This is a genomic window from Streptomyces sp. NPDC026659, from assembly GCF_040638245.1.
In the GTDB taxonomy this organism is placed as follows: domain Bacteria; phylum Actinomycetota; class Actinomycetes; order Streptomycetales; family Streptomycetaceae; genus Streptomyces.
Genome location: NZ_JBEZXY010000011.1, coordinates 170561 through 226249, shown reverse-complemented (window position 1 = coordinate 226249; position 55689 = coordinate 170561). Strand labels below are relative to the sequence as shown.

General features: G+C 70.9%; 56 protein-coding genes, 1 pseudogene and 1 riboswitch (2 of these 58 only partly in view). Of the genes and pseudogenes, 13 read left to right on the top strand and 44 right to left on the bottom strand.

What is annotated here, in order from left to right:
* The 5 genes from AB0E91_RS26380 to AB0E91_RS26360 all read right to left on the bottom strand — a co-directional run.
* Nucleotides 1-118: the 5' end (the start) of an ABC transporter permease gene (locus AB0E91_RS26380; protein WP_161182143.1), read on the bottom strand. 683 nt of this gene lie to the left of the window's left edge; only the first 118 of its 801 coding nucleotides appear in the window; it begins with the start codon at nt 116-118; the stop codon falls past the left edge of the window.
* Nucleotides 119-1045 carry an ABC transporter permease gene (locus AB0E91_RS26375; RefSeq protein WP_361786691.1) on the bottom strand — a complete coding sequence of 309 codons (927 nt, stop codon included), beginning with the start codon at nt 1043-1045 and terminating at the stop codon, nt 119-121.
* The gene (locus tag AB0E91_RS26370) at nt 1045-2205 is read right to left on the bottom strand and encodes an ABC transporter ATP-binding protein (protein WP_361786688.1); all 1161 of its coding nucleotides are present in this window, start codon (nt 2203-2205) and stop codon (nt 1045-1047) included. The genes AB0E91_RS26375 and AB0E91_RS26370 overlap by 1 nt, the downstream gene beginning before the upstream one ends.
* Nucleotides 2202-3449 (bottom strand): spermidine/putrescine ABC transporter substrate-binding protein, encoded by a 1248-nt coding sequence (locus AB0E91_RS26365; protein ID WP_361786685.1) that lies wholly within the window; start codon nt 3447-3449, stop codon nt 2202-2204. The genes AB0E91_RS26370 and AB0E91_RS26365 overlap by 4 nt, the downstream gene beginning before the upstream one ends.
* Before the next feature lie 90 nt (nt 3450-3539).
* Nucleotides 3540-5078, bottom strand: coding sequence for a gamma-aminobutyraldehyde dehydrogenase (locus tag AB0E91_RS26360; protein ID WP_361786682.1), 1539 nt, complete (start codon nt 5076-5078; stop codon nt 3540-3542).
* A gap of 206 nt (nt 5079-5284) precedes the next feature.
* On the opposite strand from AB0E91_RS26360, the gene AB0E91_RS26355 reads away from it, so the two are divergent.
* The gene (locus AB0E91_RS26355) at nt 5285-5839 is read left to right on the top strand and encodes an NADAR family protein (protein ID WP_361786679.1); all 555 of its coding nucleotides are present in this window, start codon (nt 5285-5287) and stop codon (nt 5837-5839) included.
* A gap of 119 nt (nt 5840-5958) precedes the next feature.
* Here AB0E91_RS26355 and AB0E91_RS26350 read toward each other — a convergent pair whose 3' ends face one another.
* Nucleotides 5959-6720 (bottom strand): DUF4190 domain-containing protein, encoded by a 762-nt coding sequence (locus AB0E91_RS26350; protein ID WP_361786676.1) that lies wholly within the window; start codon nt 6718-6720, stop codon nt 5959-5961.
* Nucleotides 6721-6954: 234 nt separating this feature from the next.
* Here AB0E91_RS26350 and AB0E91_RS26345 point away from each other — a divergent pair, with 234 nt between their 5' ends.
* Both AB0E91_RS26345 and AB0E91_RS26340 read left to right on the top strand, forming a co-directional pair.
* On the top strand, nt 6955-8040 hold the full coding sequence (locus AB0E91_RS26345) for an adenosine deaminase (RefSeq protein WP_361786673.1): 1086 nt from the start codon (nt 6955-6957) through the stop codon (nt 8038-8040).
* 50 nt (nt 8041-8090) lie between these two features.
* The gene (locus tag AB0E91_RS26340) at nt 8091-8780 is read left to right on the top strand and encodes a glycerophosphodiester phosphodiesterase (protein WP_361786670.1); all 690 of its coding nucleotides are present in this window, start codon (nt 8091-8093) and stop codon (nt 8778-8780) included.
* Between the two features lie 40 nt (nt 8781-8820).
* Here the strand turns inward: AB0E91_RS26340 and AB0E91_RS26335 are convergent, their stop codons facing one another.
* Nucleotides 8821-10323: a hypothetical protein gene (locus AB0E91_RS26335; protein WP_361786667.1), complete on the bottom strand. Its 1503-nt coding sequence runs from the start codon at nt 10321-10323 to the stop codon at nt 8821-8823.
* Nucleotides 10324-10519: 196 nt separating this feature from the next.
* On the opposite strand from AB0E91_RS26335, the gene AB0E91_RS26330 reads away from it, so the two are divergent.
* The gene (locus AB0E91_RS26330) at nt 10520-11200 is read left to right on the top strand and encodes a DUF305 domain-containing protein (protein ID WP_361786664.1); all 681 of its coding nucleotides are present in this window, start codon (nt 10520-10522) and stop codon (nt 11198-11200) included.
* A gap of 43 nt (nt 11201-11243) precedes the next feature.
* Here AB0E91_RS26330 and AB0E91_RS26325 read toward each other — a convergent pair whose 3' ends face one another.
* The 5 genes from AB0E91_RS26325 to AB0E91_RS26305 form a co-directional block, all read right to left on the bottom strand.
* On the bottom strand, nt 11244-13616 hold the full coding sequence (locus AB0E91_RS26325; protein WP_361786661.1) for an excinuclease ABC subunit UvrA: 2373 nt from the start codon (nt 13614-13616) through the stop codon (nt 11244-11246).
* A gap of 34 nt (nt 13617-13650) precedes the next feature.
* Nucleotides 13651-14061: a VOC family protein gene (locus tag AB0E91_RS26320; protein ID WP_361786658.1), complete on the bottom strand. Its 411-nt coding sequence runs from the start codon at nt 14059-14061 to the stop codon at nt 13651-13653.
* A gap of 10 nt (nt 14062-14071) precedes the next feature.
* Entirely contained in the window at nt 14072-14458 is a 387-nt protein-coding gene (locus AB0E91_RS26315; protein ID WP_361786923.1) for a helix-turn-helix transcriptional regulator, read from the bottom strand.
* A 104-nt stretch (nt 14459-14562) separates the two neighbouring features.
* Nucleotides 14563-15756: an extracellular solute-binding protein gene (locus AB0E91_RS26310; RefSeq protein WP_361786655.1), complete on the bottom strand. Its 1194-nt coding sequence runs from the start codon at nt 15754-15756 to the stop codon at nt 14563-14565.
* Between the two features lie 166 nt (nt 15757-15922).
* On the bottom strand, nt 15923-17362 hold the full coding sequence (locus AB0E91_RS26305) for a gamma-aminobutyraldehyde dehydrogenase (protein ID WP_361786652.1): 1440 nt from the start codon (nt 17360-17362) through the stop codon (nt 15923-15925).
* Nucleotides 17363-17567: 205 nt separating this feature from the next.
* Between AB0E91_RS26305 and AB0E91_RS26300 the strand changes: the two genes are divergently transcribed.
* The 6 genes from AB0E91_RS26300 to AB0E91_RS26275 all read left to right on the top strand — a co-directional run bounded on the left by AB0E91_RS26300 (nt 17568) and on the right by AB0E91_RS26275 (nt 23131).
* Complete coding sequence (locus AB0E91_RS26300; protein WP_361786649.1) at nt 17568-18086, top strand: Lrp/AsnC family transcriptional regulator; 519 nt, start codon at nt 17568-17570, stop codon at nt 18084-18086.
* 2 nt (nt 18087-18088) lie between these two features.
* Nucleotides 18089-19453, top strand: coding sequence for an aspartate aminotransferase family protein (locus tag AB0E91_RS26295; protein ID WP_361786646.1), 1365 nt, complete (start codon nt 18089-18091; stop codon nt 19451-19453).
* 246 nt (nt 19454-19699) lie between these two features.
* Nucleotides 19700-20440 carry an ATP-binding cassette domain-containing protein gene (locus AB0E91_RS26290; RefSeq protein ID WP_361786643.1) on the top strand — a complete coding sequence of 247 codons (741 nt, stop codon included), beginning with the start codon at nt 19700-19702 and terminating at the stop codon, nt 20438-20440.
* Entirely contained in the window at nt 20422-21690 is a 1269-nt protein-coding gene (locus AB0E91_RS26285; protein ID WP_361786640.1) for a hypothetical protein, read from the top strand. Before AB0E91_RS26290 ends, AB0E91_RS26285 begins: the two co-directional genes overlap by 19 nt.
* A 77-nt stretch (nt 21691-21767) precedes the next feature.
* Nucleotides 21768-22175 carry a VOC family protein gene (locus AB0E91_RS26280; protein WP_361786637.1) on the top strand — a complete coding sequence of 136 codons (408 nt, stop codon included), beginning with the start codon at nt 21768-21770 and terminating at the stop codon, nt 22173-22175.
* Nucleotides 22176-22420: 245 nt separating this feature from the next.
* Nucleotides 22421-23131: an LAETG motif-containing sortase-dependent surface protein gene (locus tag AB0E91_RS26275; RefSeq protein ID WP_361786634.1), complete on the top strand. Its 711-nt coding sequence runs from the start codon at nt 22421-22423 to the stop codon at nt 23129-23131.
* A 120-nt stretch (nt 23132-23251) separates the two neighbouring features.
* Here the strand turns inward: AB0E91_RS26275 and AB0E91_RS26270 are convergent, their stop codons facing one another.
* The 7 genes and pseudogenes from AB0E91_RS26270 to AB0E91_RS26240 form a co-directional block, all read right to left on the bottom strand.
* The gene (locus AB0E91_RS26270; RefSeq protein WP_361786631.1) at nt 23252-24274 is read right to left on the bottom strand and encodes an ABC transporter ATP-binding protein; all 1023 of its coding nucleotides are present in this window, start codon (nt 24272-24274) and stop codon (nt 23252-23254) included.
* Nucleotides 24274-25875, bottom strand: coding sequence for an iron ABC transporter permease (locus AB0E91_RS26265; RefSeq protein WP_361786920.1), 1602 nt, complete (start codon nt 25873-25875; stop codon nt 24274-24276). The genes AB0E91_RS26270 and AB0E91_RS26265 overlap by 1 nt, the downstream gene beginning before the upstream one ends.
* Nucleotides 25876-25931: 56 nt before the next feature.
* Complete coding sequence (locus tag AB0E91_RS26260) at nt 25932-27023, bottom strand: thiamine ABC transporter substrate-binding protein (protein ID WP_361786628.1); 1092 nt, start codon at nt 27021-27023, stop codon at nt 25932-25934.
* Nucleotides 27024-27105: 82 nt separating this feature from the next.
* Nucleotides 27106-27213: riboswitch (TPP riboswitch) on the bottom strand.
* Nucleotides 27214-27271: 58 nt separating this feature from the next.
* Entirely contained in the window at nt 27272-28378 is a 1107-nt protein-coding gene (gene rlmN, locus AB0E91_RS26255; protein ID WP_361786625.1) for a 23S rRNA (adenine(2503)-C(2))-methyltransferase RlmN, read from the bottom strand.
* 329 nt (nt 28379-28707) lie between these two features.
* On the bottom strand, nt 28708-29196 hold the full coding sequence (locus tag AB0E91_RS26250) for a hypothetical protein (protein WP_361786622.1): 489 nt from the start codon (nt 29194-29196) through the stop codon (nt 28708-28710).
* A 182-nt stretch (nt 29197-29378) separates the two neighbouring features.
* On the bottom strand, nt 29379-29849 hold the full coding sequence (locus AB0E91_RS26245) for an NUDIX domain-containing protein (protein WP_361786619.1): 471 nt from the start codon (nt 29847-29849) through the stop codon (nt 29379-29381).
* A gap of 2 nt (nt 29850-29851) precedes the next feature.
* Nucleotides 29852-30002, bottom strand: a pseudogene (locus AB0E91_RS26240) (XRE family transcriptional regulator); the annotation flags it as partial.
* 81 nt (nt 30003-30083) lie between these two features.
* Here AB0E91_RS26240 and AB0E91_RS26235 point away from each other — a divergent pair.
* The gene (locus AB0E91_RS26235; RefSeq protein WP_361786932.1) at nt 30084-30824 is read left to right on the top strand and encodes a hypothetical protein; all 741 of its coding nucleotides are present in this window, start codon (nt 30084-30086) and stop codon (nt 30822-30824) included.
* Nucleotides 30825-30848: 24 nt separating this feature from the next.
* Here AB0E91_RS26235 and AB0E91_RS26230 read toward each other — a convergent pair whose 3' ends face one another.
* The 6 genes from AB0E91_RS26230 to rpsB form a co-directional block, all read right to left on the bottom strand.
* Entirely contained in the window at nt 30849-32855 is a 2007-nt protein-coding gene (locus AB0E91_RS26230; protein WP_361786616.1) for a PE-PGRS family protein, read from the bottom strand.
* Nucleotides 32856-32976: 121 nt separating this feature from the next.
* Nucleotides 32977-33999, bottom strand: coding sequence for a phosphatidate cytidylyltransferase (locus tag AB0E91_RS26225; RefSeq protein WP_361786613.1), 1023 nt, complete (start codon nt 33997-33999; stop codon nt 32977-32979).
* Complete coding sequence (frr, locus tag AB0E91_RS26220) at nt 33999-34556, bottom strand: ribosome recycling factor (protein ID WP_361786610.1); 558 nt, start codon at nt 34554-34556, stop codon at nt 33999-34001. The genes AB0E91_RS26225 and frr overlap by 1 nt, the downstream gene beginning before the upstream one ends.
* Nucleotides 34557-34735: 179 nt before the next feature.
* Complete coding sequence (gene pyrH, locus AB0E91_RS26215) at nt 34736-35494, bottom strand: UMP kinase (protein ID WP_361786607.1); 759 nt, start codon at nt 35492-35494, stop codon at nt 34736-34738.
* 188 nt (nt 35495-35682) lie between these two features.
* Entirely contained in the window at nt 35683-36519 is an 837-nt protein-coding gene (tsf, locus tag AB0E91_RS26210) for a translation elongation factor Ts (protein WP_161180523.1), read from the bottom strand.
* A gap of 149 nt (nt 36520-36668) precedes the next feature.
* Nucleotides 36669-37550 (bottom strand): 30S ribosomal protein S2, encoded by an 882-nt coding sequence (gene rpsB, locus AB0E91_RS26205; RefSeq protein ID WP_161180522.1) that lies wholly within the window; start codon nt 37548-37550, stop codon nt 36669-36671.
* 294 nt (nt 37551-37844) lie between these two features.
* Between rpsB and AB0E91_RS26200 the strand changes: the two genes are divergently transcribed.
* Nucleotides 37845-38411, top strand: a complete 567-nt coding sequence (locus AB0E91_RS26200) for a M23 family metallopeptidase (RefSeq protein ID WP_361786917.1) — start codon at nt 37845-37847, stop codon at nt 38409-38411.
* 12 nt (nt 38412-38423) lie between these two features.
* On the opposite strand, the gene AB0E91_RS26195 is transcribed toward AB0E91_RS26200, so the two are convergent.
* The 17 genes from AB0E91_RS26195 to AB0E91_RS26115 all read right to left on the bottom strand — a co-directional run bounded on the left by AB0E91_RS26195 (nt 38424) and on the right by AB0E91_RS26115 (nt 51538).
* A complete protein-coding gene (locus AB0E91_RS26195; protein WP_361106416.1) occupies nt 38424-38981 on the bottom strand; it encodes a helix-turn-helix domain-containing protein in 558 nt (185 codons plus the stop codon).
* 64 nt (nt 38982-39045) lie between these two features.
* Complete coding sequence (whiG, locus tag AB0E91_RS26190; protein WP_018544770.1) at nt 39046-39888, bottom strand: RNA polymerase sigma factor WhiG; 843 nt, start codon at nt 39886-39888, stop codon at nt 39046-39048.
* 345 nt (nt 39889-40233) lie between these two features.
* Nucleotides 40234-41421, bottom strand: coding sequence for a DNA-processing protein DprA (gene dprA / locus AB0E91_RS26185; protein WP_361786914.1), 1188 nt, complete (start codon nt 41419-41421; stop codon nt 40234-40236).
* Nucleotides 41422-41447: 26 nt separating this feature from the next.
* Complete coding sequence (locus tag AB0E91_RS26180) at nt 41448-43073, bottom strand: YifB family Mg chelatase-like AAA ATPase (RefSeq protein ID WP_361786602.1); 1626 nt, start codon at nt 43071-43073, stop codon at nt 41448-41450.
* 1 nt (nt 43074) lies between these two features.
* Nucleotides 43075-43470, bottom strand: a complete 396-nt coding sequence (locus AB0E91_RS26175; protein ID WP_361786599.1) for a YraN family protein — start codon at nt 43468-43470, stop codon at nt 43075-43077.
* Between the two features lie 129 nt (nt 43471-43599).
* Nucleotides 43600-43908 (bottom strand): DUF2469 domain-containing protein, encoded by a 309-nt coding sequence (locus AB0E91_RS26170; RefSeq protein WP_018544766.1) that lies wholly within the window; start codon nt 43906-43908, stop codon nt 43600-43602.
* 53 nt (nt 43909-43961) lie between these two features.
* Nucleotides 43962-44489, bottom strand: coding sequence for an NUDIX hydrolase (locus tag AB0E91_RS26165; protein WP_361786596.1), 528 nt, complete (start codon nt 44487-44489; stop codon nt 43962-43964).
* Nucleotides 44479-45228, bottom strand: a complete 750-nt coding sequence (gene lepB / locus AB0E91_RS26160) for a signal peptidase I (protein WP_361786593.1) — start codon at nt 45226-45228, stop codon at nt 44479-44481. Before lepB (AB0E91_RS26160) ends, AB0E91_RS26165 begins: the two co-directional genes overlap by 11 nt.
* Before the next feature lie 208 nt (nt 45229-45436).
* Nucleotides 45437-46204, bottom strand: coding sequence for a signal peptidase I (gene lepB, locus AB0E91_RS26155; RefSeq protein WP_361786590.1), 768 nt, complete (start codon nt 46202-46204; stop codon nt 45437-45439).
* Entirely contained in the window at nt 46170-47279 is a 1110-nt protein-coding gene (lepB, locus tag AB0E91_RS26150) for a signal peptidase I (protein ID WP_361786587.1), read from the bottom strand. Before lepB (AB0E91_RS26150) ends, lepB (AB0E91_RS26155) begins: the two co-directional genes overlap by 35 nt.
* Nucleotides 47272-47967, bottom strand: a complete 696-nt coding sequence (gene lepB / locus AB0E91_RS26145; protein ID WP_361786584.1) for a signal peptidase I — start codon at nt 47965-47967, stop codon at nt 47272-47274. The genes lepB (AB0E91_RS26150) and lepB (AB0E91_RS26145) overlap by 8 nt, the downstream gene beginning before the upstream one ends.
* A gap of 45 nt (nt 47968-48012) precedes the next feature.
* Nucleotides 48013-48363, bottom strand: a complete 351-nt coding sequence (rplS, locus tag AB0E91_RS26140; RefSeq protein WP_121786682.1) for a 50S ribosomal protein L19 — start codon at nt 48361-48363, stop codon at nt 48013-48015.
* Nucleotides 48364-48499: 136 nt separating this feature from the next.
* A complete protein-coding gene (gene trmD / locus AB0E91_RS26135; protein ID WP_361786581.1) occupies nt 48500-49333 on the bottom strand; it encodes a tRNA (guanosine(37)-N1)-methyltransferase TrmD in 834 nt (277 codons plus the stop codon).
* Nucleotides 49330-49878, bottom strand: a complete 549-nt coding sequence (gene rimM, locus AB0E91_RS26130; RefSeq protein ID WP_361786578.1) for a ribosome maturation factor RimM — start codon at nt 49876-49878, stop codon at nt 49330-49332. The genes trmD and rimM overlap by 4 nt, the downstream gene beginning before the upstream one ends.
* Nucleotides 49879-49961: 83 nt before the next feature.
* A complete protein-coding gene (locus AB0E91_RS26125) occupies nt 49962-50201 on the bottom strand; it encodes an RNA-binding protein (protein WP_005479813.1) in 240 nt (79 codons plus the stop codon).
* A gap of 5 nt (nt 50202-50206) precedes the next feature.
* Nucleotides 50207-50626 carry a 30S ribosomal protein S16 gene (rpsP, locus tag AB0E91_RS26120; RefSeq protein ID WP_018544757.1) on the bottom strand — a complete coding sequence of 140 codons (420 nt, stop codon included), beginning with the start codon at nt 50624-50626 and terminating at the stop codon, nt 50207-50209.
* A 312-nt stretch (nt 50627-50938) separates the two neighbouring features.
* Nucleotides 50939-51538 (bottom strand): hypothetical protein, encoded by a 600-nt coding sequence (locus tag AB0E91_RS26115; protein ID WP_161180512.1) that lies wholly within the window; start codon nt 51536-51538, stop codon nt 50939-50941.
* A 392-nt stretch (nt 51539-51930) separates the two neighbouring features.
* Between AB0E91_RS26115 and AB0E91_RS26110 the strand changes: the two genes are divergently transcribed.
* Nucleotides 51931-52782 carry an SAM-dependent methyltransferase gene (locus AB0E91_RS26110; protein WP_361786575.1) on the top strand — a complete coding sequence of 284 codons (852 nt, stop codon included), beginning with the start codon at nt 51931-51933 and terminating at the stop codon, nt 52780-52782.
* 75 nt (nt 52783-52857) lie between these two features.
* Here AB0E91_RS26110 and ffh read toward each other — a convergent pair whose 3' ends face one another.
* Nucleotides 52858-54411 carry a signal recognition particle protein gene (gene ffh / locus AB0E91_RS26105; RefSeq protein WP_361786572.1) on the bottom strand — a complete coding sequence of 518 codons (1554 nt, stop codon included), beginning with the start codon at nt 54409-54411 and terminating at the stop codon, nt 52858-52860.
* A gap of 222 nt (nt 54412-54633) precedes the next feature.
* On the bottom strand, nt 54634-55689 hold the 3' end of the coding sequence (locus AB0E91_RS26100) for a [protein-PII] uridylyltransferase (RefSeq protein WP_361786569.1). It continues 1398 nt past the right edge of the window; only the last 1056 of its 2454 coding nucleotides appear in the window; its start codon lies off the right edge, out of view; it ends in the stop codon at nt 54634-54636.

Sequence of the window (55689 nt, the reverse complement as noted above, 5' to 3'; positions counted from 1 at the left end):
CTTTGGGCTTGTTGAAGGAGAACACCGTCACGACGATGTTCGGCAGCAGCAGATACGCGAGCGTGAACAGGCCCGCGATGACCACGAGCCGGCGCTTGAGCCAGGTGACGAGCGGCATTTAGACGAGGTCCTCCGTCCCGGCCCGGCGGATGTAGAAGGTCACCATGGCCAGGATCGCGGCCATGAGGATGAACGAGAGCGCGGCGGCCGTCGGATAGTCCAGGACGCGCAGGAACTGGGTCTGGATGACGTTGCCGATCATGCGGGTGTCGGTCGAGCCGAGCAGCTCGGCGTTGACGTAGTCACCGGCCGCCGGGATGAAGGTGAGCAGGGTGCCGGAGACCACGCCGGGCAGGGACAGCGGGAAGGTGACCTTGCGGAAGGTGGTCCAGGGCCGGGCGTACAGGTCGCCCGCCGCCTCGTGCAGCCGGCCGTCGATGCGCTCCAGCGAGGTGTACAGCGGCAGGATCATGAACGGCAGGAAGTTGTAGGTCAGCCCGCACACCACCGCGAGCGGGGTCGCGAGCACCCGGTCGCCCGCTGTCCAGCCGAGCCAGCCGGTGAGGTCGAGGAGGTGCAGGCTGTTCATGGCGTGCACGACCGGGCCGTTGTCGGCGAGGATCGTCTTCCAGGCCAGCGTGCGGATCAGGAAGCTGGTGAAGAACGGTGCGATCACCAGCACCATGATCAGGTTGCGCCAGCGGCCCGCCCGGAACGCGATCAGATACGCCAGCGGATAGCCGAGCAGCAGACACAGCGCGGTCGCGGCGGCGGCGTAGAGCACCGAGCGCAGGAACTGCGGCCAGTACTCGGCGAGGGCGTCCCAGTACGTGGCGAAGTGCCAGGTGACCTGGTAGCCCTTCTCCAGCGAGCCGGTCTGCACGGAGGTCGACGCCTGGTAGACCATCGGCAGCGCGAAGAACACGACCAGCCACAGGATGCCGGGCAGCAGCAGCCAGTACGGGGTGAACCGGCCGCGCCTGCGGGGTGGCTTCGCGGGCGCGGCCGCGGTGAGGGGCGGAGGCGCCTCGGTGAGCGTCGGCATCAGACGGCCGCCTCTTCCTCGGTGCCGGCGTCGATGTCCTGAGCGGCGTCCAGGGCGAAGGTATGGGCCGGGTTCCAGTGCAGGACGACCTCGGCGCCGGGGACGAGCCGGGTGTCGCGCTCGACGTTCTGCGCGTACACCGCGAGCGCGCCCGCGACCGGGCTGTCGATCACGTACTGGGTGGAGACGCCGATGAAACCGGCGTCCGCGATGGTGCCGGTGAGGCGGTTGCGGCCCTCGGGGACGGAGCCCGCGTCGTCGGCGTGGGTGAGCGCGATCTTCTCCGGGCGGATTCCGGCGAGGACCTTCTCGCCCGTCGCCGCCGGGGTGGCGCAGCGGGCCGAGGGCAGCAGCAGCTTGCCGTCGCCCGCGCGCAGCACGATCTCGTCGCCGCTGCGGGAGTCGACCTCGGCCTCGATCAGGTTGGAGGTGCCGAGGAAGTTGGCGACGAAGGTGGTGCGCGGGTTCTCGTACAGCTCGGCCGGGGAGCCCTGCTGCTCGACGCGGCCCGCGTTCATCACGGCGACCGTGTCGGCCATGGTCATGGCCTCCTCCTGGTCGTGCGTGACGTGGATGAAGGTGATGCCGACCTCGGTCTGGATGCGCTTGAGCTCCAGCTGCATCTGGCGGCGCAGTTTGAGGTCGAGGGCGCCGAGGGGCTCGTCGAGCAGAAGCACCTTGGGGTGGTTGATCAGCGCACGGGCGACCGCGACGCGCTGCTGCTGGCCGCCGGAGAGCTGGTGCGGCTTCTTGCGCGCCTGCTCGCCGAGCTGGACCAGCTCCAGCATCTCCTCGACCTGCTTCTTGACGCTTCGGATGCCGCGCCGGCGCAGGCCGAAGGCGACGTTCTCGAAGATGTCGAGGTGCGGGAAGAGGGCGTAGGACTGGAAGACCGTGTTGACCGGCCGCTTGTACGGCGGCAGCTGCGTGACGTCCTGGTCGCCGAGGCGCACGGTGCCGCAGGAAGGTTCCTCCAGCCCGGCGATCATGCGCAGGGTGGTGGTCTTGCCGCAGCCGGAGGCGCCGAGCAGGGCGAAGAAGGAGCCCTGGGGCACGGTCAGGTCCAGCGGGTGCACGGCGGTGAAGGCACCGTACGTCTTGCCGATCCCGTCGAGGCGGACGTCTCCGCTGCCGTCTGTCGTCGTCTTCATCCTCGTCACGCCCCTGTGAGCTTCGCGAATTTTTCTTCGTAGGCCGTCTCTTCCTTCTGGCTCAGGGAGCGGAAGGCGTGGGACTTCGCCTGCATGACCTTGTCAGGAACGATCAGCGGGTTGGCCGCCGCGTCCCGGTCGATCTTGGCAAGCCAGGGCTTTACCCCGTCGACCGGAGTGACGTAGTTGATGTAGGCGGCCAGCGCGGCGGCCTGCTCGGGTTCGTAATAGAAGTCGATGAGCCGCTCGGCGTTCGTCTTGTGACGTGCCTTGTTAGGGATCAGCATATTGTCCGACGAGGTCATGTATCCGCTGTCGGGTATGACGAAGTCGACGTCGGGGCTGTCCGCCTTGAGCTGGACCACGTCCCCGGCCCAGGCGACACAGGCCGCGAAGTCGCCCTTGCTGAGGTCCGCGGTGTAGTCGTTGCCGGTGAAGCGGCGGATCTGTCCCTTGTCAACGGCCTTCTGCAGACGGGCGATCGCCGCGTCGTAGTCGTCGTCGGTGAAGCGCGCCGGGTCCTTGCCCATGTCGAGCAGGGTCATCCCGACGCTGTCGCGCATCTCGGAGAGGAAGCCGACCCGCCCCTTGAGCTTCGGATTGTCGAGCAGGTCCGAGACGGATCTCACCTCGACGCCGTCGAGCGCCTTCTTGTTGTAGGCGATGACCGTGGAGATGCCCTGCCAGGGGTAGGAGTAGGCGCGTCCCGGGTCCCAGTCCGGGCTGCGGAACTGGGCCGACAGATTGGCGAAGGCGTGCGGGAGGTGGGACGCGTCGAGTTTCTGCACCCAGCCGAGCCGGATCATCCGGGCGGCCAGCCAGTCGGTGACCACGATGAGGTCGCGGCCGGTGTCCTGGCCCGCGGCGAGCTGCGGCTTGATCTTGCCGAAGAACTCGTTGTTGTCGTTGATGTCCTCGGTGTAGGCGACCTTGATGCCGGTGCGACGCCGGAAGGTGTCCAGGGTGGGGTGGCTCTTGTTGTCGTCGGCGACGTCGATGTACTCGGTCCAGTTGGAGAAGTTCACCGTCTTCTCCCGCGCCGAGTGGTCGTCGGCCGGGGTGCCGCCGGGTGCCCGGCCCGCCGGGGGAATCCCGCAGGCGCTCAGGGCCCCGAGTCCCCCGGCGGCGAAGGCGCCGCCCACCCCGGCGCGCAGCAGGGACCGGCGGGTGAGCGCCGCCCGGCCGCCGCTCTGGCTGCGCCGCATGGCGGCCGCCACGGCCGGGCTCGGACAGTCGGGCTCGTACTGCTCCATGCGCGTGGTGCCCTTTCGGAAGAAGCTGGGGAAGTCCTTCTGGAGGAGGGGAAGTCCTCCGGTGAGAAGAGGCCGCGAACCGTCGGACGACTAGCCGCGGTCCCCGAAGACCGTGCGGTGCCAGTCCTTGCGGGCGACCGCCGTGTTGTCGAACATCACGTGCTTGACCTGCGTGTACTCCTCGAAGGAGTACGCCGACATGTCCTTGCCGAAGCCGGACGCCTTGTAGCCGCCGTGCGGCATCTCGCTGATGATCGGGATGTGGTCGTTGATCCACACACAGCCCGCCGCGATCTCGCGGGTGGCCCGGTTCGCGCGGTACACGTCCCGGGTCCACGCGGAGGCGGCCAGGCCGTACGGCGTGTCGTTGGCCAGCCGCAGACCCTCGTCGTCGGTGTCGAAGGGGAGGACGACCAGCACGGGGCCGAAGATCTCGGCCTGGACGATCTCGCTGTCCTGGGCGGCGTCGGCGATCAGGGTGGGCCGGTAGTAGGCGCCGTCCTTCAGCTCGCCCTCCGGGGCCTCGCCGCCGGTGACCACGCGCGCGTACCCGCGCGCCCGGTCCACGAAGGCGGCGACCCGGTCACGCTGGACGTGCGAGACGAGCGGCCCGAGATCGGTGCCGGGGGCGAACGGATCGCCCAGCCGTACGGTCTCCATGAGGGCGGCGGTCCGCGCCACGAACGCGTCGTACAGCGGGCGCTGCACATACGCGCGCGTGGCGGCCGTGCAGTCCTGCCCGGTGTTGATGAGCGCGCCCGCGACCGCGCCGTTGGCGGCGGCCTCCACGTCGGCGTCCTCGAAGACGACGAAGGGGGCCTTGCCGCCCAGCTCCAGGTGGAGACGCTTGGCGGTGCCCGCGGCGAGCGTGGCGACGCGCCTGCCGACGCCGGTGGAGCCGGTGAAGGAGGTCATGACGACCCGGGGGTGCTGGACCAGCCGCTCCCCCGCCTCCGGTCCTGTCCCGGTGACGATGTTGATCACGCCGTCCGGGATACCCGCGTCGGTGGCGGCGCGCGCGAAGAGGAGGGCGGTGAGCGGAGTGAGTTCGGAGGGCTTGAGGACGATCGTGTTGCCCGCCGCGACGGCCGGGAGAATCTTCCAGGCGGCCATCTGGAGCGGGTAGTTCCAGGGCGCGATGGAGCCGACGACGCCGAGGGGCTCGCGCCGCACGTACGAGGTGTGGTCGCCGGAGTACTCCCCGGCGGACTGGCCCTGGAGGTGCCGGGCGGCGCCCGCGAAGAAGGCGGTGTTGTCGATCGTGCCGGGCACGTCGAACTCGCGGGTGAGCTTGAGCGGCTTGCCGCACTGGAGGGACTCGGCACGGGCGAACTCCTCGGCACGCTCCGCGACCAGGGCGGCCAGGCGGTGCAGGGCGTCGGAGCGCTCGCCGGGAGTGGTGGCGGCCCAGCCGGGGAAGGCCGCGTACGCGGCGGCGACGGCCGCGTCCACGTCGTCCGCGCCCGCGAGTTCGTACGTCAGGATCTCCGCACCGGTGGCCGGGTCGGTCACGGTGTGGGTGCGGCCCGAGGTGCCCCGGGCGGGGCGGCCCGCGATGAACTGCGCGCCGTCGGAAAAGCGGTCGCGCGCGGGGAATCGTTCCGGGATGGCGGTGCCCGGGATGTGCATGTCGCTCTCCTCCGCCGTACACCCCGTGGGGGCCGGGTGGCGTGGCTCCAGCTCGATTTGAGTGCCGATCCTGACAGAGCGATATCCAGCCAACAAGGGATTCCGTTGTTGCCTTTTGGTTACGCGACGGAATCTGTCGGCCAGGTGTCGAGTCGCCATGGGCCGGAACGGACGGAGTGTCAGTGGTGCGTGCCACACTCGCGATCATGGGGAAGATCGTGGGACTGGACACACTGATCGACGAGGTCCGGGCGGGGACCCGGGTGAAGTATCTGCACTTCTGGGGGCACCGGCCGCGCCCGGACGGCACGGCGGGCGCGGGCTGTCTGAGCCAGTGGTGGCCGGCGCCGTTCACGGTGGACGGCGTGGAGTACGCGACGGCCGAGCACTGGATGATGGCCGCCAAGGCGCGGCTGTTCGAGGACGCGGAGGCCGAGCGGAAGGTGCTGGCCTCGGCGCATCCCGCGCAGGCGAAGAAGGCGGGGCGGCTGGTCCGGGGCTTCGACGAGGCGATATGGGAGCGCGAGCGGTTCGGGATCGTCGTCGAGGGCAGCGTGCACAAGTTCGCGGCGCACGAGGAGTTGCGCGCGTTTCTGCTCGGCACCGGTGAGCGGGTGCTGGTGGAGGCGAGCCCGGTGGACCGGGTGTGGGGCATCGGCCTCGCGGCGGACGACGAGCGCGCCGGTGACCCCGAGCGCTGGCGGGGCCCCAACCTGCTGGGCTTCGCGCTGATGGCGGCGCGGGAGCGGCTGGGCGGCTGAGCGCTTGAGGAAACGGCGCGGCCCGCCCTCCCGGGTGGTGGGGGGGGCGGGCCGTCAAGCGCCCGGCGCCGGGCCAGAGCCGGGTGCCGGGTGCCGGGTGCCGGGTGCCGGGTGCCGGGTCAGGCTCGCGGCAGCAGCGGCGCGGACACGCTGGGCGCGGAGTTGTACGACCCGTACGGGTCGCTGTCGGAGTCGGTGTCCGAGTCGTGCACGATCTTCGCGAACAGCACGCCCCAGAAGGTCAACACCAGGATGCCGATCACGATCCCGATGATGCCCATGACGAAGCCCGCCTGGGCCTGACCGCGGTTGGTGGCCTCGCCCCGGTCGGCACGCTGTTTGCCCTTGACGCCGAGAACCACGGCGATGATGCCGAGCGGGATGGACGGCAGGCCGTAGAAGCAGAACAGGCAGAGCGACAGGATGCCGAGCACCATCGCGGAGGTGCCCATGCCGTTCTGCGGCAGCGCGGGACCGCCGCTCCAGCCGTACCCCTGCGCGGGACCGGGGTAGCTGGGGTAGCCGTAACCGGCCGACGGCGGCGGAGCGGCCATGCCGGGCCCGGTGGGGGCGTACGGCGGGGGCGGTACGGCGGACTCGCTCCAGCCCTGCGCCGGTGGCGGCACGGGACCGCCGACGGGCGGACCGGCGAACGGCGGCTGACCCGCCACCGGCGGCGGCCCGAATCCGGCCGACGGGAGGGAGGTCATGGTCGCCTGGTCGTGCACCGAGGACGGGGGCACGGGCGGCTGCGTGCCAGGGGCGGAGCCGGGGGCCGGTGCGCCCTTCTCCAGCGACGGTCCGCTCGCGGGCGGCGCCCACGGGTCGTAGCCCGCTCCCTCGCCCGCGCCGGGCTGTGGCTGTTCGGTCACGTGACCCATCCCCCTCCGTCTGAATCGTCGGATCATCGTAAGCCTCACGCGTACCGCCCCGGCTTTCGGTGGCCGACCTGTGACCGGCCGCCGCACCCGAGGCCGTGCGCCCGGCCCCGGGACCGTTTTCTGGCGTTGTCGGCAGCCCGGCCTAGGATGTCCGGGCACCACCGATCAGCCGATCGCCCGCGCCCGGCGCACCACCGTGCGTCCGCGAGCGCCGTTCCCCCTGGGGAGGACCCCTTGACCGAGCGCAGCACCGACAACGGCACCGCAGGCACCACCGGCACCCCCGCGCGAGACGACCGCGCCGCCTTCATCGCCGGACTGCCCAAGGCCGAACTGCACGTCCACCACGTCGGCTCCGCCTCCCCGCGCATCGTCTCGGAGCTGGCCGCGCGCCACCCCGACTCCAAGGTGCCCACCGACCCCGCGGCGCTCGCGGAGTACTTCACGTTCACCGACTTCGCGCACTTCATCCAGGTGTATCTGTCGGTCGTGGACCTGGTCCGGACCCCGGAGGACGTCCGGCTGCTCACCTACGAGATCGCCCGCGACCTCTCCCGCCAGCAGGTGCGCTACGCCGAGCTGACCATCACCCCCTTCTCCTCCACCCGGCGCGGCATACCGGCGCGGCCCTTCATGGACGCGATCGAGGACGCCCGCAAGTCGGCGGAGGCGGACTTCGGCACGCTGCTGCGCTGGTGCTTCGACATCCCCGGCGAGGCGGGGCTGGAAGCCGCCGAGGAGACGGCCCGGCTGGCCACCGAGGACGGCATCCGCCCCGAGGGCCTGGTGTCCTTCGGCCTCGGCGGCCCCGAGATCGGCGTGCCCCGGCCGCAGTTCAAGCCGTACTTCGACCGCGCCATCGCGGCCGGTCTGCACTCGGTGCCGCACGCGGGCGAGACGACAGGCCCGCAGACCGTGTGGGACGCGCTGACCGAGCTGCGCGCCGAGCGCATCGGGCACGGCACCAGCTCCGCCCAGGACCCGAGGCTCCTCGCGCACCTCGCCGAGCACCGCATCGCGCTGGAGGTCTGCCCGACCTCCAACATCGCCACCCGCGCGGTGCGCACGCTGGAGGAGCACCCGATCAGGCAGTTCGTGGACGCCGGTGTGCTGGTCACGGTCAACTCCGACGACCCGCCCATGTTCGGCACCGACCTGAACAACGAGTACGCGGTCGCCGCCCGGCTGCTCGACCTGGACGAGCGGGGCGTGGCCGAGCTGGCGAAGAACGCCGTCGAGGCGTCCTTCCTGGACCCGGCGGGCAAGGCGCGGATCGCGGCGGAGATCGATACGTACACGGACGCCTGGCTCGCCCGCTGAAGAGCGGCGGGGTACTCCTCGGAGATCCACTCGGCTGCCAGAATGGCCCCATGCAGACCGTGACCGCCGTCGCCCATCGCGGTGACCCCTACCGCTTCCGCGAGAACACCGTCGCCTCGCTGCGTTCCGCGCTCGACGAGGGCGCGGACGCGGTCGAGATCGACGTACGGCTCACCCGCGACGGCGTCCCCGTGCTGCTGCACGACGAGACGCTGAAGCGGCTGTGGGAGACCGAGCGCCCGCTGTCCGCGCTGACCGCCGGGCAGCTGCGCGAGCTGACGGACGGCCAGGTGCCCACGCTCGCCGAGGCGCTGGAGGCGACGGAGGGCGCCCGGGTCCTGCTGGACCTGTGCGGCCCGGTCCGGCGCCGCACGGTGGAGCGGATTCTCGGCGTGGTCGGCGACTGCGGCGCGAAGGACCGGGTCTACTACTGCGCGGGCGCCGAGTCGATGCTCACCCTCCGCGCCGCCGATCCCTCCGCCGAGATCGCCCTGACCTGGACGAGCCTGGCCCGGCCGCGCCCCGGGGTCCTGGCGGCGGTCCGGCCGCGCTGGCTCAACTACCGCTTCTCCCTGGTCGACCGCGACCTGGCGGCCCGGGTCCACCACGACGGCTACCTGCTGTCGGTGTGGACCCCGGACACCCGCCGCTCCATGCGGCGCCTGATCGCCCTCGGCGCCGACGCGATCACCACGAACCGCGTCGGCACCCTGAGGTCGCTGCTGTCCAAGGAGTCCTAGGAAAAAACACCCCCAGGGCCGCTCAGTCGAAGTAGCGCGGTCAGTCGAAGTAGTCCGGCTGGCTCTGGACGTTCAGCTCGGGCAGGTGCACCCGCCGTGCGGAGTCGGTGCGCCGGTCGTCGATCTTCAGGACGTCGAGTCCCTTGAGGATGTCGTTCGAGTAGATGTACCCGTTGTAGTAGTACGCCGACCACGCGCCGCCGACCTGGAGGACGTCGGTGGACACCGGGCCCCGCTCGAAGTACGCGATCTCCTTCGGGCGGGCGGAGTCGGTGAAGTCCCAGACGGAGACGCCGCCCTGGTACCACGCCTGGACCATGAGGTCCTTGCCCTTGACCGGGATCAGCGAGCCGTTGTGGGCGACGCAGTTCTCGGTGTCGGCCTGGTGGCGGGGGATCTTGTAGTAGCCCCGGAAGACCAGCTTGCGGTGATCGCCCCGGCCGACGATGTCGTAGATGCCGTCGGCGCCGCGGTTCGGCCCGATCGCCGCGTTGCAGGTGGCCGCGCCGCCACCGCCCAGCTCGTCGGTGAAGACGACCTTGTCCGCCTTCTGGTTGAAGGTCGCCGAGTGCCAGAAGGCGAAGTTGACGTTGTCCTCGACCTGGTCGATGACCTTCGGGTGCTCCGGGTCCTTGATGGAGAACAGGATGCCGTCGCCCATGCAGGCGCCCGCCGCGAGGTCCTTCGAGGGCAGGACGGTCAGGTCGTGGCAGCCGGTGGTCTTGGAGACGCCCGGGTTGGTGGGCGCGCCGGGGTTGCCGCCGCCGTCCGCCCCCTCACCGGGGAAGAGCACGGGGAAGCCCACCACGGCGGCCTTCTCGGGCGCCTTGCGCGGAACCTTGATGACCGAGATGCCGTCGTGCGGCGGCTGGCAGTCGGGGAAGGAGGCGCTCGGCGAGTACGACGAGACGTAGATGTAGACGTTCTTGCGCTCCGGCACCAGCGTGTGGGTGTGGGAGCCGCAGGCGGTCTCGACGGCGGCGACGTACTTGGGGTTCCTCTTGTCGCTGATGTCGAAGATCTTCATGCCCTCCCACGACGACTTCTCGGTCGCGGGCTGCGCGGTGCTGGCGCAGGAGTTGTCGCTGCGCGAGGAGTCGGTCGACAGGAAGAGCAGGTCGCCGGAGACGGAGATGTCGTTCTGCGAGCCGGGGCACAGCACCTGGGAGACGGTCTTCGGCGCCTTCGGGTTGCTGATGTCGAAGATGCGGAAGCCGTCGTAGTTCCCGGCGTACGCGTACTTCCCCTGGAAGGCGAGGTCCGAGTTGAAGCCGGCCAGCGCGTCCTTGGGGACGTTGGCGAGGTGCTCGATGTTGCGGGAGTGGACGATCTCGTCCTGGCCGGGTATCTCACCGGCCGCGACGGCGCTCTTCGCCCCGGCGGCCTCGCTCTTGGAGGCGGGGTGCCGTGCGGCGGGGCCGTCGCCGGGGTCCGGGGTCGCGGACGCCGGGGCGACGGTGAGCAGCGCGGCCAGGAGACCGGCCGCCGCGGCGCCGACTCCCAGGCGTCTGTGGCGCGTTCGGGATTCTTTCGACAGGGTCACTGCTGCCTCCCTGGTGCCGGTCGTATGGAAGCGGTTCACGCTCCCCCGCAGTATCGTCTGCGTCATGCACAGGTCAACAGAGGGCAATGTGACAAGGCTGAAAAGCCTCGGTCGCGCGGCCCTTCGCCGGGCCACCGTTCCACCCGTGCTCCGCCGGCCGTCCTGCCCACCGTTTCGCCAGCGACAGGAGATCACCGTGCACTTCCGCCGTGCGTCCCGCGCTTCCTACGCCTCCCTCGCCACGACCGCGCTGGCCGTCGCCGCCGTGTTCGCGGTCGGGGGCTGTGACGCGAATCCGGACACCAGGTCGGCGGCGCGAAGCGGCCCTTCGGTCATCGCACCGGGCAAGCCGGGCGAGGCGAACCGGACCCTGTCCGCACAGGAGGCCGCCGCGCAGCGCGCGGACGACAACTCCCCCAACGCGGCGGACCGTTCGTACGCCACGATGATGATCCAGCACCACGCCCAGGCCCTGACGATGACCGAACTGGCCCCCGCACGTGCCGAGTCGACGGCGGTGAAGCGCATCGCCGAGCGGATCGCCGCCTCCCAGGGGCCGGAGATCGCCGCCATGAAGAGCTGGCTGCGCACGGACGCCGGGGGCGGCGGCGAGCACGATCACGGCGACACCCACGACCACATGCACATGTCGATGCCCGGCATGGCGACGGAGGCGCAGCTCGCGCAGCTGAAGGCCGCGAAGGGCAAGGCGTTCGACGCCCTCTTCCTGAAGCTGATGATCGCCCACCACCAGGGGGCGATCACCATGGCCACGGACGTGAAGGCCCGGGGTCACAGCGTCCGGATCGAGGAGATGGCCGACGACGTGATCGCGCAGCAGACGGCCGAGATCGGCCGAATGCGCGCGATGTCCTGACCATTTCCCGCCAAGTGCCGTGAGGTTCCCGGGCCTTGACCGCTCAGGCCCCCACGTACTCCGCCAAGTGCTGTCCCGTCAGCGTCGACCTGGCCGCGACCAGGTCGGCCGGGGTGCCCTCGAAGACGACGCGGCCGCCGTCATGCCCGGCGCCGGGGCCCAGGTCGATGATCCAGTCGGCGTGGGCCATGACCGCCTGGTGGTGCTCCACGACGATGACCGACTTGCCGGATTCCACCAACCGGTCGAGCAGACCGAGCAGTTGCTCGACGTCCGCGAGGTGGAGACCGGCGGTCGGCTCGTCCAGGACGTAGATCCCGCCCTTCTCCGCCATGTGCGTGGCGAGCTTCAGCCGCTGCCGTTCGCCGCCGGAGAGCGTGGTGAGCGGCTGGCCGAGGGTGAGATAGCCGAGTCCCACGTCGTTCAGCCGGTTCAGGACGCGGTGCGCGGCCGGGGTGCGGGCCTCGCCGTCGGCGAAGAACTCCAGCGCCTCGGCGACGGACATCGCGAGCACCTCGCTGATGTCCCGCCCGCCGAGCCGGTGTTCGAGCACCGCCGCCTGGAAGCGCTTGCCCTCGCACTCCTCGCAGGTGGTGGCCACCCCGGCCATCATCCCCAGGTCGGTGTAGACGACGCCGATGCCGTTGCAGGTGGGGCAGGCGCCCTCCGAATTGGCGCTGAACAGCGCGGGCTTGACCCCGTTGGCCTTGGCGAAGGCCTTGCGGATCGGGTCCAACAGCCCTGTGTAGGTGGCCGGGTTGCTGCGCCGCGAGCCCCGGATCGGGCTCTGGTCGACCGAGACGACCCCCTCACCGGCCGGGATCGAGCCGTGCACCAGAGAGCTCTTGCCGGAACCGGCGACCCCGGTGACGACGGTGAGCACCCCGAGCGGGACGTCCACGTCCACGTCGTGCAGGTTGTTGGCGTCGGCGCCCCGGATCTCCAGGGCGCCGGAGGGCTCGCGCACGCTCTCCTTGAGCCGGGCCCGGTCGTCGAAGTGCCGCCCGGTGACGGTGTCCCCGGCCCGCAGCCCCGCGACATCGCCCTCGTAGCAGACCGCGCCGCCCGCCGAACCGGCGCCGGGACCGAGGTCCACCACATGGTCGGCGATGGCGATGGTCTCCGGCTTGTGCTCCACCACGAGCACGGTGTTGCCCTTGTCGCGCAGGCGCAGCAGCAGGTTGTTCATCCGCTGGATGTCGTGCGGGTGGAGTCCGGTGGTGGGCTCGTCGAAGACGTAGGTGACGTCGGTGAGCGAGGAGCCGAGGTGCCGGATCATCTTCACGCGCTGGGCCTCGCCGCCGGACAGGGTCCCCGAGGGGCGGTCCAGGGAGAGATAGCCGAGGCCGATCTCCACGAAGGAGTCGAGGGTGTGGCCCAGCGCGGTCAGCAGCGGCGCGACGGACGCGTCCTCGATGCCGCGCACCCACTCGGCCAGGTCGGTGATCTGCATCGCGCACACGTCCGCGATGGACTTGCCCTCGATCTTCGAGGACCGCGCGCCCTCGTTGAGCCGGGTCCCCTCGCAGTCGGGGCAGACGGTGAAGGTGACCGCCCGCTCCACGAAGGCACGGACGTGCGGCTGGAGCGCGTCCACGTCCTTGGACAGGAACGACTTCTGGATCTTCGGGATCAGCCCCTCGTAGGTGAGGTTGATGCCCTCCACCTTGATCTTGGTGGGCTCCTTGTGGAGCAGATCGTGCAGTTCGCGCTTGGTGAACCTGGCGATCGGCTTGTCCGGGTCGAAGAAACCGCAGCCGGTGTAGATGCGGCCGTACCAGCCGTCCACGCTGTAGCCGGGGATGGTCAGCGCGCCCTCGCGCAGCGACTTGGAGTCGTCGTAGAGCTGGGTGAGGTCGATGTCGGTGACCGCGCCCCGGCCCTCGCAGCGCGGGCACATGCCGCCGGAGCGGCTGAACGTCACCTTCTCCGCCCTGCGCGCCCCCTTGTCCACCGTGATCGCGCCGCTGGCCTCGACCGAGGCGACGTTGAAGGCGTACGCCCCGGGCGGCCCGATGTGGGGCTCGGCGAGGCGGCTGAAGAGGATGCGCAGCATCGCGTTGGTGTCGGTGACGGTGCCGACGGTGGAGCGCGGGTCGGCCCCGAGCCGCTGCTGGTCCACGGTGATGGCGGTGGTCAGCCCGTCGAGCACGTCGACCTCGGGCCGGGCGAGGGTGGGCATGAACCCCTGCACGAACGCGCTGTACGTCTCGTTGATCAGCCGCTGCGACTCGGCGGCGATGGTGCCGAACACCAGCGAGCTCTTGCCGGAGCCGGAGACACCCGTGAACACCGTCAGCCGGCGCTTGGGGATCTCGACGTCGACGTCCTTGAGGTTGTTCACCCGCGCCCCGTGCACACGGATCATGTCGTGACTGTCGGCGGCGTGCTCGTCGGCCCGGTTGGCCTTCGTCATCGTCTCTCCATCGGTCCTGTACGGCGGACGGTCCTCAGCGGCGTTCCTGGATGCGGAGCAGATTGCCCGCGGGGTCGCGTACGGCGCAGTCGCGCACCCCGTACGGCTGCTCGGTGGGCTCCTGGACGATCTCGGCGTCGGCGGCCGCCAGGCGCTCGAAGGTGCCGTCGAGGTCGGGGGTGGCCAGGAGCAGGGTGGCGTAGGTGCCCTTGGCCATCATCTCGGTGATGGTGCGGCGCTCGTCCTCGGTGATGCCGGGGTCCACGGCGGGCGGGGTCAGTACGACGGAGGTCTCCGGCTGCCCGGCGGGGCCCACGGTGAGCCAGCGCAGTCCGTTGTAGCCGACGTCGTTGCGCAGCTCGAAACCGAGCAGGTCGCGGTAGAACGCGAGGGCCGCCTCCGGGTCGTCCTGGGGCAGAAAGCTGGCGTGAATGCTGAGGTCCATGGCCGTCACGCTAGTCGCGGCCCTCCCCGGGCGCTTCTCGATTCCTGACCGCTTTCCGCACCGGCCGGGTGGCGTGCTTCACCACACAGGACGGCATCCCCACGGTCGCCCGCGCGGCCTCGCTCCGATAGACACTGGGCGGCACCCCGACCAGCTCCGTGAACCGCGTGCTGAACGTCCCCAGCGACGAACAACCCACCGCGAAACACACCTCGGTGACGCTCAGGTCCCCCCGCCGCAACAGCGCCATCGCCCGCTCGATCCGCCGCGTCATGAGATACGAGTACGGCGACTCCCCGTACGCCGCCCGGAACTGCCTACTGAGATGCCCGGCCGACACCCCGACCCCCCGGGCCAGCGCCTCGACGTCGAGCGGCTGCGCGTACTCCCGGTCCATACGGTCCCGCACGCGGCGCAGCCGCGCGAGGTCGCGCAGATCGGGTCCGACGGGTTTCCTGTTCACCGAAGAAGCGTGCCACAGGCCGCCCGCCCGGCCCCGGTCTACAGCCCGACGATCCGGTTCCAGCGGCGCGCGAACTCCACCCGCTCCGTGGAGGTGATGTCCCGCGCTATCGCGAGGCGGGAGCGCATCGTCGGGTCGGGGAAGATCAGGGGGTTCTCCGCCAGGGCGGCGGTGTCCTCGTCCTTGGAGGACGCCAGGATGTCCTTGGCGGCGGGGACGGGGCAGACGTAGTTGACCCAGGCCGCCAGCTCCGCCGCGACCTCGGGGGCGTAGTAGTAGTCCACCAGGCGTTCGGCGTTGGCCTTGTGGGCGGCGAGGTCGGGGATCATCAGGGAGTCGGACCAGAGTTCGGCGCCCTCTTCGGGGACGACGAAGCGGATGTCGGGGTTGTCGGCCTGGAGCTGGATGACGTCGCCGGAGTAGGCCTGGCAGGCGAGGACGTCGCCGCTGACGAGGTCCTTGGTGTAGTCGTTGCCGGTGAAGCGGCGGATCTGGCCGCGGCGGACCTGGTGTTCGATCTGGTCGCAGATGGTGTGGAAGTCGTTCTCGGTCCACCGGGTGATGTCGACGCCGTTGCCCTGCATCAGCAGCGCGAACGCCTCGTCCAGGCCGGAGAGCAGCGTCACCCGGCCCTTGAGGTCGCTCGCCCAGAGGTCCTTCACGCGCCGGATCTCGCGGCCGAGCCGGCGGTGGTTGTAGGCGATGCCGGTGATGCCGGACTGCCACGGCACGGTGTACAGGCGGCCCGGGTCGAAGGCGGGCGAACGCAGCAGCGGGTCCAGGTACTTGGCCACGTTGGGCTGGTGGGCGCGGTCCATCCGCTGGACCCAGCCGAGACGGACGTACCGCGCGCACATCCAGTCGCTGATGACGATCAGGTCGCGGTCGGTCGGCCGGTGGTTCATCAGCGCCGGGCTGATCTTGCCGAAGAACTCGTCGTTGTCGTTGATCTCCTCGACGTAGTCGACGGAGATCCCGGTGCGCTCCTCGAAGGCGTCCAGCGTGGGCCGCTTGTTCGGGTCGTCGTCATCGGTGTCGATGTACAGCGGCCAGTTCGACCAGACCAGCCGGTGATCGGCCGCCGAACGGTCCGGCACCGAGCGCTCACCGGCACGTACGTACGCCGAGGGCACCCCGCACCCGGCCAGAGCGCCGAGCGCGGCGGTGCCCCCGAGGGCCCGCAGCAGAGACCGGCGGGAGGGGGCGGAACCACGAACAGAGGTGTGAAGCACCCGGAAAGTGTGCCGCCCGAGCCGCGAAAGAGACAATCCGGGTCCGACCCTTAAGGGGCGCGGGGCTGTGTCGATATGCGGCTACCGCCGCGTGAGCGCGACCAGCCCCCACGCGCCCGCAGCCGAAATACGACCGAACCCCACCCAGCCGGACCCAGCAGAGCGACTACGCGTCCAAAGAAGTCATCACGTGCTTGATCCGCGTGTAGTCCTCGAACCCGTACCCCGACAGGTCCTTGCCGTAGCCCGACTTCTTGAAGCCGCCGTGCGGCATCTCCGCGACCAGCGGGATGTGGGTGTTGATCCACACGCAGCCGAAGTCCAGCTTCTTGGACATCCGCATCGCGCGCCCGTGGTCCTTGGTCCACACCGAGGAGGCGAGCGCGTAGTCGACGCCGTTGGCCCACTCGACGGCCTGGTCCTCGTCGGTGAAGGACTGGACGGTGATCACGGGGCCGAAGACCTCGTTCTGGATGATCTCGTCGTCCTGGAAGACGCCGGAGACGACGGTCGGGGCGTAGAAGTAGCCCTTGTCGCCGACCCGGTGGCCGCCCGCCTCGACCTTGGCGTGGGCGGGGAGCCGCTCGATGAAGCCGGAGACCTGCTTGAGCTGGTTGGGGTTGTTCAGCGGGCCGTAGAGCACGTCCTCGTCGTCCGGCTGCCCGGTCTTGGTCTCCTGGGCGGCCTTGGCGAGCGCGGCCACGAACTCGTCGTGGATGGACTCCTGGACGAGGACGCGCGTGGCGGCCGTGCAGTCCTGGCCCGCGTTGAAGAAGCCCGCGACCGAGATGTCCTCGACGGCCTTGGGGATGTCGGTGTCCTCGAAGACGACGACCGGGGCCTTGCCGCCCAGCTCCAGGTGGACCCGCTTGAGGTCCTTGGCGGCGGACTCGGCGACGGACATGCCCGCGCGCACGGAGCCGGTGATGGAGGCCATCGCCGGGACCGGGTGCTCGATCATCATGCGGCCGGTGTCGCGGTCGCCGCAGACGACGTTGAAGACGCCCTTGGGCAGGACCGAGCCCAGGATCTCCGCGATCAGGACGGTGGAGGCGGGGGTGGTGTCGGACGGCTTGAGCACGACCGTGTTGCCCGCGGCGATGGCCGGGGCGAACTTCCACACCGCCATCATCATCGGGTAGTTCCACGGCGCGACCTGGGCGCAGACGCCGACCGGCTCGCGGCGGATGATGGAGGTCAGACCCTCCATGTACTCGCCCGCGGAGCGCCCCTCCAGCATCCGGGCCGCGCCCGCGAAGAAGCGGATCTGGTCGACCATCGGCGGGATTTCCTCGGTGCGGGTCAGCCCGGTGGGCTTGCCCGTGTTCTCCACCTCGGCCGCGATGAGTTCCTCGGCCCGCTCCTCGAACGCGTCCGCGATCTTCAGCAGGGCCTTCTGCCGTTCGGCGGGGGTGGTGTCGCGCCAGGCCGGGAAGGCCGCCGCGGCGGCCGCCATGGCGGCGTCCACGTCCTCCTGCCCGGACAGCGGCGCGGTCGCGTACGCCTCGCCGGTGGCGGGGTTGACCACCTCGGTGGTACGTCCGTCGGCGGCGTCCCGGAACTCACCGTCGATGTAGTTGCGCAGACGACGCAGCTCGGTGCTCACTGCCGGCCTCCTGATCTGGTTCGAGGGTTCGAGCGGTCCCACCCCGGAGGCCGTGTGGCTGTCCGGTGGCTGAGACAGCCCAACCCTAGTCGCGACACCCACGTTTTCAACACCCCCACCACCACTGGTCCTGCGAAATCCGCACACTGCAAGCCCGTAAACAACGAATTTCATCGATCGAGCCTTGCAAAACTGTCGAGACGTCGTGCACAGTGAGGGCGTGGCCAGTCGAAGCGCAGAACACAGGGACTCCGCCCGCGAGTCCAGGAGCGGCACTCCCCAGCTGGACGCCGTCTCCCTCGCCATCATCGAGCAGCTCCAGGAGGACGGCCGCAGGCCCTACGCCGCGATCGGCAAGGCGGTCGGTCTCTCCGAGGCGGCCGTGCGCCAGCGCGTGCAGAAGCTGCTCGACCAGGGCGTGATGCAGATCGTCGCCGTCACGGACCCGCTCACCGTGGGCTTCCGCCGGCAGGCGATGGTCGGCATCCATGTCGAGGGCGACGTCGAGTCGGTCGCGGACGCGCTGACCTCCATGCCGGACGTCGAGTACGTGGTGATGACCGCGGGCTCCTTCGACATCCTCGCGGAGATCGTCTGCGAGGACGACGACCACCTGCTGGACGTGATCAACCGGCGCATCCGGGCCCTGCCCGGCGTGCGCTCCACCGAGAGCTTCGTCTATCTGAAGCTCAAGAAGCAGACCTACATGTGGGGAACCCGATAACCGTGACCCAGAAGGACCTCAGCCGCAGCGCGTACGACCACCTGTGGATGCACTTCACCCGCATGTCCTCGTACGAGCACTCCCCCGTCCCGACCATCGTCCGGGGCGAGGGCACCTCCATCTACGACGACAAGGGCAAGCGGTACCTCGACGGCCTCGCGGGCCTGTTCGTGGTGCAGGCCGGTCACGGCCGCACGGAGCTGGCCGAGACCGCCCTCAAGCAGGCCCAGGAGCTGGCCTTCTTCCCGGTGTGGTCCTACGCCCACCCGAAGGCGATCGAGCTGGCCGAGCGGCTGGCCGGGTACGCGCCCGGGGATCTCAACAAGGTCTTCTTCACCACCGGCGGCGGCGAGGCCGTCGAGACCGCGTGGAAGCTGGCCAAGCAGTACTTCAAGCTGGTCGGCAAGCCCACCAAGCACAAGGTCATATCCCGCTCGCTGGCCTACCACGGCACCCCGCAGGGCGCCCTCTCCATCACCGGCCTGCCCGCGCTGAAGGCCCCCTTCGAGCCGCTGGTGCCGGGTGCGCACAAGGCCGCGAACACCAACATCTACCGCGCCCCCGTCTTCGGCGACGACCCCGAGGCGTTCGGCCGCTGGGCCGCCGACCAGATCGAGCAGCAGATCCTGTTCGAGGGCCCGGACACGGTCGCCGCGGTCTTCGTGGAGCCCGTGCAGAACGCCGGCGGCTGCTTCCCGCCGCCGCCCGGGTACTTCCAGCGGGTGCGCGAGATCTGCGACCGGCACGACGTGCTGCTCGTCTCGGACGAGGTCATCTGCGCCTTCGGTCGCCTGGGCACGATGTTCGCCTGCGACAAGTTCGGCTACGTCCCGGACATCATCACCTGCGCCAAGGGCATGACCTCGGGCTACTCCCCGATCGGCGCGACGATCGTCTCCGACCGCATCGCCGAGCCCTTCTACAAGGGCGACAACGTCTTCCTGCACGGCTACACCTTCGGCGGCCACCCGGTCTCCGCCGCCGTCGGCCTCGCCAACCTCGACCTGTTCGAGCGCGAGGGCCTGAACCAGCACGTCCTCGACAACGAGGGCGCCTTCCGCGCGACCCTGGAGAAGCTGCACGACCTGCCGATCGTCGGCGACGTACGCGGCAACGGCTTCTTCTACGGCATCGAGCTGGTCAAGGACAAGAACACCAAGGAGTCCTTCGACGCCGACGAGATCGAGCGCATCCTCTACGGCTTCGTCTCCAAGAAGCTGTTCGAGAACGGCCTGTACTGCCGCGCCGACGACCGGGGCGACCCGGTGATCCAGCTCGCCCCGCCGCTGATCTCCGACCAGGAGACCTTCGACGAGATCGAGCAGATCCTGCGCGCCACCCTGACGGAGGCGTGGACCAAGCTCTGACCTCCCGGCTCCGGCCTTCCGGCTCCGGCCTTCCGGCTCCGGCCTCCCGCGCGGATGCCTCCGGTCGGTCGACCGGCCCCGGCCCCGGCGCCGCCCGTTCGAGTGAGAACGGCGGCCCGGGGCCGTGTGCTGTCCGGCCTCCGGCCTACGGCTCCTTACCTTGCGAGTGACCGATCGGCCCGGCGTTTCGTTCCCCCGGACGGGGGACCGCACACGGGAAAACGGATCAGAACCGAGGTGTACGCCATGGAGGCCCCGCCGGACAACGACGTGCTCTGGGCACGCTCGCTCACCTTCAGGCACCCCGACGGCTCGCCCGGTGTCGCCGGGATCTCGCTCGGTGTGCGCGAGGGCGAGATCCTCGCCGTCGGCGGCCCGCGCGGCAGCGGCAAGACCACCCTGCTGCGCTGTCTGTCCGGCCAGGTCAGGGTGCGCGACGGCGAGGTCTGGTTCAACAGCGCCCCCGTGCACACCATGGGACCGATCGCCCGCGAACGGCTGCGCCGCGACCGGTTCGGCTGGATCGACCCGGCCCCTGCCCTCGTCCCCGAGCTGAACGTCTGGGAGAACGCCGCGCTCCCCCTGATGCTGCGCGGCACCACCCGGCGCCGGGCCAAGGTGGCCGCCATGGAGTGGCTGGAGCGCCTGGACGTCGGCGAGAAGTCCCGCAAGCGCCCGCACGCGCTGCTCCACGCCGAACGCCAGCGCGTCGCCATCGCCCGCGCGCTCGCCACCGGCCCCACGGTCCTCTTCGCCGACGAGCCGACCGCCCCGCTGCACCGCGCCGACCGGGGCCATGTGCTGCGCACCCTCACCACGGCCGCCCGCTCCCACGGCATCACCGTGGTCCTCGCCACCCACGACCCCGAGACGGCGGCCCTCGCCGACCGCACCGTCTCCCTGCTCGACGGCCGGCGCGTGAAGACCGTGCATCTGCCGGACGCGGAGGAGAAGGAGGGCCGGGCCGCGTGCTCGCTCTCCGCCTGACCCGCGCGGCCCGGCCCGCCGTCCAGCTGCGCCGCCTGCTGGTGGCCGCTGCCTCGGCGGGCACCGGGTTCCTGCTGCTCGGCTCCCTCGGCTACGCGCTGGGCCACTCCGCGACCCCGGGCGCGGGCGCGCTGCGCCTGGCCTGGTGCGTGGTGCCGCTCGCCGCCACCGCGTATCTCGCGCTGGCGGTGGCCCGCGCCGACCCCGGCACCCGGCCGCGCACCGGCCTCTCGGCGGTCGGACTCGGCCCCGGCCGGCTGATGGCGATCTCGGCGCTGACCACGGCGCTCTCCTGTGTGCTGGGCTCGATGGTGGCCCTGATGTTCTTCCTGCACCTGCGCGGCGACATCACGGGGATGCCCTTCGACGGCGACGGTGCCAGGCTCCTCGCCGCCGACCAGCCGCTGCCCGTACCGGCCGCACTGACCCTGCTCCTCCTCGCCCCGGCCGTCGCCTCGCTGACGGTGGCCCTCGCCCTGCGCCCGAGCGAACGGCACTCGGGGGCGCGCTGGTACGACACGGCGCTCGGCCGCCGTCCGGCCGAGGCCCCCGAGCCCCCGGCCGACGGCGAGGCCGATGGCGAGACCACCGGTGACGCCGTCGGTGAGTCCCTCGGCGAACCCGAGGCCGTCGCCGTACCGCCCGCCCCGCGCGAGGCCCCGGCCGGTTTCCCCTGGGGTGTCGCCGCGCTTGCGGCCGGTCTCGCGGTCCAGGCGTACGCGGGCCGGGTCACGCCCGCGCCCTCGCTCGCCGCGCTGCCCGCCGAGGGCGCCGCGGTGCTGGCGGGCTGGATGCTCACCGCCCTCGGTCTCGTCCTGGCCGCGCCCGGGCTGACGTACCTCGCCGGACGCCTGCTGCAGTGCGCGCGGCCCGGCGCGCTCAGGCTGCTGGCCGGGCGGGTCCTGATGGCCGAGGCGACGCGGATCGGGCGCCCGCTCGGCGTGCTCTGCGCGGTGGCGTCGGCCGCGTTCGCGATGACCGTGCTGTACGACCGCTCCGCCCCGCCCTTCGGCCCGCTGACCCTGCTCGCCACGCTGGTGGTGGCCGGCTGCACGCTGGCCACGCTGCTGACCGCCGCCGTGGAGGCCCGCCAGACCCGCGCCGACACCAACGCCGCGCTGCTGCGCCTGGGTGCCCCGGCGACGATGCTGCGCAGTGCCGCCGCGCTGCGGGCGGGCGCCCTGCTCGCGGTGTTCGGCCCGCTGACCCTGCTGATCGCCTATCTGTCCGCGCTGCCCACAACCCGCTGAGAACACCGATGAGTTCCGGGGCCGCCCACCGTCTACACCGGCGGACACCATCGAGCACACGGACCCCGGAGGGCCCCATGTACCGTCAGATGATCTTCGTCAATCTGGTCACCGCCGACGTCCCGGCCGCGCGGAAGTTCTTCACCGGGCTGGGCTACGAGATCAACCCGCAGTTCAGCACCGACGAGTGCGCCTGTGTCGTCATCAGCGACACCATCGTGGCGATGCTCATGACGCGCGAGCACTACGCCCGCTTCACCGACAAGGAGGTCGTGGACGCACGGACCTCCAGCGAGGTGCTGCTCTGTCTGAGCGCCGAGAGCCGTGCGCGGGTGGACGAGCTGGTGGACAGGGCGATCGCGGCGGGCGGCACGGCACACGGCGAGCCGCAGGACCACGGCTTCATGTACGGCCGCGCCTTCGACGACCTGGACGGGCACACCTGGGAGGTCATGTGGATGGACCCGGCGGCGGTCCAGGGCTGAACTCCCGGCTGCGGGGCGGGTACTTGGCCAGGTGAGCGACCGGATAGGGTCGGCGCCCGAGGCGTTGAAACGTCTCGTCAGTTAATAAGAAGGTAAAGTCAACGGCTCACAGGCGTCTACGCATTGACACTCCTTATGGAGCGCTTATAAACCTGTGTGTCTCGTGGGGGTGCCGGGGCTGTGCCTCACCCCGCCCCAACTCCTCCACTACCCCCCGCAGTTCTGCACTCAGCAAAGGACAAGACTTGTCCATATCCCGCCGCAACGCACGCCGCTCCGTGCGCATCCTGGGTCTTGCCTCCGCGTCTGCCGCGCTGGTCCTGGGCGTCTCCGGCCAGGCCCTCGCGTGCAACATCAGCGAGTTCTCGGCCGAGGCCGTCTGCAACGGTGGCAAGGGCTCCATCGTCGTCACCGACAAGGACTTCTCCGGCCAGAAGGCCACCGTCACGGTGTACCTGGAGAACAACGGCGCCGACGAGAAGAAGATCGGCGAGCAGGAGGTGACCGGCACCCGGGAGGGCGCCCAGATCACCTTCGAAGAGGACTGGAAGCCCGGTGCGGTCTACCGCATCAGCGTCAACGTGCCCAAGTTCATCGCGAACAAGGACATCAAGCCCAACCTGACCACCCCGGCCACGGCGTGCGCCAAGGAGGAGACCCCCGCCCCGGGCGCGTCCGTCTCCGAGACCGCCAAGCCGTCCCCGTCGGTGACCAAGCCGGCCGAGGAGAGCGTCTCCCCGTCCGACTCGGCGTCCGAGAGCAGCGGCGCCGTGGCCCCGGCCTCCGCCGTCCCGAGCAACGCGCCGTCCGCGGCGATCGGTGACTCGAACCTCGCCGAGACCGGTGCCAACTCCAACACCGGCCTGATCGCCGGTGTCGCGGGCGCCCTCGTGGTCGTCGGCGGCGGCGCCGTGTACTTCGGCATGCGCCGCCGTGGCGCGAAGACCGGCAGCTGACGCCGGGCTTCACCCACCACCGCTTCACGACCGCGGCCCGCCCCCGAATCCACGGGGGCGGGCCGCGGTCGCGTTTCCGGACGCGTGGCGCCTCTGGCCGCGTCGCGCCTCCGGTCGCGGTCAGCCGAGGACGACCACGTCCGCCGCGTCGAACACCACGCCGGTCCCGGCCCCGGTCTCCGGCGCGTCGGCCAGCGCGCAGGCCGCCTCCAGGAGAGGCCCGCCGTCGCGGGGCCGCAGCCGCACCGACACATGGGTGCCCTTGAAGGTGCGCGCGGCCACCGTGCACGGCAGCCCCGCGTCCTCCGTCACGAGCCGGACTCCGGCGGGCCGTACGAGCAGTTCGCGGCCGCCCTGGGGCGAGCCCTCCGGCACCGGCAGCTTGCCCCACGGGGTGTCCGCGACCGCGTCGGTGACGGTCGCCGCCACCACGTTGTCGAAGCCGAGGAAGCGGGCCACGAACGCGTCGGCGGGCCGCTTCCACACCTCAAGTGGCGTACCGGACTGGGCGATCCGTCCGTCCCGCATCACCACCACCCGGTCGGCGAGGGCGAACGCCTCGCCCTGGTCGTGCGTGACGGCGAGCACGGTGGTGCCCAACCGGCCGAAGAGTTCGCGGAGTTCGACCACCAGGCGTTCGCGCAGCGAGCGGTCGAGCTGGCCGAGCGGCTCGTCCAGCATCAGCAGCCGGGGCCGGGGCGCGAGGGCCCGCGCCAGCGCGACCCGCTGTTGCTCGCCGCCGGACAGCCCGGCCACCGCCCGCCGTTCGGCGCCGGGCAGCCCGACCAGCTCCAGCAACTCGCGTACCTCAGCGTCCCGTTCGGACTTGGAGGCCCCGTGCATACGAGGTCCGAAGGCGACGTTGCCGCCCACGTCCCGCTGCGGGAAGAGCTGGTGGTCCTGGAACATCAGCCCCACACCCCGCCGGTGCGCGGGCACGTCCGCCTGGTCGCGGCCGTCGAGCAACACCCGTCCGGTGTCGAGCGGTTGGAGTCCGGCGACCGTCCTGAGCAGGGTGGACTTGCCGCTGCCGCTCGGTCCGAGCACGCACACCACCTCGTGCTCGGCCACGTCGAGGTCCACGCCGTCCAGCACGGGCCGCCCGCCGAGGCGTACGGTCGCCTCCCGAAGGCTCAGCAGCATCAGAACTCCCCCGTCCGGTCCACGCGGGCCCGCTCCAGGAGGAGCAGGGCAGCCGCGCAGACAACCATGAGAATCGTGGAAAGGGCCATCGCCTGGCCGTAGTTCAGCTCCCCGGGGCGGCTCAGCAGCCGGGCCACCGCGACGGGCAGGGTCGGATTGTCGGGGCGCGCGATGAAGACGGTCGCCCCGAACTCGCCCAGGGACACGGCGAACGCGAACCCGGCCGCGACCAGCAACGCCCGGCGCACGAGCGGCAGATCGACCTCCCGCCACACCCGCCAGGGCGAGGCCCCGAGCACGGAGGCCGCCTCCCGCAGTCGTACGTCCACCGCGCGCAGCACGGGCAGCATGGTCCGTACGACGAAGGGGGCGCCGACCAGGGCCTGGGCGAGCGGGACGAGGATCCACGACTCGCGCAGGTCCAGCGGCGGCCGGTCCAGGGCGATCAGGAAGCCGAAGCCGACGGTCACGGCGGAGACGCCGAGCGGCAGCATCAGCAGCGCGTCGAACCCGCGCACCAGCCGTCCCGCGTCCCGCCGGGCCAGCGCGGCCGCGGCAAGTCCACCGACGGCCAGGGCGATGGCGGTGGCGGCGACCGCGTACTCCAGCGAGGTCCACACCGCGTTCAGCGGCGCCGTCAGGAACGTACCGCCGTCGGCGTCGGTCAGCGCGCGGTAGTAGGCGAAGCCGGGCGCGTCCAGGGAGCGGCGGACGAGCACGGCGAGCGGCAGGACCAGGAGCAGGGCGACGGTGGCGAGGACCCCGGCGAGCAGCGCCCGCTGTCCGGCGCCGCGCGGGCGGCGGGTGGTGACCGAGGCGTCCACCAGACGCAGGGTGCTCTCGCGCCGCCGTACGGTCCAGGCGTGCACGGCGAGGATGGCGCCGACCGCCGCGAACTGGAGCAGGGTGAGAACGGCGGCGGTGGTGAGGTCGAAGACCTCGGAGGTCTGCCGGTAGATCTCCACCTCCAGGGTGGAGAAGGTGGGCCCGCCGAGGATCTGCACCACGCCGAAGGAGGTGAAGGTGAACAGGAAGACCATCAGCGCGGCGGCGGCCACGGCGGGCGCGAGCGCGGGCAGGGTGACCTGCCGCCAGGCGCGCAGCGGGGACGCGCCGAGCATCCGGGCCGCCTCCTCCTGGCGCGGATCGAGCTGGGCCCACAGGCCGCCGACGGTCCGGACGACCACGGCGTAGTTGAAGAAGACGTGCGCGAGCAGGATCGCCCAGACCGTGGTGTCCAGGCGTACGCCCCACAGCTCGTCGAGCAGTCCCCCGTGGCCGACGAGGGCCAGGAAGGCGGTGCCGACGACCACGGTCGGGAGCACGAACGGCACGGTGATGACGGCCCGCAGCACCTGTTTGCCGGGGAAGTCGAGCCGGGCGAAGACGTAGGCGGCGGGCAGCGCGATGAGCAGGGTGAGCGCGGTGGAGGCGAGCGCCTGCCAGGTGGTGAACCACAGCACATGGCGGATGTCGGGGCGGACGAGCACGTCCGCGATCCGGCCGAGGTGCCAGGTGCCGTCCGCCCTCAGGCCGCGCAGCACGATCGCGGCGACGGGCCACGCGAAGAACACCGCGAAGAACGCGGCCGGCACGGCCATGAGACCGAGCCGGGCCGCGTTCGCGCGGGTGCGCCGCGTGGCTGCCCGCCGCACGGCTACTTCAGTACGAGCGACGTCCACGAGCTGACCCACTGGTCGCGGTTGGCGGCGATCCGGCCGGGCGCCATGGTCTCCGGGTCCTTGGCGGCGGGGCCGTACTCGGTGAACTCGGCGGGGACCTTGGTGCCCTTGACCACCGGGTACACGAACATGTTCAGCGGCATGTCCTGCTGGAACTCCTTCGACAGCAGGAAGTCGAGGAACGCCTTGCCGCCCTTGGGGTTCTTCGCGTGGCCGAGCAGTCCGGCGAACTCGGTCTGGCGGAAGCAGGTGCCCTCGGAGACGCCGGTCGGGGCGGTCGTGGGCCGCTTCGTGGCGTAGATGACCTCGGCGGGCGGCGAGGAGGCGTAGGAGACGACGAGCGGACGGTCGCCGCCCGCCTTCTTCCCCTCGGAGGAGCCGGAGAACTCCTGGTAGTAGGCCTGCTCCCAGCCGTCCACGACCTTCACGCCGTTGGCCTTGAGCTTCTTCCAGTAGCCCTCCCAGCCCTTGTCGCCGTACCGGGCGGCGCTGCCGAGCAGGAAGCCGAGGCCGGGCGAGGAGGTGGAGGCGTTCTCGGTGACCAGGAGGTTCTTGTACTTCGGGTCGGCGAGGTCCGCGAAGGTCTGCGGGGGCGTGAGCTTGTGCTGGGTGAAGTACGCCTTGTCGTAGTTCACGCAGATGTCGCCGTAGTCGACGGGCGTGACGCGGTGCTTGGCGCCGTCCAGCTGGAAGGCGGCGTCGACCTGGTCGAGGCCCTTCGCGGTGTACGGCTGGAAGAGGCCGTTGTCGAGGGCGCGGGAGAGCAGGGTGTTGTCGACGCCGAACAGGACGTCGCCCTGGGGGTGGTCCTTGGTGAGGATCGCCTTGTTGACGGCCTGACCGGCGTCGCCGTCCTTGAGGACGCGGACCTTGTAGCCGGACTGCTTCTCGAAGTCCTGGATGACGCTCTTGGACGCGGCCCACGAGTCGTGGCTGACCAGGGTCACGGTCTTGGTGTCGGCGGCGTGCCCGGTGCCGGTGCCGGTGCCGGCGTGCGTGGAGCCGCACGCGGACAGCGTGACCAGGCCGAGGCCGACCGCCGCGGCCACGAGGGTCTTGGTGTGCACTGGATGTTCCTCCTGGTTCTGGCCAGGAAGAGACGCGGCCCTGCCCGGTCTCCGCGGACGGAGCCCGGGCAGGGCACAACAGCTTGAGTGGTGACCGAACTTCCTACCCAGAATGACCTGGGCGAGGTTCAGAGGGTCTGCGGCCCGATTGCCGCACTCTCAGCGCTGTGGCGCTCCCCTGTCGGAATATGCAGATGTATGACGCGTATGAAGTTATACCCGTATTACGTTATGTGGACCGGCCCAGGTTACCGCTCGGTGGCGGCGAGCTGACCACACGCCCCGTCGATCTCCTGGCCCCGGGTGTCCCGCACGGTCACCGGCACACCGTGCGCGGCGATGGCCTCCACGAACGCCTTCTCGTCCTCGGGACGGGAGGCGGTCCACTTGGAGCCGGGGGTGGGGTTCAGCGGGATCAGGTTGACGTGCACGGGCCTGCCCTTGAGCAGCCGGCCGAGCCGGTCACCACGCCACGCCTGGTCGTTGATGTCCCGGATCAGCGCGTACTCGATGGACAGCCGGCGGCCCGACTTCTCCGTGTACTCGAACCCGGCGTCCAGCACCTCGCGCACCTTCCACCGCGTGTTCACGGGGACGAGGGTGTCGCGCAGCTCGTCGTCGGGGGCGTGCAGGGAGATCGCGAGCCGGCACTTGAGGCCCTCGTCCGAGAAGCGGTGGATGGCGGGGACGAGGCCGACCGTCGACACGGTGATGCCGCGCTGAGACAGCCCGAGCCCATCAGGGGCGGGGTCGGTGAGCGCCCGGATGGCCTGGACAACCCGCTTGTAGTTGGCGAGCGGCTCACCCATGCCCATGAAGACGATGTTGGAGAGCCGAGCGGGCCCACCGGGCACTTCCCCGTCCCTGAGCGCCCGCATCCCGTCCACGATCTGGTGCACGATCTCGGCGGTGGACAGATTCCGGTCGAGCCCCGCCTGCCCCGTCGCGCAGAACGGACAGTTCATCCCGCACCCCGCCTGCGAGCTGATGCACATGGTCACCCGGTCCGGGTACCGCATCAGCACCGACTCCACGAGCGTGCCGTCGAACAGCCGCCACAGGGTCTTACGGGTGGTCCCCTGGTCCGTGGCCAGATGCCTGACCACCGACATCAGCTCCGGAAACAGCGCCTCCTGGAGCTTGGCCCGGGAACCGGCCGGTATGTCCGTCCACTCCTCGGGGTCGTGCGCGAACCGGGAGAAGTAGTGCTGCGACAGCTGCTTGGCGCGGAACGGCTTCTCCCCGGCCTCCGCGACAGCGTCCTTGCGCTCGGCAGGCGTGAGATCGGCAAGATGCCGCGGCGGCTTCTTGGCTCCGCGCGGCGCGACGAAAGTGAGTTCTCCGGGCTTGGGCATGGTGGTTCCAGTGTCGCAGATCGACTGGGGTGGCCTGCGGCTGTCGCCCACTACGACTGTCGTTGGTGGCCCAGCTGATCCGGGCCAGCGCCTGGTCACGTGATCGCCGGCTCCTCCCGCGAGCCATTTCCACCGCGACGACAGAAGCACAGGTGAGGCACGTCACTGGCCGGCGCCTGTCGCCTTCTGATCCGTAGCTCTATCCGATCCCTGGCTCTATGTGGATCGTGCGGCAGGGTCCGGCGGCGCGCACCTCTGCGTACCCCGCTTCCCCGCGAGTCCCCGCCCGTTCCCGCACGGATGGGGCACGACCACTCTTCGTCCCCCGCTCAGCCTGGGACACCTTCCAGCGGAAGGCGGTCGCGGTAGTACTCCGACTCCAACCACTCCTCCTTCACGAAGAGCGGGCGTGTCAGGAGCGCGTCCCCGACCCGCTGCTCACGCAGGAGGATTCCGAGATCGGTCAAGGAGAGCGATGCGTCAGGGGTGTAAAGCACCCAGTTCCCGTGCTCGGCGGCGTGGTCCAAGAGGAACTGGTGGCCCTGCGCCGGATCGCTCCCTGCCAGCGGGAAGCCTGCCAGGAAGACCTGCGGACCGGCGAGTGCATCCAGCGCGATGCACGCAAGCCTGCCCACGTCGTAAAACGCCTTCACGCCGCCTGGGAAGTCTTCCTGCCCGTACGGGCCGCCAACCCGTGCCTCCGGCTCGGAGACCGCCAGTGCCTCAGCGACCTCTGCCGGAGACATCCCGAACCGCAGCGGCCCCACGTCGCCTTCGGCCCGCAGCTCCCAGCGCTCGCGCTCCACGCTTGCGCTCATCCACCCCACCCCTACGTTTGACCGGCCGTGCTGTGCAGACGGCCCGACCACTGTTCCCGCGAATTTCGAGATCAGGTACCGAGGCCATCCCCGTACCCACCGCTCACCCCCGCTCTCATCCCGTCCGTCCGCTCCTGATGGGGGACGTTGCGGTCATCGTGCGCTTGTCGCGCAGGTCTCGATCAGCCGAGGTAGGGCCGCTCGCGGTGTTCCAGGAAGTGGCGGATCCTGAGCTGCTGCGTGTGGTGCATCGGCAGCTGATCGATCTCCTCCGGCTGAACGAACCGCAGCTCCGTGGACTCGTCCGAGATGGCGAGCCGGCCCCCGATCACACGGGCGGTGAAGCAGACGTTGAACTGTCTGCGCACCTCACCGTCCGAGTAGGCGATGACGTGGCGAGGGTCGGTGTACGTACCCACGAGCCCGGTGATCTCTACGTCCAGACCGGTTTCTTCTTTCATCTCGCGGACGGCCGTTCCTGGGAGCGACTCGGTCATTTCCATGCCGCCGCCAGGTAGCGCCCAAAGGTCGTTGTCCCGACGGCGCTGAAGGAGCACCCGCCCTTCGTCGTCGGTCACGACGGCGGACGCGGCGACCACCAGGCTGTTCGGCTCCGGAGCCGCTGGGTCGTCGTAGTACTCGGTCCGTGCCATGGTCACCTTTCTTGTAACGACGTCGCGGCTTCCCACACCGCGTCGAAGCTGCTGGCGTAGGTGTCGAACAGACCGCCACACGGGAGCACCGTAGGCGTTCACACCCCAGGCATGGGCGTTGACCATCGCCTGGTCATCCGCACGTTGGATCGAGCAGATCGTTGAGAGCCACTCGTTCCCTCCCGGAAGCCGCTCAAGCCGCTCACCGCACCCCCCTCTGCTTGGATACCGCAGATGACGACGAGTTCCCCCGCTCCCCGCGCAGAAGACCCCGCCCCCGACCGCCTGAGTGCGTTGCTGGAACACGCCGCCACGAGCGGGAGCGCCCAGGCCTGGAGCGACCTCTGGACGGAGCTCTACCACAACGGCTCTCTGGACGTCGCCCACCCGCTGGTGCTGCCCACGCTGGCCGACATGGCGCAAGGCGACGACGCGGGCGTGGCTGCCTCGGCCCTTCAGCTGGCCGGGGCGCTCCTCGTCCAGGCCGACCAGCGGTACGAGACACGGAATCTGCGGCACCGGTACGCGCCGGAGGTCGCACGCATGCGGGACGCCGCGAACCGGTGGCGGCAGGTAACCCGCGATCGCAACGACTACTGCTATCTGGTCGAGGCGCTCCTGAACCTGGAAGGCGACATCCACTGGGCGGAGGACTTGATCGGTGGCGTCGTCGGTGAGGAGTACGAGCTCGAGTGCCCCGATCCCGACGGGTGCGCGACGGTGTGGGTGGTCTTCGGAGAGCGGGGCCTGTTCAGTACGACCGAGGACTACGCCTGCGCCGAGCCCCTGGAGACCTTCCCCCTCCATCCGGCCGATCCCCGCACCCTGCAAGGTCTCGGCCGGCGCCTCTACGACCTCGCCTCGACCGACGGCCACAAGGAGGTCGCGCGTGCCCTGACGTACGCCTTCGGCGAGGCAACGTGCCCGGAGTGCGAGCAGCGCTTCTCCGTCGTCGCGCAGGTCAGCGCCGGGTAGCAGGCCTCCGGGGGCGTCGTGCGCTCACTCCGTCTCCCCGTGGACAAGGTCGAGCAGGTGGTGCATCACGGCCTCGGGGATCGCGGGGTTCTCGGCGGCGGAGGCGGCCGTGTCGATCTCCTTGAGGAGGGGGGACAGGACGCGTACGGGCACGCGCCGGTCGGCTGTCGCGCTCTTTCTGATCCACTCCTGGGGGTCGTCGAGCAGGCGGACGACGGATGCGGAGGAGAGGCGCTCGTCGCGGAGCGCACGCCAGCGGACTCCGTTGTCGGGGTCCCGGCTGAGCCGTTCCACCAGTTCCCCCGTCGAGTCCGGGTCGTAGAGGGCGAGCGTCCGCAGGGAGGGGTTGGTGTCCTCCGCGTACCGGAGGGTGTCCTGCCGGGGGAAGTTGGGGTGCTCGATCATGCGCGCGGAGGAGTAGCCGTTCCAGGTCGCCCACATCTCCAGCAGTACCTCGGCCGGGGCCTGGGCGCAGTTCTCGGCGAGGAACAGCCGTACGACGAAGTCCTCGTCCCGCGCGAGCTGTCCGGCCACGTCCGTCGGCAGGGTCTTCGCGCACGCGACGCTCCGGCGAACCAGCGGGTGCGCGGAGGTGGCGAGGCGGCGCATGGCGGCCTCGTCGTCGTGCAGATCCCGGACCCAGTCGAGCGCACGGCAGCGCGCCTTGGGATCGAACTCGACCGGTATGCGGGAGCGCTCCTCCTCGGTGAGATCGGGGCGGAGGGATATCTGCCACCGGACGGCGGGGTCCGCGTCTTCGGCGAGGAGCTTCACCAGGTCGGGGGCGAGACCCGGATTGCGTGCCAGTGCGCCGCGCAGTCCGCTGTCGGAGCCGTGGGCCAGCGCTTCGGCCAGGTTCCGGTCCAGGACGCACGTCTCCGCGGCCTGTTCCCGGTCCCCGTCGCTGGGCAGCTGATCGAAGTCGGCCTCCGACAAGGGCGTGGACTGGTGATGCCGGAAGACGGCTCTCCGACGTACCCCGAGGTCCGGGTCCGCCAGCAGGGCCTCGCGTGCCGTGGCGTCCAGGTGCGGCCAGGCAGGCGCGACCGCGGCCCGGCGCACTTCGGTGTCGGGGTCGGCGGCCAGCTTGGCCAGATGACGCGCCGGGAGGGCGGGCAGGCGGGAGAGCTCGGCGCGGACACGCGGACTCGGATCGGCGGCGAGCTGGTCGTTGGTGGCGTCCGTCAGCGTCACCCGGTAGTCCGCGAGAGTCGTCAGCACGAGCCACCTGTGGTGCGGGTCGGAGTCCAGGAAGAGCCGGGCGCGCTGCTCGGCGGTCAGCGACCAGCGCTCCGCCAGCAAGCCGCGGACACGCCACTCGGGATGGGCGATCCACGCTTCGACGACCTCGTCCGGGAGTTCCCGGTGAACCAGCGCATAGGGCACCCGCTCGTCGGGACCGGCGTCGAGCAGTCGCCGCAGTACGGAAGCGGGTGCGGCGGGGTTCTTGGCCAGCCCGTCGAGCCATTCCCGGCGCAGCCACGGCGAGGCGGTCGTCCACCGCGACACCGCTTCCCAGCCGGCCTCCCGCTCCTCGGCGCTTTCCGAGACCCGCGCCTTCGCCGACGCCTCCAGCCAGACGGGGAACCCGTCGACGGCGACGAGCCACACCGCGTCCCCCTCGACGGTGGTCCCGAGGACGCTCTCCTCGTCCACGGACATGGCGACGAACTCGGGCCGGCCCGGCTCGGAACCCAGCACCCCGGCGAGGTCCGCCCCCTCCGGCAACCGCACCCTCATCCAGCGGGAGTGTCCACAGCACGTGCAGTCCTGACCGGCGAGGCTGATCAGGAACTCGCCGTTCGCGTCGACCACCGCGTGCTCGGTCGCGAGCCGGTGCCATTGCCGGTTCACCTCCACCACCAGGTCGGGGTAATCGCTCGGGACGGCGGCCGTGGGCCGCCTGTTCCCCGTGATCACCGGCCGCCAGGCGGCCGACACCGGCCTCGCCTCGCGCACCCGTCCATGCCCGACGATCTCCAGCCCCGCGCGACGCAGCAGCGCGGTCAGCTCGTCATCCCCACCCGTCATGTGGATCATCATCGTCCATGCGGGGGCGGCGACGCCGGTGATTTCAGCGGCGCTCCCCATGAACGCCGTCGGGCCCCGCCCTGCCGTAGCAGAACGGGGCCCGAGGACCGAAAGCCGGGGTTCAGGACCCCACGAACGCCACCATCAGCAGCCACACCACCGGAGCCGTCGGCAGGAGGGAGTCCAGGCGGTCCATGATGCCCCCGTGGCCGGGGAGCAGGGTGCCCATGTCCTTGATGCCGAGGTCCCGCTTGATCATGGACTCGCCGAGGTCGCCCAGCGTGGCGCTCACGGCGACCGCGAGGCCGAGCACCAGGCCCTGCCACCAGGCGCCGCCGTCGATCAGGAACTGCATGCACAGCGCGCCCGCGACCATGGCGAACAGCACCGCGCCGACCAGGCCCTCGCGGGTCTTGCCGGGGCTGATGCGCGGGGCGAGCTTCTTCTTGCCGAAGCGCCAGCCGACCGCGTAGGCGCCGGTGTCGCTGACCACCGTCAGGAGCAGGAAGGTCAGCACCCGCCAGGCCCCGTCGTGGGCGGTGAGCAGCATCGCGACGAACGTGGCCAGGAACGGCACGTAGAACGCGGCGAAGACACCCGCCGTGACGTCCTTGAGGTAGTTCTCCGGCGGCTGCGTCATGCGCCAGACCAGGACCGCGAGCGCGGTGAGCGCCATGGCGACCCAGGCGCCCTCGGCACCGCGCGCGTACCCGGCGACGACCATGGCCGCGCCGCCCACCGCGAGCGGCACGAGCGGCGCGTTGATCTCCTTGCGCTCGCGGAGCCTGCTCGTCAGCTCCCAGAGCCCGACGACCACCGCGACCGCGACCACGCCGACGAAGACGGCCTTGACGACGAACAGGGACGCGATGATCACCGCGCCGAGCCCGACGCCGACCCCTATGGCCGCGCTCAGGTCACGGCCCGCGCTCTTCTTCTGCGGCGCGGGCGCCGGCTGCGGGGAGTCGGGCATGGGCTCCGGATTCTGCGAAAGGCTCGGATACGGGCTGCCGTGCTGCGGGGCGAACGCCCCGTCGTACGCCGGACCCGCCGGGGCAGCCCCCTGGGCGGGCCCACCGCCGGTGGGCCCCCAGTAGCCGGCCTGCCCCGCCTGCGGCGGCGCCCCCCAGGAAGAGTCGCTCATCAGACTTCGAGCAGCTCCGCTTCCTTGTGCTTGAGAAGCTCGTCCACCTGCGCGACGTACTTCGCGGTCAGGTCGTCGAGTTCCTTCTCCGCGCGGCGGCCCTCGTCCTCGCCGACCTCGCCGTCCTTGATCAGCTTGTCGATGGCGTCCTTGGCCTTGCGGCGCACGGAGCGGATCGAGACCTTGGAGTCCTCGGCCTTGTGCTTGGCGACCTTGATGTAGTCGCGGCGACGCTCCTCGGTCAGCTCGGGGAACACCACACGGATGATGTTGCCGTCGTTGCTGGGGTTGACGCCCAGGTCCGAGTCGCGGATGGCCTGCTCGATGTTGCGCAGCGCGGTCTTGTCGAACGGCGTCACAACGGCCATGCGCGGCTCCGGCACGGAGAACGAGGCCAGCTGGTTGATCGGCGTCGGGGCCCCGTAGTAGTCGGCCACGATCTTGTTGAACATCGCCGGGTGCGCACGCCCGGTGCGGATCGCGGCGAAGTCCTCCTTGGCGACCACGACGGCCTTCTCCATCTTCTCCTCGGCTTCGAGGAGGGTCTCTTCGATCACCACTTGCTCCTGCGTGTCTTGAGTGAGGCCCGGCTGCGGTTCCCCGATCGGGCGGCGGCCGGCTGCGTCGCGTCTGCTTCCTGCACGGTTCCCCACCGGCAGGACATTGTCCATCCCCCGGCCAGGGTGCGTCCGGTCCGGCACCCGGACAAGTCGCACCGCTGGGCGGGGAGTGCCGGTCAGTCCCGGCTGCCCTGGTCGCCCACGAGCGTGCCGATCTTCTCACCCTTGACGGCCCGCGCGATATTGCCCTCGGCGAGGAGCTCGAACACGAGGATCGGAAGGCGGTTGTCCCGGCACAGGGTGATGGCGGTGGCGTCGGCGACCTTGAGGTCGCGGGTGATGACCTCGCCGTAGCCGAGCGCGTCGAACTTGACGGCGTCGGGGTTGGTCTTGGGGTCGGAGTCGTAGACCCCGTCCACACCGTTCTTGCCCATGAGGAGCGCCTCGGCGTCGATCTCGAGGGCGCGCTGGGCGGCGGTGGTGTCGGTGGAGAAGTACGGCATACCCATGCCGGCGCCGAAGATGACCACGCGGCCCTTCTCCAGGTGGCGCACGGCGCGCAGCGGGATGTACGGCTCGGCGACCTGGCCCATGGTGATGGCGGTCTGCACGCGGCTGTCGATGCCCTCCTTCTCCAGGAAGTCCTGGAGGGCGAGGCAGTTCATGACGGTGCCGAGCATGCCCATGTAGTCCGAGCGGGCGCGGTCCATGCCGCGCTGCTGCAGCTCGGCGCCGCGGAAGAAGTTGCCGCCGCCGATGACGACCGCGATCTCGGCGCCGTCGCGCACGACGGAAGCGATCTCACGGGCGATCTTGTGCACCACGTCCGGGTCCACGCCGAGGCCCCCGCCGCCGGAGAAGGCCTCTCCGGACAGCTTCAGCAGAAACCGGCCGCTTACTTTGCCTTCGTCGCTCTTCTGGGCCTTGGTGGTCATGGGGAATCCCGTCTTTCACGTGGTGCACATACGAAGAAGGCCATTGCCGGTGGGGTCGCTTCTCGCTCCCTTGCGCGGCAATGGCCTCCTCGTCAGATCTGCTGCCGTCCGTCACACGCCCGGCCGGCGGTGTACGCGGACGACTGCTGTCGACCCTATCCGGGTCTCGCGTCGAGCGCGGTACGGACTCAGATGCCGACCTTGATGCGCGAGAAGCGCTTCAGGGTGACACCGGCCTCGTCCAGGACCTTCTGGACGGACTTCTTGTTGTCCAGGGCGTACGGCTGGCCGAGCAGCGTGGCGTCCTTGAAGAAGCCGTTCAGACGACCCTCGACGATCTTGGCGATCGCGGCCTCGGGCTTGCCCTCGGCGCGGGTGGTCTCCTCGGCGACGCGACGCTCGGTCTCGACGACCTCGGCCGGGATCTCGTCCTTGGAGAGGTACTTCGGCGCGAACGCGGCGATGTGCTGGGCGATGCCCTTGGCGACGTCGGCGTTCGGCTTGTCCAGCTCGACGAGGACACCGATCTGCGGGGGCAGGTCGGGCATCGTGCGGTGCATGTACGCGGTCACGAAGCCGTCGGTGAACTGCGCGAAGCGGTCCAGGACGATCTTCTCGCCGAGGTTGGCGTTGGCCTCGTCCACGAACGCCTGGACGGTCTTGCCGGGCTCGATCTCGGAGGCGAGCAGCGCCTCGAGGTCGGCCGGGTTGGTCTTGGCGATGTGCTCGGCGATGGTGTTGGCCACGGCCTGGAACTTCTCGCCCTTGGCGACGAAGTCCGTCTCGCACTTCAGCTCGACGATGACGCCGGCGGAGTTGTCGTCGGCGATGATGGAGACCACGGCGCCGTTCTCGGCGGAGCGGCCCTCGCGCTTGGCGACGCCCTTCTGGCCCTTGATGCGCAGCGCCTCGACGGCCTTCTCGACGTTGCCCTCGGCCTCGTCCAGAGCCTTCTTGCAGTCCATCATGCCGGCGCCGGTGAGCTCACGGAGCTTCTTGACGTCGGCGGCGGTGTAGTTCGCCATGAGTCTGTGAGTCTTTCTGGAGGTCTTGAAAGATCGGAGATCCGCACGGGCCCGCGATCGGCAGGGGCCGGATCGCGGGCGTCATGTCGGCCTACGGGTGAGCGGCGGGGGCGGGGTTCATGCCACCCCCACCGTCAGCACCGTGGGTGTCAGGCCTGCTCGCCCTCGGCCACCTCGGCGGCGGCCTCCTCGACGGCCTCGGAGACCTTGGCGTCGGGGGCGGGGGTCTCGGCGGCGGCCTCGACGGCCTCGTCCTTCTTCTCGCCCTCGAGCAGGTCGCGCTCCCACTCGGCCAGCGGCTCGGCCGCGGCCTTCTCGCCCTTGTCACCGGTGGCGACGCGCGAGCGGGAGATGAGGCCCTCGGCGACGGCGTCGGCGATCACGCGGGTGAGCAGGGTGACGGAGCGGATCGCGTCGTCGTTGCCCGGGATCTTGTAGTCGACCTCGTCGGGGTCGCAGTTGGTGTCGAGGATGGCGACGACCGGGATGTTGAGCTTCCGGGCCTCGCCGACCGCGATGTGCTCCTTCTTGGTGTCCACGATCCAGACGGCGCTGGGCACCTTCTGCATCTCGCGGATACCACCGAGGGTCTTCTCGAGCTTGGCCTTCTCGCGGGAGAGGACCAGCAGCTCCTTCTTGGTCAGACCGGAGGCGGCGACGTCCTCGAAGTCGATCTGCTCGAGCTCCTTGAGGCGCTGCAGACGCTTGTAGACGGTCGAGAAGTTGGTGAGCATGCCGCCCAGCCAGCGCTGGTTGACGTAGGGCATCCCGACGCGGGTGGCCTGCTCGGCGATGGCCTCCTGCGCCTGCTTCTTCGTGCCGACGAACATGACCGTGCCGCCGTGGGCGACGGTCTCCTTGACGAACTCGTAGGCGCGGTCGATGTACGACAGCGACTGGAGCAGGTCGATGATGTAGATGCCGTTGCGCTCGGTGAAGATGAAGCGCTTCATCTTCGGGTTCCAGCGACGGGTCTGGTGACCGAAGTGGACGCCGCTCTCCAGCAGCTCCCGCATCGTGACGACGGCCATGGCCATCTCCTTGAGATTCTCGGTTGTGCCGCGTCCGCCGGACGGCGGTCGCGCCTGACGCCCGCGTGCGCCCAGCCGCGAAGGACCGAGGGGCGCTGATACGAGTCGGGTGACCGGCCTCGTACCGGGGCGTGCGAAGTCGACCCGGTGACCCGGATCGCCGTAAGAAGTGTACGGGACGGGCAGGGCACCGGGTGACGCCCCTGTCCACAACCGGGCGGCCGTCCACGGTTCGCGCCATGATCGGCCGGGGCGCGGGAGGGTTCTCCCATGCGACGAGCACCGCGATACGTGATGTTGTGGGTGGTTTTGACCCTGGGTTCGGTCCTGGCCGCGCTCAGCCCGGCGGCCTGGGCGGACGCCCCGGAACCGGTTCCCCGGCCGCCGTCGGACGCGGGTGCGCCGGTCCCGAAGGCCGCCCGGACGTGGCCGGTGGGCACCCGCCCCGCCGTGCTGCGCGGCTGGGAGCCACCCGCTTCCGTCTACGGCCCGGGCCACCGGGGTGTCGACCTGGACGCGAAGGCGGGCGCACCGGTGCGGGCGGTGGCGCCCGGCCGGGTGTCGTACGCGGGCCGGGTGGCCGGGAGGGGCGTCGTCGCGGTGGAGCTTGCGGGTACGGACCTGCGGACGACGTACGAGCCGGTCGCGCCGTCGGTGAAGAAGGGCGCGGAGGTGGGGGCGGGGGACGTGGTGGGGACGGTCGAACCGGCGGCCGGGGCGCACTGCGCGCGGACATGCGTGCACTGGGGCCTGCTGCGCGGGAAGACCTACCTCGATCCGCTGGAGCTGCTGCCGCCCTGGCTGCTGGACCGGGGTCCGTCGAGACTGCTGCCGGTACTGGGGGTGCCGGTGCCCCCGTGACGGGGCCGGGCCTCAGCCCCGTACGCCGCGCAGCGCCATCGTCACCGCGGCGTCCGTGATCGCCTCCGGGTCCTCGGCCGCGCCCAGTTCGATACGGCGGACGGCCGCGTCCACGACGCCCTGGAGCAGCATCGCGGCGAGGCGGGGCTGGGCGTGGCCCAGGTCGGCGAGCGCCTCGACGATCATCGCGACGAGGCCGCCGTGCGCGGCGCGGATCTTCTCCCGTGCCCCCGCGTCGAGTTCGCTCGCGGAGATCGCCACCACGGCTCTGTGCCGCCGGTCCCCGACCAGCGCGAGCTGCCGGCGGACATACGCCTCGACCTTGCCCTCGGCGGACGGCTCGTCGGCCATCGCGGCCTCGACCTCGGCCGCCCAGACGGGGAAGTCGACCTCGCACAGCTCCTCGACCACGGCGGCCCGCGACCGGAAGTATTCGTACACCGACGAGCGCGCGAGTCCCGTGCGCTCGGCCAGGGCGGGGAAGGTCAGCGCCTCCGTGCCGCCCTCGGACAGCAGCGTCCGAGCCGCGTCCAGCAGGGCAGCTCGCTGCATCGACCGGTGCTCGGCCACGGAGGCCGCTCGAATCCTTGGCACCCCACCACTTTACGGACCCGCCGCCGCGGTGGGGAGATCGTCAGCGTCCGAAGCTCGCCAGCTTGGCCCTCAGCTGGAGCACCGACTTGGTGTGGATCTGGCTGACCCGGCTCTCGGTGACACCGAGGACGTTGCCGATCTCGGCGAGGGTGAGCCCCTCGTAGTAGTACAGCGTGACCACGGTCTTCTCCCGGTCGGGCAGCGTGTTGATCGCCCGCGCCAGGAACCGGCGCAGCTCGCGGTCCTCGGCCACCTCCACCGGGTTGTCGGCGGCGGTGTCCTCCAGGGTGTCCATGAGGCTGAGCCGGTCGCCGCCCTCGCCGCCGACGTGCAGCAACTCCTCCAGGGCGACCACGTTGGCCAGGGAGAGCTGGCTGAAGACGGCGTGCAGCTCCTCGACCTCCACGCCCAGTTCGGCGGCGACCTCCCCCTCGCTCGGTGTCCGCCGCAGCCGCGCCTCCAGGGTGGCGTAGGCGCGCTCGACGTTGCGCGCCTTCTGCCGGACCGAGCGGGGAATCCAGTCCAGCGCCCGCAGTTCGTCGATCATCGCGCCCCGGATGCGGGTGATCGCGTAGGTCTCGAACTTGATCTCGCGGTCGATGTCGAACTTCTCGATCGCGTCGATCAGCCCGAACACCCCGGAGGAGACGAAGTCCGCCTGCTCGACGTTGGGCGGCAGTCCGACGCTCACCCGGCCGGCCACGTACTTGACCAGCGGCGAGTAGTGCAGGATCAGCTGTTCCCGCAGCCGGTCGTCCCCCGTCGCCTTGTACGACCGCCACAGCTCGTCGAGTGTCGAGGGAGCGGGCGGCCGCGCGCTGCCACCGTCGCGGGCGGCTGGGGGGATCGCCGCCCGGTCGGACCCGGAGGTGTGCTGGGGCATTCGTCGCCTAGTGCCGTTCTGCCGTGAAGTGCCGTGCGGTGCGAAGGAGGTGCGGGCTGTGCGGGGGCGGGTGGGGTGCGGGTCGTGCGGAGACGGGCGGGGTGGGTCACCCGGGTTGGATGCCGGACCGGTGCGGGGTCGCGCGATCGTCGCCCGAACCCTCGTGAGCGTAGCGTGACTGAGCTGTCGCGGTGTGCGAACAGCGAGGCACCACCCGTGCGCGAACCCCCTCCATCGGCCGCCTCCCCGCATCCCGGGCCCCGCTCTCCGCGAGCCGTCCGGACGCCAACTCCGGGAAAACCCAAGGGTGTAGGGCCCATTCCCCCGGACGGCCGAACCCGCCGGTCAGCCCGGGGCGGGCCCGGCCCGGACCGCGATCACCGCCTGGCGTGTCAACTTCCAGCCGTCGTCGTGTCGTTCGACATAGCCAAGCGCTCGAAGTTCGTACAGTCTCGCGACCGCCTCCTCCCGTGTGGTCCGCGCGCCGCGCGCGATCTCCCCGGCCGCCGCCGTGCGGTCGCCGGGCAGCGCGGCGAGCACGTCGCGGGCCGCCGGCTCCAGCAGGTCGCGCGGGAGCACCGGGCCGCGCCGGGGCGGGGCCAGCTCACCGATGGCGCCGACGAGTTCGGCCACCTCGGCCGCGTCGGTGACCAGGAACGCCTCGCCGCGCAGCAACTCGTGCACCCCGGCCGACAGAGCACTGGTGACCGGTCCGGGCACCCCCATCGTCGATCTCCCCAGCCGCTGAGCGGCTCGCGCCGTGACCAGCGAACCGCTGCGGCAGGCGGCCTCCACGACGACGGTTCCCCTGGTGAGCGCGGCGATCACCCGGTTGCGCACGATGAACCGGCTCGGCGTCGGATGGTCGCCCGGCGGCAACTCCCCCACCAGCAGCCCCTGTTCCGCGATCCGGTCGAGCAACGCGGTGTGGCCGCGCGGATAGGGCCGGTCCACTCCGCAGGCCAGGACGGCGACCGTGGCCCCGTCGGCCGCGAGGGCGCCCCGGTGGGCGGCGCCGTCGATGCCGTAGGCCCCGCCGGAGACCACCACCCAGCCGCGCTCGGCGAGCCCGGCGGCGAGGGCGGTGGCCGTGTGGGCGCCGTACTCGGTGCAGGCCCGCGCGCCCACGACCGCGACGGATCTCAGCGCCCACATCCGCAGGCCCGGACGGCCGCGCACCCACAGCCCCACGGGCCGGGCGTCCCCGAGGTCGTCCAGCTGGGCGGGCCACTCGGTGTCCCCGGGACACACGAACCGCGCCCCGGCCTCGCCCGCGACGTCGAGGTCCCGCTCGGGCTCCGCCCCCTCGACGCGTGCGAGCAGCCCCTGCCAGCGCTTCGGGCCGACCCCGGGCAACGGCCTCCCGCCGTGCCGGAGCCGCCCGGCCACTTCCGGCGCCCCGAACTGCCGCAGCCACCGCCCGGCCGTCTCGTCACCGGGCTCGATCACTCGGGTGAGGAAGACCCGCGCGATGCGATCCTCGCCGGGCGGTGCCTTCCCGGAGGGGCGGACGTCGGCGTCCTCGTCCGGAATCTCCCAGAGACCGTCCCCTCCCCCGCTCACACCGACGCCCCGATCGCCATCGGCACGCCCCGGGGCACGCCCGTGCGCAGCTGGAGCGCGAGGCGGACGTCGTCCGCTCCGGGGCGGTCGTGGCCCGCCAGGTCGGCGATGGTCCAGGCGACCCGGAGCACCCGGTCGATCCCGCGCGCGGTGAGGACGCCGCGCTCCAGGCCGCGTTCGGCCTCGTCCATCGCGCCGTGCTCGGCGTGGAAGCGGGTGCGCAGCTCGCGGCCGGGGACCTCGCTGTTGGTGTGCCAGGGGGTCCCGGTGAGCCGGGCCGCCGCGCGCTGCCGGGCCGCGCCCACCCGTTCGGACACGGTCGCGGTGGACTCGCCCCGGGCGCCGGAACCGGTGAGCTGGGCGCGGGTCACCGGGTCGACCTCGACGCGCAGGTCCACGCGGTCCAGAAGCGGGCCGGACAGCCGGGACTGGTAGCGCCGGATCGCGGACGGCGGGCAGTCGCACAGTGAGTCGCGCTGGGAGAAGCGCCCGCAGGGGCAGGGGTTGGCCGCGAGGACCATCAGGAACCGGGCCGGGAACCGGACCACGCCGGCGCTGCGCGCGATCACCACGTGCCCGGACTCCAGGGGCTGCCGCAGGGCGTCCAGGGTCTGGGTGTGGAACTCGGGGGCCTCGTCCAGAAAGAGAATTCCCCGATGAGCCAGGGACACCGCGCCGGGCCGGGCGATGCCGGGGCCGCCGCCGACCAGGGACTGCATCGTCGCCGAGTGGTGCGGGGCGCAGTACGGCGGCACGTCGACCAGCGGCTTGCCCGGGGGCAGCAGCCCGGCCACCGAGTGCACGGCGGTGACCTCCAGGGACTCCTCGCGGCTGAGCCGGGGCAGTACGGCGGGCAGCCGCTCGGCCAGCATGGTCTTGCCCGCGCCCGGCGGGCCCTCGAGGAAGAGGTGGTGTCCTCCGGCGGCGGCCACCTCCAGGGCGGTACGGGCCGAGGTCTGGCCCACCACGTCGGCCAGGTCATGACCCTGGTCCTGCAGGGCGGCTCCGGCGCTGTGCATGGCGGCGGAGGCACCGGTACCGGGCATCCGCAGTCCGGCCAGCAGGGGGTCGGGGCGGCCCTCGGTGTCCGGTTCCTCGTCGGGCACGGGTTCGTCGGCCAGGACCGCGATCAGCTGCCGCAGGGTGCGCACCCCGAGCACGGACACCCCGGGGACCAGCGCGGCCTCGGCGGCGGCGCACTCGGGCACCACGACCTGCTGGTACCCGGCGTCGGCGGCGGCCAGTACGGCGGGCAGGATGCCCCGCACCGGCCGGACCCGTCCGTCGAGGCCGAGTTCGCCGATCATCACGATGTCGGCCAGGACCCGGGGATCGATCCGCTCGGCGGCGCCGAGGATCGCGCAGGCCACGGCGACGTCGAAGCCGGAGCCGCCCTTGGGCACCGAGGCCGGGCTGAGGCCGACGGTGAGCTTCTTCTGCGGCCACTCGCCGCCGGAGTTCACCACCGCCGCGCGGACCCGGTCCCGGCTCTCCGACAGGCTCTTGTCCGGCAGTCCGACCAGGGCGAAGGCCGCGACACCGGGCTCCAGGTCGGCCTGGACCTCCACGACCACGCCCTCGACGCCGACCAGGGCCACCGAGCACGTACGGGCGAAACCCATCTCAGGCCACCCCCCGCGCGTGCTCCACGGCGGCCGCGCCCCGGCGGGGCAGCAGGACGCCGACCAGGTCGACGCGGACACCGCCCGGCGGGGCGCCTCCGTGCGAATGGACCCAGCGTTCGGCCAGGCCAAGGAGCCGCCGTGCCTTGCGTGGGGTCACGGCGGCCATCGGATGTTCGAAGCCGCCGCCCCTGCGGGTCTTCACCTCGCAGACGACCAGCGTGTCCCCGTCCCGGGCCACGATGTCGATCTCGCCCGCGCGTCCGCAACGCCAGTTGCGCTCCAGGATGCTCATCCCGGCCTCGGTCAGCCGCCGCGCGGCCAGATCCTCGCCGTACCTGCCGAGTCCACTGCGTGCCTTGCTCATGTCGGCACCACCTCCGGGACCCACCGTCACGCGGATCCCGAGGTGATGTGGATCTTGGTGGACCGCTCGGCGGCTGTGGAGAACTCCGCCACTCGTGTGGGGGACGGCCCGGGACTGTCGGAGGGTTCCGAGCCGTCAGGCCCCGGACACCCCCACCCGTCAGCCGCTCGGCAGCTCCAGATCGCTCTTGTTCAGCTCCTCGATGTTCACGTCCTTGAAGGTGAGGACGCGGACCTGCTTGACGAACCGGGCCGGGCGGTACATGTCCCAGACCCAGGCGTCCGCCATGGTCACCTCGAAGAACACCTCACCCTGGACCGAGTGCACCTGCATCTCGTAGTCGTTGGTGAGATAGAAGCGCCGTTCCGTCTCGATCACGTATTTGAACAGACCGACGACGTCTCGGTACTCCCGGTAGAGCTTCAGCTCCATCTCGGTCTCGTACTTCTCGAGGTCCTCGGCGCTCATGGCATCCCCTTCAGCCGTGCGATCCCCCCATTGTGCGCCAGTCCCGCGGGCCCTCAGACGATTTCGGTGTCCAGGGTCACGGGTCCGGCCGGAGGACCTTCGTCGAGCAGCGTGCGCAGCAGCTCGGCGAGTCTGGTCGGATACACCGTCTCATGGGCCTCGGCCAGTTCCCCGCACGTCCACCAGCGTGCTCCGCTGACACTGCGCCGCTCCAGCTCCGTCAGGCCGCCCGGCACACTCTCGGCCGCCTTGTCCGTACGGGCCAGGAAGTACCACTCGTCCTGGTCCCAGCGGCGCCCCGCGAACGGGAACGAGCACCGCCGCCGCCACAGCACGGGCCCGAGCTCGACATCGGTGATCCCGGTCTCCTCGGCCAGTTCCCGCAGCGCGGCCTGCTCACGCGTCTCGGCGCCCTCCAGCCCGCCACCGGGGGTGAACCACCAGTCGTCGGCCGGATCGTCCGGCTCGTGCCCGTGCAGCAGCAGGATGCGGTCCTCGGGGTCGAGCAGCACGACCCGCGCCACCCGCCGCAGCCCACTGGCGGAGCCGTCGTCGCCACCCACACAGTCCTCAGGCGGCACCGACGGCCTCCGCCCCGGTCCGGGTGCGCGAGCGGCCCAGCCGGGCCGCGATCGGCCCGTACGCGCCCCCCGCCAGCACCAGCACCGCGCCTCCGGCGATCATCAGCTCGATCAGTCGCAGCGGTCCCGGCCGCGACAGCTCTCCCAGCGCCTCGAAACCGGTCGGCCGCGCGATCATGCCCTTCATCGGCCAGATCACGGAGTCCACCCGGGCCGAGACCGCGGAGCGGGCCACCGTGCCGCCGGCCGCGTCGGTCAGATGGGCGGTGGAGTCCAGCGAGCCCTGCCGCTCGTCGCCGAGGAGGAAGAGGCGGCCCTCGGGCACGACGACGGTCGGAAAGCCCTGGATCTCGGCCTGGGCGCCCTTGGGCAGATACGGCTCCTCGATCCGCTTGCCGTTCACCGTGAGCTTGCCGTCGGTGCAGCAGGCGACCTTGTCACCGCCGACCGCGACCACGCGCTTGACCACGTCGGCGTTGGTGACCCAGCTCTTGTCGCGGAAGACGACCACGTCACCGCGCCGGACGTCGGCGCCGTCGACTCTCTGGGCCAGCACCCGGTCGCCCGCGTCGATGGTCGGGGTCATCGAGGCGGTGGGCACGGCGTACGGCCGGTACACCAGCGCCGCCCAGCCGAACCCGGCCAGAAAGAGCACCAGGCCGAGGGCCACGGCGATGCCCGAGAGCACCCCGCCGACGCCGCCGCCCGAGCCGTCGCCGCCGCGTGCGGCACTTCCCATGAGTCGTCTCCCGGTTCCGGCCCGCCGCCTGCCCGGCGGAACACGATCCGGCCTGGATAGCACACCGGCCACGGACACCGCGAGGGCGGTGCGCCCCGGAACCGGTGAAGATCCGGTGTCCGGGGCGCACCGCCCTCGGCCGACGGGACCCGCGGTCGGGGTCCCACCGGTACTGCTGTCCGCTACTGCTGTCCGCGCGCCGCGGCGGCTACTTCTGGTCGCCGAGCCCGGGCTGGTCGAAGGTGTCCGGGATGGGCAGCGTGCCCCAGCGGTTGATCGGCCACGCCTTGACGATCGCGCGTCCGACGACGTCCTTCACCGGGACCATGCCATGGTTCTTGTCGTCCTGGTTGTAGCGCGAGTCACGCGAGTTCTGGCGGTGGTCGCCCATCACCCAGATGTAGCCCTTGGGGACCTTCACCTTGAACTGGCCGCCCTCGTCGTCCACGCTGCACGGGGTGTTGCCCGGGTAGACGAACGGCTCGTTCAGCGCCTTGCCGTTGACCATCAGCGGGCCGTCGTTCTTGCACTCGACGGTGTCGCCGCCGACGCCGATGACGCGCTTGATGAGGTCCTTCTCCTCGGCGGACGGCATGAGGCCGATCCAGCTGAGGCCCTTCTGGATCACGTTCTGCTCGGGCGTCGGCTCGCCGCGCAGCCACTGGTCCGGGTCGTGGAAGACCACGACCTCGCCGCGCTCGGGCTCGGAGCCGAACCACGGCGTGAGCTTGTCCACCAGGACGCGGTCACCCTGCTGGAGGGTGTTCTGCATCGAGTCGGACGGGATCGAGAACGCCTGCACCAGGAACGTCTTGATCAGCAGGGCGAGGACGAGCGCGATGCCGACCAGGATCGGCAGTTCCTTCCAGAAGGAGCGCGGCTGGTTCGGCCGGCGTCCGGCCGCGTCCCCGCCGTGCGAGCGGCTCCCGGGCGGCGTGCCGTCACCGTCCGCCGCGGAGCCGTTCGCGGAGTTCACCGCGCCGGCCTGGGCCTCGGCTCCGGGCGCCGCGGACTGGCCGCCGTGCTCCTCGCCGTCGTGCCCGGACCGTGCGCCAACCGCCACATCCCCCACGCCAACTCCTCACTCTCTGCCGCCGCCTGCCCCGGAGCCGGTGCAGGCCCACCACTCCCATAACGAGCGGGAGTTCCGCAGGGGTCGGGAGCCGGGTCATTCCGTTCGGGTCGTCCGAGGCAACCCTATGCGACGGGCGACGAGCGGCAGCCGCTCCCGACACCGAGTCGGTGACGCTTGCGAAGGTTTTAGGTTCCTCCAGGCGCGTCCAGTGGGCGAACGGCCAGCCGATGACCATGGCGCGGCCCACCACGGAGGTCTGGGCGACCGTGCCGCCGTAGGACGTGTTCTGGTGGAAGCGGGAGTCGGCGGAGTTCCCGCGGTGGTCGCCCATCACCCACAGGCGCCCCTTGGGCACCGTGATGTCGAAGGGCATCGTGGAGGGGGCGTTGCCGGGATAGAGGTAGTCGGTCTCGGACAGCGGGACGCCGTTCACCGTGACCTTGCCGTCGGCGTCGCAGCACTTGACGTGGTCGCCGCCGACCCCGATGACCCGCTTGATCAGGTCCTTCTCGTCGTCGGAGGGCAGCAGGCCGATGAAGGTGAGCCCCTCCTTGAACTGCTTGACGCCGACGGGGTCGTTCTTCTTCGGCGTCTGCTCGTCGTTCAGCCAGCCGCCCGGGTCGTGGAAGACCACCACGTCCCCGCGCTTCGGCTCGGACCCGAACCACGGCGTGAACTTGTCGACCAGCACCCGGTCGCCGATCCGGATCGTCTGCTCCATGGAGCCCGACGGGATCACGAACGCCTGCACCAGGAAGGTCTTCAGGACCAGCGCGATGAGGACGGCGACACCGAGCAGCAGCGGGATCTCACGCACGGCCGAACGCCTGCGCTTGCGCTTGACCTTGCGCTGGAGCTTGCGCCGCTCCGCGCGCGACCTGCCGGGACCCGGCCTGGCGGCGCGCCGCACACCGGTGGGCAGCAGCTCCTCGGCGGAGCTGCCGGGCACCCCGCGCGGCCTTCCACGACTACCCATGCGTGCCCTCCGCGGCCGGCACGCGCGCGTAGGCGGCGGGACGCTCGAAGCGCGTCCAGCGGTCGTACGGCCATACGATCCAGTCGGCCCGGCCGACGACGGCGCCGACCGGGATCATGCCGCCGCCCGGCGAACCGAGATGGTCGCGGGAGTCGCTGGAGCGGCTGCGGTGGTCGCCGAGGAGGAACAGCCTTCCCTCGGGCACCACGACGTCGAAGGGCACACCGGACGGTGCGTTCCCGGGATGGAGGAACGCCGTCTCGTCGACCGCCCGGACGTTCACCTCGATCCTCCCCTTCTTGTCGCAGCAGACGACATGGTCGCCACCCACCCCCACTACGCGCTTGATGTAGTCGGCGTCGCCGAAGTACCCGGTGCCGTCGAAGACGACCACGTCGCCGCGGTGCGGCTGGGCACCGAAACGGTACGCCAACTTATCTACGAGTACGCGGTCGCCGATCCTCAATCCCGGCTCCATCGATCCACTGGGAATCTGGAACGGCCGCACCACGAAAGCGCTGAGGAGGAACAAAAAGACCAGGCAGGTCAGAGCGGTCAGGGTGATCCGGCCGCCCGGCAGCCACTGGGCGGTCCGCTCCACCAACGCGAAACGCGACCGCTCCCGCCCACCCGGAGTCCCGGGCGGGGAGGTGCGGTCGCGTTCCGTCTGCTGAGCTTCGGTGTCCATCGGGGCCAGATGCTATCCGGCCCCGATGTGACTCCGGGAAGGCGCTCAGTTGTCGCGCTTCTCCTTGATCTTCGCGGCCTTGCCGCGCAGCTCACGGAGGTAGTACAGCTTGGCGCGGCGCACGTCACCACGGGTGACGAGCTCGATCTTCTCGACGATCGGGGTGTGCACCGGGAAGGTGCGCTCGACGCCGACGGAGAACGAGACCTTGCGGACCGTGAAGGTCTCGCGGACACCGGAGCCCTGGCGGCGGATGACAACGCCCTTGAACTGCTGCACACGGGAGCGGTTGCCCTCGATGACGCGCACGTGGACGTTGACGGTGTCACCCGGGCGGAAGGCCGGGATGTCGGTGCGCAGCGACGCGCCGTCGACGGTGTCGAGCAGGTGAGACATTTCGTCTGCTTTCTTCGCCGATGCCACAGGTCATCAACGGAAGCTAGGTGGAACAACAGGGTCGCCGTGCGGGTCGGAACGGGCGTCGTGTCCCCCTGCGGCAGGGGCGCACGCCGGACGGACGCACAACAGCGGACTATTCTTCCACGCTCTCGGTCCTGCGCCAAAATCGCCCGTACGGCACCCCGTCCGGGTCCGGCGCCCAGCCCAGGATGGAGAGCATCTCCCGGTCCTTCTTGTCGAAGACCTTCGGGTCGCAGCGCTCGATCAGGTCGGGCCGGTTGAGGGTCGTACGGCGCAGGGCCTCGTCGCGGCGCCAGCGGGCGATCTTCCCGTGGTGGCCGCTGAGCAGCACCTCGGGGATGTCCCGGTCGCGCCACACCGGCGGCTTGGTGTAGACGGGCCCCTCCAGGAGGTTCGCCATCGCGCCGGGCGCGAAGGAGTCGTCCCGGTGGGACTCCGCGTTGCCCAGGACACCGGGCAGCAGCCGCGCCACGGCCTCCGTGATGACCAGGACGGCCGCCTCGCCGCCCGCGAGCACGTAGTCGCCGATGGAGACCTCGTAGACCGGCATCCGGGTCGCGTACTCGTCCATCACGCGCCGGTCGATGCCTTCGTACCGGGCCGGGGTGAAGATCAGCCAGGGTCGCTCGGACAGTTCGACGGCCAGTTCCTGGGTGAACGGACGGCCGCTGGGCGTGGGGACGATCAGCGCGGGGGCCTGGGCACCGGACTCGTAGCCCTCGGCCAGGACGGTGTCCAGCGCGTCGCCCCACGCCTCGGTCTTCATGACCATGCCGGGGCCGCCGCCGTACGGGGTGTCGTCGACCGTGTTGTGCCGGTCGTACGTCCACGAGCGCAGGTCGTGCAGATGCACGCCGAGCTGGCCCCGGGCCCGCGCCTTGCCGACGAGGGAGACGTTCAGCGGCTCCAGGTACTCCGGGAAGATCGTGACGACGTCGAGCCTCATGCGTCGTCCTCGTCCCGGGACGAGGCGATCTCGGCACGGTCGTCGATCAGACCCGGCGGGGGCGTGATGACCGCCTTCTGCTCCGCCAGGTCGATCTCGCGGACGATCTCCTCCACGAAGGGGATCATGACCTCGCTGCCGTCCGGGCGCTCGACGATGAACAGGTCCTGCGAGGGCAGATGCGAGATCTCGGTGATCCGGCCGACCTCCGTACCGTCCGCGGTGACCACGTCGAGGTCCATGAGCTGATGGTCGTAGTACTCGTCCTCCTCCTCGGGGAGTTCGTCCGGGTCCACGTCGGCGATCAGCAGGGTGTTGCGCAGCGCCTCGGCGCCGGTCCGGTCGTTCACCCCCTCGAAGCGCAGAAGGAGACGGCCGCTGTGGACGCGGCCCGTGGCGATGGTGAGCGGCCCGGCCGAGGCCGGGTCGGTGGCCAGGACGGCGCCCGGCCCGAGCCGGAGCTCCGGCTCGTCGGTACGCACCTCGACGGTGACCTCGCCCTTGATGCCATGAGCACGGCCGATCCGCGCGACTACCAGCTGCACGAGTCCAACTCTCCTGTCATACGACTACGGGCCGGGGACGGCCCAGTGGCCCTCCCCGGCCCGAGCCGGATTGCTGTGATGCGTCAGCGAACGTGATCCACGTCGACCAGGTCGACCCGGACACCACGACCGCCGATGGCGCCCACGACGGTGCGCAGGGCACGCGCGGTACGGCCATTGCGGCCGATCACCTTGCCGAGGTCGTCGGGGTGGACCCGGACCTCCAGCACGCGCCCGCGGCGCAGATCGCGCGAGGCGACCTGCACGTCGTCGGGGTTGTCGACGATGCCCTTCACGAGGTGCTCAAGCGCCTCTTCGAGCATGGTGCTCAGGCCTCGGTCGACTCGGACTCGGCAGCGGCCTCGTCCTTCTTCTCAGCCTTCTTCTTCTGGGTGATGGCCTCACCCTTGCCCTCGGTGTCGCCACCGAGCGCCTCGAACGACGGACGGGCCGGCTTGGGCTCGGCGACGAGCAGCGGCGCGGGAGCCGGCTCGCCCTTGAACTTCTGCCAGTCGCCGGTCTTCTTCAGGATGGCGAGAACCGGCTCGGTCGGCTGCGCGCCGACACCCAGCCAGTAGGCGACGCGGTCGGCGTCCACCTCCATGACCGAGGGGTTGTACGTCGGGTGGTACTTGCCGATCTCCTCGATGGCCCGGCCGTCACGGCGGGTACGGGAGTCGGCGACGACGATGCGGTAGTGAGGCGAACGGATCTTGCCCAGACGCTTCAGCTTGATCTTGACTGCCACGGGAGTGAGTTCTCCTGGTTTTGACGTGTTGGGCACGGCGGAGGTTGCCGCGTGGGGTTGCGGTACCCGAGTGCCCGATGGACGCGTCAGCCGGAGGAGAGAGGGGTCCTGTGCGACTGTCGAGTACAGCTAGCCATTGTGCCACACCCTGCGGGGCCTTCCGGGACAGGGTTGGTGATCTTGGGGATGCTTGCAAGGCGCCCGGTGCTGCACCCTGCGCCCACCCGTGCCGCCCTGCGGCACGACTGCCCGCAGGGGTACGCGGCCAGGACCCGCTTACCGGTGATACGACTGCCACGAGCAGCCGTGTCGTCAGCTTGCCGCTGCTACCGCCTCCGGGATGCGGAACGGTTTGCCGCAGCCGCCGCAGACGATCGGGGCCTGTTCGAGGACCGAGGGGACCACGCGGACGTTGCGGCCGCAGTCGCAGACGGCCTTGACGCGGACGCCGCCACCGGAGGAGCCGTGGCGCGCGGCCGGGCCCCGGAAGGAGCGGGCGGTGTCGGCGGAGGTGGCCACCGTGTGCGCCTTCAGGGCGCGCTGGAGGCGTTCCATGGTCGGGCGGTACCGCCGCTTGGCCTCGGGGTTGAGCGTGACCAGCGAGAAACCGCTGCTGGGGTGCGGCTCCTCGGGGTGGTCGAGGCCCAGCTCCTCGGCGATGGCCAGGAAACGGCGGTTGTGGTAGCGGCCGGCACGGGAGGTGTCGCGGACACCCCGGGCGGCGGCGATGCCGTGGACTGCCTCGTGCAGCAGTCGTTCGAAGGAGAGCTCGTGTCCGCACGCGGACGACGACTCCCCGATCAGGGATTCCGGCGCGGCGAGATCAGGCAGCTCGGGGTGGTACCGCTGAATGTCGGCCCACGCCTGCGCCAGTTCCGCGGCGAGGACAGGTGGTGTCTGTGTCGTGCTCACGTAATGACAACGAGCGTGGGTGCCCTCGTGTTCCTATTCCGGGGCATCTCAAATAATTTGCACCTACCCGTCAGTTGCCGCCGATACGGCCGACGCGGGGCGGGTACGCAGATCTGCGGAGAAGCCGCACAGCTCGTACCAAGCCGGTGCTCAGCGGGACTCCCCGCCCCCGCGACGTTACCGGTGCCCGCCCGTGGCCCCGCACCCGCCCCTCAGGTTGCGGGGGCGTGAAATCTGGCCACACACGTCCACACCCCCCAAGCCGGACGCCGCAACCACTGGACGCCGCCGCGCGCCCGGAGTTACCTGGCATACGTGGAGTGCGCGCACGACCACGGGGGGCCACGCCCACGGGCACGTACGCGAACTGTCGGCGATTGGGGCGCTTACCTATGACACCTACGCTCGTGCGGGAGCACCTGTCCCACGCGGGTTCCGCACCACCCGGCGCGGACCCCCGAGCACGCGCGCGCGACTGGTCCGAGATCCAGGAGCGCATGTGGGAACCGCTCTACGAAAGTGTCCACGAACGACTCGACGTCGGACCCGGCACCCGGCTCCTCGGCCTGCGCTGCGGCTCCGGGCTCGCCCTGCTGCTGGCGGCCGCCCGGGGCGCCGCCGTCACCGGGGCCGACTCCTCCCCGGAACGGCTCGCCCTGGCCCGCGACCGTCTGTCGCCCGGCCCGGAGCAAGGCACGGACACGGCAGCCGTCCCCCGGCTGCTGGACGCGCTCCCCGCCGAGGCGGACCCGCCCGGCTACGACCTCGTCACCGTCTTCGAACCCATCGGCTGCCGCCCCGGCGACGCCGACTCCCTCGGCGCCCTGCTCGCCGGTGCCCTCCCCCTCGCGGCACACGGCGCGGCCGTCGTCCTCACCGCCTGGGGACCGCCGGAGCGGTGCGCCACCTCCGCCGTCCTCGGCGTGGCCGCCAAACTGGCCGACCCGCTGCACGGCGCCCGCGGCCGGAGCCCGGCCCGCCGCGACGACCTGGAGGAGGTCGCCCAGCGTGCGGGCCTGCGGCCGGACGGCTCGGGCCGGGTCGCCTGCCCCTTCGGCTACGCCGATGCGGACAGTGCCGTACGCGGGTTGCTGTCGACCGGCCTGTTCGACGGGGCGATCGCGGCGACCGACCGCAAGCAGGTGGAGAAGGAGCTGGCGGAGGCGCTGCATCCGTATCAGCGCGCGGACGGCATCGTGTGGATGCCGAACGTCTTCCGGTACCTGATAGCCCGGGTGCCCTGACCCGTCCCCTCGACAACGCGCGAGGGCGCCCCTCGTGAAGAAGGGCGCCCTCGGGGACGTCGTGCGCGGGCTCGGTCAGCCCATGAACTTCTTGAACTCGTCCGGCAGCTCGAAGTCCTGGCCGCCCTGCTGCGGCGGGACACCGAAGGCGTTGCCGCCCTGAGCGGCGGCCTCGCGGCGCTGGGCCTCCTCCAGCTCCTGCTGCTGGCGCTTCATCGGGTTGCCCGAGCGCTGCTTGCCCTTGGCCTTCTTCGGCTGCTTCTTGCTGCGGCCGGGGCCGCCGCCCATGCCCGGCATCCCCGGCATGCCCGGCATGCCGCCGCCCTGGGCCATGCGCGACATCATCTTGCGGGCCTCGAAGAAGCGCTCCACCAGGCCCTTGACCGCGCTGACCTCGACACCGGAACCCTTGGCGATACGGGCGCGGCGGGAGCCGTTGATGATCGTCGGGTCCTGGCGCTCGCCCGGGGTCATCGACTTGATGATCGCGGCCGTGCGGTCGACGTCGCGCTCGTCGATGTTGTTGATCTGCTCCTTGATCTGGCCCATGCCGGGGAGCATGCCGAGCAGCTTCGAGATGCTGCCCATCTTCCTGACCTGTTCCATCTGGGACAGGAAGTCGTCCAGGGTGAAGTCCTGGCCCTTCTTCGACGCCAGCTTGGAGGCCATCTTCTGGGCCTCTTCCTGGCTGAACGTCTTCTCCGCCTGCTCGATCAGGGTGAGGATGTCACCCATGTCGAGGATGCGGGAGGCCATCCGGTCAGGGTGGAACGCGTCGAACTCGTCCAGCTTCTCGCCGTTGGACGCGAACATGATCGGCTTGCCGGTGACCTGACGGATCGACAGGGCGGCACCACCGCGGGCGTCACCGTCGAGCTTGGAGAGCACCACACCGTCGAAGCCGACGCCGTCGCGGAACGCCTCGGCGGTGTTGACGGCGTCCTGACCGATCATCGCGTCGACGACGAACAGGATCTCGTCCGGGCGGACCGCGTCGCGGATGTCCGCGGCCTGCTGCATCATCTCCTGGTCGATGCCCAGGCGGCCCGCGGTGTCCACGATCACGATGTCGTGGACCTTGGCCTTGGCGAACTCGATGGAGTCCTTGGCGACCTTCACCGGGTCGCCGACGCCGTTGCCCGGCTCCGGCGCGTACACCGCGACACCGGCGCGCTCGGCGACGACGCTCAGCTGGTTGACGGCGTTGGGGCGCTGGAGGTCACAGGCGACGAGCAGCGGGGAGTGACCCTGCTCCTTGAGCCACCGGCCGAGCTTGCCCGCGAGCGTGGTCTTACCGGCACCCTGGAGACCGGCCAGCATGATCACGGTGGGGGGCTGCTTGGCGAAGCGGAGGCGGCGGGTTTCTCCGCCGAGGATCGTGACGAGCTCGTCGTTGACGATCTTGAGAACCTGCTGGGCAGGGTTGAGCGCCTTGGAAACCTCGGCCCCGAGGGACCTCTCCTTGACGTTCTTGATGAACGAGCGGACGACAGGGAGCGCGACGTCGGCCTCAAGGAGCGCGATGCGGATCTCGCGGGCCGTGGCGTCGACGTCCTCCTCGGACAACCGGCCCTTGCCGCGGAGATTTTTGAACGTCGCGCTGAGACGGTCGGAGAGGGTATCGAACACGGTGGCGTCGGTCCTCGGGGTTGGAGTGGTTTGGGCTGCCCTCCAGGGTATCCGGCCTTGCAAGTAAATCGTCCCCGCCTACCGGGCACAGCAGGCGGGCGGGGACGCACCCCCGCACCTGCGGGGAGCATGTCGCATCCATGTCGGCCTCTGTCAGGAGACCCGGATCACCCCCGCGCCGGCGGGGAGCACATCCGGTGAACACGCGACACGCTCAAAAAGTCACGCCCGCAATGTCTCCTCCAGCATCCGGGCCACCGAAGCCGCGTCCTCCGTCGGCAGCGGCGCCCCCGTCCCCGTCGTGACGTAGAAAGCATCCACGGCATTGGAACCCAGCGTGCTCACATGCATGCTCCGTACCCGTACCCCCGCCTTCTCCAGGGCCGTTCCGATGCGGAACAGCAGGCCCGGGGCGTCCTGGGCGCGGACCTCGATGACCGTGGCGTGGTGGGAGGCGGCGGGGGCGACGGTGACGCGGGGTGGTGGGGCGGGCCAGCCCCGGCGGCGGGGGTAGGCGGCGTCGCGTTCGGCGAGGCGGCCGGTGATGTCGAGGGTGCCGTCGAGGGCGCGGACGAGGTCGGCGCGGAGGCGGGCGGCCTGGGGCAGGGAGCCGTACTCGGCGGCGACACGCCAGTCCAGGAGCAGGACGGAGCCCCCCTCGTCCACGTCGTCGGGCAGCCGCAGGGCGCGCAGCTCGGCGGTGCGGACGGTGAGGCGGTGCACGGCGAGCACGCCCGCGACGGCGGGCAGGACGCCGGGCTGGTCGGGTACGGCGATGAGGAGTTCGACGCCGAGGGGTTCGGGTTCGCCGGAGTCCTCGTCGGCGACTGCGGGCTCCGTCTGGGCGCGCAGGGCGAGGACGGGGCCGCCGGTGCGGTGGGCCTCGATGGCGAGGCGTTCCTGTTCGGCGGTGGGGGCGCCGGGGTCGGGTTCGTCGGGGGTGTCCCCGGCGAGGACGGCGGAGACGCGGCGTACGAGGTCGTCGACGAGGGAGCCGCGCCAGGAGGACCAGGCGGCGGGGCCGGTGGCCAGCGCGTCGGCCTCGGTGAGGGCGTGCAGGAGTTCCAGGGTGCTCTGGGTGCCGACGGCCTCGGCGACGGCGTGGACGGTGGCGGGGTCGTCCAGGTCGCGGCGGGTGGCGGTGTCGACGAGGAGCAGGTGGTGGCGGACGAGGGTGGAGAGGACGGTCACGTCGGAGCGGTCGAAGCCGATGCGGGCGGCGACGTCCTTGGCGATGATCTCGCCGGCCACGGAGTGGTCGCCGGGCCAGCCCTTGCC

What these genes read in the sequence shown, in the direction of transcription:
- AB0E91_RS26360 (WP_361786682.1), bottom strand. Translation starts at nt 5,078, where the DNA reads ATGCACATCCCGGGCACCGCCATCCCGGAACGATTCCCCGCGCGCGAC.
- rplS (WP_121786682.1), bottom strand. Translation starts at nt 48,363, where the DNA reads ATGTCTCACCTGCTCGACACCGTCGACGGCGCGTCGCTGCGCACCGAC.
- AB0E91_RS26180 (WP_361786602.1), bottom strand. Translation starts at nt 43,073, where the DNA reads ATGGGTTTCGCCCGTACGTGCTCGGTGGCCCTGGTCGGCGTCGAGGGC.
- AB0E91_RS26235 (WP_361786932.1), top strand. Translation starts at nt 30,084, where the DNA reads ATGACGACGAGTTCCCCCGCTCCCCGCGCAGAAGACCCCGCCCCCGAC.
- AB0E91_RS26110 (WP_361786575.1), top strand. Translation starts at nt 51,931, where the DNA reads ATGACACCTACGCTCGTGCGGGAGCACCTGTCCCACGCGGGTTCCGCA.
- AB0E91_RS26250 (WP_361786622.1), bottom strand. Translation starts at nt 29,196, where the DNA reads ATGAGCGCAAGCGTGGAGCGCGAGCGCTGGGAGCTGCGGGCCGAAGGC.
- lepB (WP_361786587.1), bottom strand. Translation starts at nt 47,279, where the DNA reads ATGGGTAGTCGTGGAAGGCCGCGCGGGGTGCCCGGCAGCTCCGCCGAG.
- lepB (WP_361786593.1), bottom strand. Translation starts at nt 45,228, where the DNA reads ATGGGAAGTGCCGCACGCGGCGGCGACGGCTCGGGCGGCGGCGTCGGC.
- AB0E91_RS26200 (WP_361786917.1), top strand. Translation starts at nt 37,845, where the DNA reads ATGTTGTGGGTGGTTTTGACCCTGGGTTCGGTCCTGGCCGCGCTCAGC.
- AB0E91_RS26320 (WP_361786658.1), bottom strand. Translation starts at nt 14,061, where the DNA reads ATGGACCTCAGCATTCACGCCAGCTTTCTGCCCCAGGACGACCCGGAG.
- AB0E91_RS26350 (WP_361786676.1), bottom strand. Translation starts at nt 6,720, where the DNA reads ATGGGTCACGTGACCGAACAGCCACAGCCCGGCGCGGGCGAGGGAGCG.
- rpsB (WP_161180522.1), bottom strand. Translation starts at nt 37,550, where the DNA reads ATGGCCGTCGTCACGATGCGGGAGCTGCTGGAGAGCGGCGTCCACTTC.
- AB0E91_RS26375 (WP_361786691.1), bottom strand. Translation starts at nt 1,045, where the DNA reads ATGCCGACGCTCACCGAGGCGCCTCCGCCCCTCACCGCGGCCGCGCCC.
- AB0E91_RS26265 (WP_361786920.1), bottom strand. Translation starts at nt 25,875, where the DNA reads ATGGCCGTGCCGGCCGCGTTCTTCGCGGTGTTCTTCGCGTGGCCCGTC.
- whiG (WP_018544770.1), bottom strand. Translation starts at nt 39,888, where the DNA reads ATGCCCCAGCACACCTCCGGGTCCGACCGGGCGGCGATCCCCCCAGCC.
- AB0E91_RS26125 (WP_005479813.1), bottom strand. Translation starts at nt 50,201, where the DNA reads ATGCTCGAAGAGGCGCTTGAGCACCTCGTGAAGGGCATCGTCGACAAC.
- AB0E91_RS26325 (WP_361786661.1), bottom strand. Translation starts at nt 13,616, where the DNA reads ATGACGAAGGCCAACCGGGCCGACGAGCACGCCGCCGACAGTCACGAC.
- AB0E91_RS26340 (WP_361786670.1), top strand. Translation starts at nt 8,091, where the DNA reads ATGCAGACCGTGACCGCCGTCGCCCATCGCGGTGACCCCTACCGCTTC.
- trmD (WP_361786581.1), bottom strand. Translation starts at nt 49,333, where the DNA reads ATGAGGCTCGACGTCGTCACGATCTTCCCGGAGTACCTGGAGCCGCTG.
- rlmN (WP_361786625.1), bottom strand. Translation starts at nt 28,378, where the DNA reads ATGCCCAAGCCCGGAGAACTCACTTTCGTCGCGCCGCGCGGAGCCAAG.
- AB0E91_RS26290 (WP_361786643.1), top strand. Translation starts at nt 19,700, where the DNA reads ATGGAGGCCCCGCCGGACAACGACGTGCTCTGGGCACGCTCGCTCACC.
- AB0E91_RS26365 (WP_361786685.1), bottom strand. Translation starts at nt 3,449, where the DNA reads ATGGAGCAGTACGAGCCCGACTGTCCGAGCCCGGCCGTGGCGGCCGCC.
- AB0E91_RS26315 (WP_361786923.1), bottom strand. Translation starts at nt 14,458, where the DNA reads ATGGACCGGGAGTACGCGCAGCCGCTCGACGTCGAGGCGCTGGCCCGG.
- tsf (WP_161180523.1), bottom strand. Translation starts at nt 36,519, where the DNA reads ATGGCGAACTACACCGCCGCCGACGTCAAGAAGCTCCGTGAGCTCACC.
- AB0E91_RS26225 (WP_361786613.1), bottom strand. Translation starts at nt 33,999, where the DNA reads ATGAGCGACTCTTCCTGGGGGGCGCCGCCGCAGGCGGGGCAGGCCGGC.
- AB0E91_RS26270 (WP_361786631.1), bottom strand. Translation starts at nt 24,274, where the DNA reads ATGCTGCTGAGCCTTCGGGAGGCGACCGTACGCCTCGGCGGGCGGCCC.
- AB0E91_RS26355 (WP_361786679.1), top strand. Translation starts at nt 5,285, where the DNA reads ATGGGGAAGATCGTGGGACTGGACACACTGATCGACGAGGTCCGGGCG.
- AB0E91_RS26245 (WP_361786619.1), bottom strand. Translation starts at nt 29,849, where the DNA reads ATGGCACGGACCGAGTACTACGACGACCCAGCGGCTCCGGAGCCGAAC.
- AB0E91_RS26280 (WP_361786637.1), top strand. Translation starts at nt 21,768, where the DNA reads ATGTACCGTCAGATGATCTTCGTCAATCTGGTCACCGCCGACGTCCCG.
- pyrH (WP_361786607.1), bottom strand. Translation starts at nt 35,494, where the DNA reads ATGACCACCAAGGCCCAGAAGAGCGACGAAGGCAAAGTAAGCGGCCGG.
- lepB (WP_361786584.1), bottom strand. Translation starts at nt 47,967, where the DNA reads ATGGACACCGAAGCTCAGCAGACGGAACGCGACCGCACCTCCCCGCCC.
- AB0E91_RS26230 (WP_361786616.1), bottom strand. Translation starts at nt 32,855, where the DNA reads ATGACGGGTGGGGATGACGAGCTGACCGCGCTGCTGCGTCGCGCGGGG.
- AB0E91_RS26170 (WP_018544766.1), bottom strand. Translation starts at nt 43,908, where the DNA reads ATGAGCGCCGAGGACCTCGAGAAGTACGAGACCGAGATGGAGCTGAAG.